Raw genomic sequence first — 43,615 nt, 5'->3', positions numbered from 1 at the left:
CAATTGATAAACGGCCCGCGCCGGACCACTCACACACACGCCCCACCCACCGTCTTTCCCACCCCCAACGGGAGGGGACGGGCCGGAGGGGCAGGGGTGTGCCGGACGTAAAGCGAAGCAGTCCGGCACACCCCTGCCCCGCAGGCCCGGCACCGCGGCCGAACAGCCCCGCGCAGCGGAATGGCGCCGCCAGGCGCAAAAAGGCGAACCCCGCACGGCGGGAAACCCGACAACGTGGGAAGCAAGCCAAGTGCAACGAAAAGCGGGCCGGTCCGTGGGGGGATACGGACCGGCCCGAGGGGGGGCTTCCACCATAACCCCACGGAAGGGGTGCTTTGCGCATCGCGGGGCGGACGGCGTGGCTAGGCGGGTGCGGCGGCGCCCATCAGGAGGGCACAGAAGGCGCCGATGATCATGAACGGGCCCAGGGGCAGGGTCGCCTTGCGGTCGGTGCGGCCGCTGAGCAGGAGGAGTGCCGCGTAGAGGGCGCCGAGCAGCAGGCCGGCCGCGCCTCCGGTGATCAGTGTGGGCCAGCCGTACCACCCAAGGGCGACGCCCAGGCCGAGCGCCAGCTTGACGTCGCCGAGGCCGAGGCCCGCGGGGTTGAGGAGGTGGAGGAGCAGGTAGCCGGCGGCCAGGGCGAGGCCGCCGAGGAGGGCGCGCAGCCAGCTGCCGGGGGCGCCGGTGAGCCAGCCGACGGCGCCGAGCGCGGCGGCCGCGGTCCCGGCCAGGGGCAGGGTCAGGACGTCGGGGAGGCGCTGCACCCGGCGGTCGACGAGCGTCAGGAGGACGGCGAGGGGGGTCATCAGCAGCCAGGCGGCGAGCTCCGGGCGGGGGCCGGCGGTCGTCGCGAGGGCCGCGCAGGCGAGTGCGGTGGCGGCCGCGGTCGGCGGTGCGGCCGGCCCGTAGGGCGCCCGGCAGTCCGGGCAGTGGGCCGGGCCCAGCCAGCCGCGGGCCGCGCCGGTGAGCGGATGACCCTCAGGGCAGTGTGCGCGCCAGTTCTCCTCCGGTTCCACGGAGAGGCGGTGCGCGGGGCGTGGCAGGAGGAGCCCGGTGGCAGCTCCGTAGGCGGCGGCGAGGGCGATCAGGGTGACGGGCACGGGCTCGACCCTAGAGCGCGGCGGTTGATAGAACTTGCGGGCATGGGGAGTTGGGTGGATGGCCGGGGCGTTCTGGAGGTTGCCGGGGCGCGGGTTCCGGTGGAGATCGCGGCGTCGTATCGGGCCCGGACGCGGGGGTTGCTGGGGCGGGACGGGATCGCCGGGGCGCTGTTGCTGACTCCGGCGAGCGGGGTGCACACGTTCCGGATGCGGTTCGCGATCGATGTGGCCTATCTGAACCGGGACTTGGTGGTGGTGGACGTGTGCACCCTGCGGCCGTGGCGGTTGGGGCGGCCGCGGCTGCGGGCCCGGCATGTGCTGGAGGCGGAGGCCGGGACGATGGCCGGGTGGGGGGTGCGCCGCGGGGTGCGGGTGCGGCTGCGGACCGGGAACGAGGGCGGGCGAGTGAGCTGGTGGGGCTGATCGCCGCTGGGGCGTGGGGTGTTGGCGGTCAGGAATCGGTGGTGGCGGCGGTGGTGACGGGGGTGCGGGGTGTGGCGGTGAGCGGCGGCGGCGCGGGGCGGTTGCGGCGTTCGAGGGTGGCGGCCCAGGCCGTGGCGGCGAGGCCGAGGAGGCCGGTGGCGGCGCCGACCCAGGCGACGGAGGGGAGGCCGAGGCCGGCGTCGATGGTCAGGCCGCCGAGCATCGGGGTGAGGGTGATGCCGACGTTGAAGGCCGAGGTGTTCACCGCGGGGACGAGGGTGGGGGCGTCGGGGGCGAGGCGGAAGACCCGGGACTGCACGACGGGGTTGACGAGGTAGGCGGTGAAGCCGAGGACGGGGACCAGGACCAGGGTGACGGGGAGATGGGCGGCGGTGCGGGCCAGGGCGGCGGAGGCCAGGGTGAGCAGAGCGGCGCCGACGATGAGGGTGCGCAGCGGGGCGGAGTCGGCGTAGCGGCCGCCGACGGTGATGCCGATCAGGCCGCCGATGCCGTAGAGGGCGAGGACGGCGGGGACCCAGCCGGCGGGGAGTCCGGTCACCTCGGTCAGGAGCGGGGCGAGATAGCTGAAGGTGACCACGCCGGCGCCGAAGGTCAGGGTGGTGATGAGGTAGGAGAGCCAGAGCCGGGGGCAGGCCAGACCGGTCAACTCACGGCGCAGGTTGGGCAGTTCGGTGCCGCCGGCGACGGCGGGGAGGGCGGCGCGGAGGGAGAGGGCACTGAGGAGGGTGAGGGCGGCGACGGCCCAGAAGGCGGTGCGCCAGCCGGCGTGCTGACTGAGGACCGTTCCGGCGGGGACGCCCACGACGGTGGCGAGGGTGAGCCCCATCGCGACCACGGACATCGCCCGGCCCTTCACTTCCTGCGGCACCAGGGACACCGCGGTCGCGGCGGCCACCGCCCAGAAGCCGGCGTAGGCGACGGCGCTGACGATTCGGGTCGCGAAGAGCACGCCGTAACCGGGGGCCAGTGCGCCGACCACATGGCCCGCGACGAAGACCAGTTGGAAGGCGATGAGCGCGGTGCGGCGCGGGACGCGGAGGGTGGCGACGGCGAGCACGGGGGCGCCGACGACCATGCCGATGGCGAACGCGGAGATCAGCAGGCCGGCGTCGGAGAGGGAGACGCCGAGGTCGGTGGCGATGTTGGGGAGCAGGCCGGAGAGCATGAACTCGGAGGTTCCCTGGGCGAAGATCGCCAGGCCGAGGAGGTGGACGGCAAGGGGCATGGGTGGATTCCTGGGGGAAGTGGGTTGGACGGTGGGGGTGGTCAACGGCCGGTGGTGGGTGGTCGGTTGACCGGTGATGGGTGTCGTCGATTGGTTTTGGATAGGTCGGTTCAAAACTTGGCCATGGTGAGGCAGGGTGGCTCGCGGGAGGGGCGGGACCATCCCGTCACCCCTGGGCGGTTGGCGTCAGAAGGCCGTCAGGGCGGCGTCTGCGACGCTCTCCAGGGCGGTGCGGTCGACGCCGGCGCGGGCCGAGACGCGGAGGCCGGCGATCGAGGCGATGAGGAGGTGGGCGAGGGTGCGGGAGTCCTTGTCGGGGGCGATGTCGCCGTCGCGCCGGCCGGACTCGATCACGGCGCGGATCATCTCCAGGCGCAGGCCGTAGTCCCGTTCCAGGGTGGCGGCCACCGGGGCGTCGTGGGACGAGACCTCGACGGCGGTGTTGACGACGAGGCAGCCGCGGCCGTCGGGGTGGCGGGTGAACTCCTCGTCGATGACGCGCTGGAGGACGGCGCGGAGCTTCTGGCGGGCGGTGAGGGTGTCGCTGTCGAGGAGTTCGGCGAGTTCGCCGTTCTTGCGCTCCATATAGCGGGCCAGGGCGCGCTCGAAGAGGTCGTGCTTGCTCTTGAAGGTGTTGTAGATGCTGCTGCGTCCGAGGCCCGTGGCGTCGCACAGGTCCTGGGTGGACGTCGCTTCATAGCCGGCGGCCCAGAACGCCTCCATCGCGGCGTCGACCGCCCGCCCCTCGTCGAACTTCCTGGGTCGAGCCATGGAAGGACCGTAACACTTATTGGATCGAGTGGTCCAATACTCGATCCCCGGCCGTCGCTGGTGGGCGGTGGCGCGTCAGCCGCCGTTGCGCGGGAAGCTGACCTCCACGCGGCGGTTCTTGCGGCGGCCGGCCTCGGTGCTGTTGTCGGCGACCGGGTACTGCTCGCCGTAGCCGCGGATCTGGAAGGTGGCGGAGGACCCGAGGTCGACGGCGAGTTCGCGCTGGACGGCGTTGGCGCGCTGCTTGGAGAGGACCAGGCCGTGTGCGACGGAGCCGAGGTTGTCGGTGAAGCCGAAGACCCTTAGCCGGGTGGCGTGTTGTTTTCTGACCTCGTCGGCGATGGCGCTGATCCGGGCCAGCGCGTCCGTCGACAGCTCGGCGCTGTCCTTGCTGAAAAGGACCTCGGCCTGGAGCGAGAAGGTGATGTTGTCGTTGGTGTCCTGGCGGCTCTCGGAGCCGTCGTCGGTCTCCACGACGGACTTGATGTTGAGGACCTTGGGCGGGGCGAGGGTGGCGCCCTGGACCATCCGCAGGTGGGGGTTGGTGGGGTCGATGCGGACCGGCGCGGTGGTGTCCTCGGTGACGCCCGGCGGGTCGGCGTGGGCGGCGGGGGCCGTCAGGGCGACGGTCAGCAGGAGCGCGGCGGCGGCCGTGACGGCCGTACGGGAGGCGGTCATCGCGGGCGGCTCAATCGGTGATCTTGATGGTGGCCGGCGGCAGGGTCGGCAGCAGGAAGTCGACCTCGGTCACCTTGGCGGGCGGGGCCGGGAACTGCGCGAAGATCGGGCGGCTCTGGCCCGGGAGCAGTCCGCTCAGGCCCGTCGTGCACAGGCACTCGCCGTGGGTGTCGCGGAGGACGAGGTAGCGCTTCTTGCCCGCCATGTCGACCAGGGTGGCGCCGGAGACGGACGAGCGCGACTTCAGCTCGGTCTCGCTGGAGCGCCAGTCGATGGCGTTGAAGGCGCGGGTGCCGTGGTTGGTGACGGTGCCCTCGACGGTGACGAAGCCGCCGGCGTCGCGGACCGCGGAGTTCAGGGTGACCACGACGCCGTCCGCGCCCTTCATCTCCCCGATGACCTTGTCGGCGTCGGCCGCGGGGGAGCCGTCGCCGCCGCCGGCGGGGGTGGCGCTGTGGGAGGCCGGCTTCCGGTCGGCCGGTTTCTGCGCGGTGCCGCCGTCGCCCCCACCGCAGCCGGCCACGAGGAGGGCCAGGCCGATCGCGCTCGCCGTGGCGACCGCTCCCCTGGCGGCCTTCGTGGTGCGCCGAATGCTCATGGATGCGTTCCTTCGCTGAGTGCGGTCGGGAGGTCGGTGGGGGTCATCGATGGGGTCATGGGGCGGCGGGGCCGGTGGGTGGAGGGCCGGGGCGGGGCGGCGGTCACCGGGCCAGGCGTACGGAGAACAGGTCGGCGGCCGTGGGGAGGTCCTGGGGGCGGTCGGGGTCGAGCGTCCAGCCCTTGCCGGCGCAGACGAGGGTGCGGGGGGCGGGACCGGTGTCCTTGCCGCCGCCCGTCCCGGTGGGAGTCGGGGTGGGGGTGGTCGTGGGGCCGCCGCCGGGCGGGGTGGCGGTGCAGCGGGGGGTGACGATGGCCTTCGCCGCGGCCGAGGCGTGGGTGCCGGCGGTGCCGGGGATCACCGAATCGCCCACCGCGCGACGGGACTTCACGGTGACGGCGAACGACGTCGGCCAGGAGTTGGGGGTGCAGGAGGAGACCGCGGCGTCGTTGCGTCCGGCGTACCAGTCGGCGTTCGCGCAGGCGGGGCCGGAGGGGACGCCGCGGCCGGCGAGGAGGTCCGTCCAGGCCGTCGGGTCGCCGGTGCCGGTGCCGTCGCGGAGTCCGGCGAGGACGCCCTTGCGCAGCTCGTCGCGGTACTTCTGGCCGGCGGCCAGCGCGGCCGCGTCCGCGGCGGTCTGCGCGCCGTTGCGGGTGGCCGCCGCCTGGCCGACGGCGAAGAAGGCGAGCGCGAGGAAGAGCAGGCCCCCGATCGCGACGAGGTAGATCGGCAGGGTCTGTCCGGCGTCGCGGCGGGGGCGGCGCGTGGCTGTGAGGGCCGGCACGGGCGGAGTGGCGGGGATCAGATCCCGACGACGTCGGAGATCTTGTTGGCGATGGCGTTGGCGATCTGGCTGCCGAAGTCCGTGGTCGACAGGACCAGGACGATCGCCACGACCACCGCGATGATGCCGAGGTACTCGATCGAGGTCTGTCCCCGGTCGTCCCTCATGAACCGCTTCGCCATCGTCTTCCCCTCCATGGGCAGCCGTCCCGCTCTGGTTCGGCCGGTGTGTCCCCGTGGTGCGCTCGTCCGCGCTCATGACACGAGAAAAGTACGCCGGAACGGCGTTCCCGGAACAGAGGTTCCGAACCTCCCCCTCGTCCGAAACCACCAACGAGGGAACGGGCGTCACGTTTCGGCCACCGCGCGCCACCTCAGCCACCCCGCCCCCTCCGGCATCCCCCGGCTTGCCGTCTGCGTCCCTGCCCATGCGGTCCGGTCGCCGGCGCAACCGCGGTGCGGTGTGCGGCGGTGCGGTGCGCCGCGGTGCGCCGCGGTGCGCCGCAGTCGACCGGCGTCACCACTGTGGCACAACTCGTTGCTCCTGCGAAGGCGTTGAGGGGAACGGGGGGCGCGGAGCGTGTGCATCCGGCCGGGGTGGTGTGCGTCCGCAAGGGCTTCCCACGTTGTCGGCCGTCCCGCCGTGGGGGTTCGCCTTGCTTGCGCCTGGCGGCGCTTGCCTTTTGCGCCTTCGGCGCGGGTCCGCTGCGCTTGGCTGGCTTCCCACGTTGCCGGGTGCGGCGCCGTGTCGCCTGGCGGCGGGCCGGTCCGCTGCGCGGGGCTGTTGGGTGCGGTGGCGGGCCTCCGGGGCAGGGGTGTACCGGACTGCTTCGCTTTACGTCCGGCACACCCCTGCCCCTCCGACCCGTCCCCTCCCGTGGGTGGGTGGGAAAAACGGCAAGTGGGGGCTGTTGTGGGCGGTGCGGGCCGGGGTCATCTGCCCATCAGGGAGCCGAAGTCGGTGCCGGAGCCGAGGAAGAAGCCGGCGATGAGCAGGATCATTGTGGCCGGGACCATGAACGTGGTGACCACCATGGTGGCCTTGGGGACCGCGCGGGCGGCGCGTCGGCGGGCGTTCTGGGCGTCGGTGCGGCGCATGTCGTCGGCGATCTGGATCAGGGTCTCGACGATCGGCGCGCCCAGTTCCTCGCCCTGCTGGAGGGCGGTGACGAACTGTGCGACCTGCTCGGAGTCGTTGCGTCGCCGCAGCTCCTCGAAGGCGGCGCGGCGGCTGACGCCCATGTCCATCTGGCGGAGGGTAATGCGGAGTTCGTCGGCCCAGGGGCCCTCGTACTTCTCGGCGACCCGGTCCAGCGCCTGGCGGAAGCCGAGACCGGCGCTCACCACGACGGCGAGCACATCGAGAAAGTCCGGAAGCGTGCGCTCGATGGTGTCCTTCCGCTGCCGGATGGCCGCCCAGATGCCCACTTCGGTCCAGAAAAGTCCGAACAGCACCATAAGGACGCCCAGTACGGGCTGGCCCTTGAGGAACATCACCAGCGCGCCGAAGAAGCCCAGGCCGCCGTAGACCGCACGGCGGGCGGCGTAGCGGTCGACGGTGAGGCCGCCGGGGTTGCCCGCCAGGTCGATCCGGCGGCGGACCCGCGCCACCCGCTTGTCGCCCATCAGCCGCAGTACGAGAGGGGCGTAGCGCATGCCGGTGCGGTCCACGGCCGAGCCGACGGCGGTGGCGCGGGTCGCGCCGACCTCCAGGGACAGCGCGAGGTCGGGGGGCAGCCGGGCTTCGCGGCGGTAGAGCGCGATGCCGCAGCAGATGCCGACGACCGACAGGGCGAGGGCGAGGGCCAGCACGATTGCGAGTGCCATCAGTCCTTACTTTCCTTCTTTCGGCGGTCAGCGGTCCGGCCGGCGGGCTCACTCGTCTAGACGTCGATCTTGGAGAGCCGGCGGATGAGGAAGAAGCCGAGCCCGTACAGGACGAAGGCGACCACGACGGCGAGTTGGCCCAGGAAGGACGAGGTCATCCGGTCGATGGCGCCCGGGGCGATGCGGTTCATCAGCAGCAGGGTGCCGATGCCGAGCACGGGGACGACATAGGCGGTGACCACGACCTGGGAGAGCTGGGTGCGGACCTCGCGGCGGGTCTCCTTGCGCTCCTCCAGGGTCTTGGTGAGGTTGCGCAGCGAGCCGACGACGGTGCCGCCGGCGCGGTTGGCGAGGACCAACGTGGTGACCAGGACGACCAGTTCGCGGGAGGGGAGGCGTTCGGCCAGCTCGCCGAGGGCGTCGTCGACGGAGTGGCCGACGGCGAGTTTGCCGGCGACCTTCGCCAGTTCCTCACCGGCCGGGGCCTCCAGCTCTTCGGCGGCCATCGCCAGGGCGGTGCGCAGTGCGAGGCCGGCCTGGGTGGCGTTGGCGAGGATCCGGGAGAGTTCGGGGAGCTGGTTGATGAACTTCTCGATCCGCTTCTGCCGCTGCCAGTTGAGGAAGGCGAACGCCGCCCAGACCGCGATCAGTGCGGCGATCGGCCCGAAGAACGGGGCGAGGACGGCCTGCGCGGCCCCCCACAGCCCGATCACGGTGGCGAGCATGGCGACGAAGAACTCGCCGGGGGTGACGTCCAGTCCGGTGGCGGCCAGGCGGAGTGCCAGGCGGCGGCCGAAGCGGGTGCCGCGCAGGGTGCGGTCGACGGACGGGAAGCGGCGGCGCCGGCCGGCCGCCGGCAGCCCGCGCGCGTCGTCGAGCCGGTCGACGATGGCCTGCCGCTGGGCGCGCCCGGAGGCGTAGAGGCGGACTCCGGCGACGGCGAGGACGCCGCACAGCGCGCTGGCGCCGAGGGCGAGCAGGGCCAGGGGGTTCCCGCCGGTCATCAGGTGGCCTTCCGGGTGGCGAGTTGGTCGTCGGTGGCCGCCACGCCGAAGGCGGGCGGGGCGGACTCGCCGGCCATGAGGAGGCGTTCGGCGACCCGGCGGGGCAGTGGGAAGTAGTGGAAGGCGCCGTGCACCACGCGGTCGGCGCCCATCGGCGCGGCCTCGAAGCGGCAGACCGTCACGATCCGGTAGTCCTCGTGGCCGCGGGAGTCCAGGAGGGCGATCTCGCTGATCCGGCGGGAGCCGTCGGCGTGCCGGGTGAGCTGGACGAGGCAGTCGACGGCGCTGTTGATCTGGTCGCGCAGCGCCTCGAAGGGGATGGCGACGTCCGACATGGAGGCGAGCGTCTGGAGCCGCATCAGGGCGTCCTCGGCGCTGTTGGCGTGGACGGTGGCGAGCGAGCCGTCGTGGCCGGTGGACATCGCCTGCAGCATGTCGAGGGTCTCGCCGCCGCGGACCTCGCCGACGATGATCCGGTCGGGGCGCATCCGCAGCGAGTTGCGGACCAGGTCGCGGATGGTGATCCGGCCCTTGCCCTCGACGTTGGGCGGGCGGGATTCGAGGCGGATGACGTGGCTCTGCTGGAGCTGGAGTTCGGCGGCGTCCTCGACGGTGATGATGCGTTCGCCGTCCGGGATGAGGCCGGAGAGGGCGTTGAGGAGGGTGGTCTTGCCGGCTCCGGTGGCGCCGGAGACCACCACGTTGAACTTGGCGCGCACCAGCCCCGCCAGCAGCATCAGCATCTGCTCGTCGAGCGTGCCGATGCCGATGAGTTCGGCGAGGGTGTAGGCGCGCGGGAAGCGGCGGATGGTGAGGGTGGCGCCGTTGAGGGCCAGCGGCGGGATGATGACGTTGACCCGCTCGCCGGTGGGCAGGCGGGCGTCGACCATCGGATGGGACTCGTCCACCCGGCGGTTGACGGTGGAGACGATCCGCTCGATGGTCTGCATGAGCTGCTCGTGGGAGGCGAAGCGGACGGGTACCGGCTCGACCCGGCCGTGCCGTTCGACGTAGACCTGGTCGGGGCCGTTGACCATGATCTCGGTGACCGAGGCGTCCTCCAGGAGGGGTTCGAGGACGCCGAGGCCGAGTGCCTCGTCGACCACCCGGCGGATCAGCTGGGCGCGTTCGGCGGTGGAGAGGACCGGGCCCTCGCGGCTGATGAGGTGGCCCAGGACGCGTTCCAGCCGGGAGCGGCGCTCGGCGGCGGTCAGCGCGGACATCTCGGCGAGGTCGATCTCCTCCAGCAGCTTGGCGCGGTAGACGGCGACGAGGTGGCCGTCCTGGCGGTCCTCGCCGGCCGCTTCGGGGGCGACGATCCGGGCTTTGAGACTCATCGCGGCGGCGCCTCTCCGTCCGTTCGTGGTGGTTGCGCCGCTCCGGGCGCTCCTCCGACCGTTCGCTGTGGTGACGCCGGCGCTCCAGGGGCTCCTTCGGGGCGGGGCATGGTGGCGCTGCGGCGCGCGGAGCCGAAGTCGGCGCCGGGGAGGATCGAGGGGATCTGGACGGTCGCGGTGGCGCTGACCGCGTTGCCGGAGCCGGCGACGCTGATCGAGGCGCGGTGGGCGACCCAGCCGCTGAGCGCGGCCCGGCCGGCGGTCTGCGGGTCGGTCTCCTGGTCGGTGGGGTCCATCGCGGCGGTGCGGGCGGCGGCGCGGGCGGCGGTGCCGGCCTGTTGGACGGCATAGGCGGCCAGGCCCAGTTGGACGGCGGCGAGGGCGACGAGCAGCAGGACCGGGAGGATGCCGAGGAACTCCAGGGAGGCGGAGCCGCGGTCGCGGGCGCGCCGGCGGGTCCGGGGGCGGGCGGGGGGTCGGCGGATCATCGGGCCGCTGCCTCCTTCGCGGCACCCGCGGTGCCGGTGACCGTCCACGGGAAGGTGCCGGCGCCGGGGAAGAGCACCGGGACCTTGATCCGGACCGTCGCCTTCCACAGGCCCGGGACGGTGCTGCAGGCGGTGCTGGAGCCGCCCTGCCAGGCGTGCGGGAGCTGGTGCGCGGCGGCGGTGCGGCAGGCGCCGGCGCCGCCGCCCTCGGTGGCACTGGCGGCCCGCGCGCCCCGGTCGGCGGCGTGCGCGGCGAGCGCGTAGGTGTAGCCGACCAGCACGAACTGCCAGAGCAGGGCGAGGACTACGAGGATCAGCGGGAGCAGGCCGAGGAACTCCACCGAGACCTGGCCGCGGTCGCGGGGGCGGCCGCCCGGCGCCGGACCGGGCCCTGCGGGACGCCGCATCGCTCAGCCCTCCTCGTAGGGGCCGGTCGGGTCGAACGTGCCGGGGGTGCCGGGGCCGCCGGGTCCCCCCGGGGCGCCGTGCCGGGCGCCGAACGTCCCCGTCCCCGGTGCCGGCCCCTGGCCCGTCCCAGGTGCGGGCGCCGCCCCGGTGGTGAGGGCCTTGCGCTTGCGCCCGGTGAGCATGGGGCGGTTGCGGTGGCCGCCGCGGCCCGTCCCGGCGGCGGCCGACGGGCCGGCCAGGCCCAGTTCGCCGGCCAGCTCCCACAGCGCGGTGCGGACCGTCGAGCGGGCGTCGAGGTCCTGCATCCGGCCCGCGTCGACACAGGGCTGGAGTTCCTTGAAGGCGGCTGGGACCGGGGTACGGGCGACCCGGGTGCCGGTGGCTTTGGCGACCAGCGCCGGCTGGATCTCGGTGTGGCGGGTGAGGCGGTTGACGACGGTGGTGGTGTCCTCGGCCTTGCGGATCCGCAGCCGGTCCCACAGCCGCACCTGGCGTTTGGCGGCGCGGACGCAGACCACGTCCGGGGTGGTCACCAGCAGGGCCACGTCGGCGAGTTCGACGGCGACGGCGTTGGCGGACTGCATCTGGGAGCCGCAGTCGGCGACGACCACGTCGTAACGGGAGCGCAGGGCGCCGACGATCTGGCGGGCCGCCCGGTCGTCGACCTCCTCGCCGCGCTCGCCCTCCTCGGGGGCGAGCAGCAGGCCGAGTCCGGTGTGGTGGGCGTGCACGGCGTCCTGGAGGACCCGGGCGGAGATGTCCTGGATGCCGGCGAGGTCGACGACCGAGCGGCGGAACTGGACGTCCAGATAGGAGCCGATGTCGCCGGACTGGAGGTCGAGGTCGACGAGTGCGACGCGGGCGCCGCCGGCCCGCGCGGCGAGCGCGAGATGGACGGCGGTGACGGTGGTGCCGACGCCGCCCTTGGCGCCGGTGACGGTGACGAGGGTGCCGGTCGGCGCGGGCAGCGCGTCCGGGTTGCCCCCCAGGTGGACGCGCACCCCCGTCGCCCACTGGGCCGCGGCCTGCACCCGGGCGGCCAGTTCGTCGTAGCCCAGGGGCAGTCCGACGATGCCGCGGGCGCCGGCGTCCATCGCGGCGGAGTACAGCGCCGGGCCGGCGTCGGCGGTGATCAGGACGACGCCGACGGCGGGGAAGCGGAGCGCCACCTCGCGGATCAGCTCCAGCGCGGGCAGCGGGCCGATCCGCTCGTGGACGAGGACGACCTCGGGGAGCGCCTGGACGGCGGCGGCCGGTCCGCCGGGCGGGGCCCCGGCGGGGGCCGGCGACGGCTGGGCGGCCGCTCCGGCGGCCCCGGCCAGGGCGTTGAGCAGCGCGGTGCCGTCGGCGACGGCGGGCGCCGGTTCGGCGTCCGGGAGTTGGTCGAGGAGCGCGGCGACGGCCCGGGCGGCGTCCGGGTCGCCGACGGCCGGGAGGATGCGGATGGTCACCTGGGCCTCCGGGTCACTTGTCGCCGTCGAGGGTGTAGGTGCGCTCGCCGGGCGGGACGGTGGCCTGGGTGCCGGGGGCGAGCAGGGCGAGCCGCACATGGGAGGCGAACGACTCGGCGTAGGCGACGCGTTGGGCGTCCTGGGTGTCCAGTGCGAAGGTGATCGGGACGGCCTGGCCGGGCTGGCGGCTGGTGGCGGCGGGGCTGCCGGGGTCCTTGGCCTCCAGCGGGGTCAGCTTGCCGACGTCGATGACCTGGGCGCCGGCGACGATGACCTTGGAGACCGGCTTGTCCTCGGGGCGGCGGCCGTCGAAGGTGGCGAAGATGTTGACCCGGGAACCGGGGTTGATCTTGCCGGCCACGCCGGTGGCGGCGTCGATCATGATGGCGATCTCCTGCTGGCCGGCCTTGAGCGCCGGCCGGTCGACGATCATGTCGTCCTGGAGGAGCGAGCCCTTCTTGAGCGGGGTCACCGCGATCTTGCCGCTGACCTTGTCCAGGTCGGTCACCGCGGTGGGCGGCAGCCACCGCTGCGGAATCCTCACCTCTTCGAACTGCCCCGGATCCAGCGGTTTATAGGCCGCGACGTCCGTCCTGAGCCGGTAGGCGGTCTTCTCCTGCCCGATCTTGGACTCGACGCTCCTGATCACCGACAGCACGCCGACGAAGGCGCCGACCGCACACAGGACGGACAGGAGCAGCAGGATCACTCCGCGGCGCTGGCGTGAGTTCATGGGCGGGGGACCTCGATCGGGACGGGGGCGGGGCGGTCGGGGCGGGTGGCGGCCGGGCGCGGGCGGGACCGGCGGACCGGGCGCGGAGGGGGCGGTGCGGGCTCGGGGTCAGCGCACGGGGGCTACCGTCCGTGCGCCACCGGGGAGGGTGTGCAGGTCGGGGTGGCCCGGTTGGTGCGGGTGGCCGGGCGGACCGGGCGGCGGACCGGCCATGGCGCCCGGTCCACGGACGTCGAGCGGGCCGGGCCCGCCGCGGACACCGGGGGCGCCGCCACGGAGTCCCGTGATGCCCGGGACGCCCGTGGCGCCGGGGACGCCGGTGCCGTACGGGGAGGCCGTATGGCAGGGGGCGCCGGTGCCATAGGGGACGCCCGCGCCGTACGGAGTGCCCGCGGCGGGCGGTGCTCCCGGGATGGCGGGTGCGCCGGTGGCGCAGGGCGGCCCGGCGGCCTGGGGTGGGCCGGCGACCGGCGGTGGCCCCGGTGGGCCCGGCATTCCCGTGATGCCGACGACCCCGGGCACGCCGGAGGGCGCCACGGGTGACAGGCCGCGCTGCCACAGCGGTGAGCCGCCGGACGGGTCGGGGGCGGCGGCGGGCGGTGCGGGGGCCGCGGGCGGGTCGGCGGCGGGGGCGGGCGCCGGCGCCGCGGCCGCGGCCGGCGCCCCGGCTATGGCGGCGGGTGTCCGCCCGCCGGAGCCGCCGCCCGCCCGGTCCCGGGCCAGCGGCGCCGCGCAGAACGCGCAGCGGTCGCCGATGACCTCCTGGCCGCACCAGCCGCACTCCTCCCGCCGGACGGACGCCACCAGGCGGCTGAGCAGCGCCGGATCGGGGATGGCGGCGGCGAACTCGATCAGCTTCTGGGTGCCCCACCAGCGGGCGGACTCGGTGGGCAGCCGCGCCTCGTAGACGCCCTGCACCTGCCAGGCCGGGGCGAGCGCGGAGGTCACCCAGTCTGCGGTCAACTGACCGCGGGCCACGGCGAGTTGGGTGGCGAATCCGGGCGGGCGGAGTCCGGCGCGGGTGCTGTTCCGGTCGAGGTGGAGCAGTTGCGGCTGCGGGGTCGCCAGGACCGCGAAGTGCGCGCCGGGGAGCCAGGACTTCACATGGGAGCGCAGGTCCACCTCGACCCGGTCCAGCCCGCTGACGCTGCCGAGCAGCGCCCCGGCGTGGACGTAGTGCGCCAGCAGCCGGGCCGCGCAGGCCAGCACGCCGGGGCTGAAGCCGCACACCGACAACTGCCGCAGCTGGCAGGCGAGTACGGCGACGCCGAGCGGCGGCAGGGCGCTGGGGAGGATGGCGATCCGGTCGCTCTCCAGGACGGCGCGCAGGGTGTGCAGCCGGCGGACGTGCTCCGGCGGGCAGGCGGCGGAATACAGGACGACGAGATGGCCGTGGTGTTCGAGGACCGCGCTGATCTCCGTCAGCGCGTCGTCCAACGGCTGCTGGTGCGGGGCCCGGAGGACGACCGCGGCGGGCGTCCTCCGGTCGACGGGGGCGGGCAGCGCGAGGTCCGGGCTGGTGACTGCAATCGCGGTCGGCACGTCGCTCCCCCACTCCTTCCGGCCTCCGGGGCACCCGGGACCGCGGATCGGCACAGCTCTGCGCCATCGGCGCCATACGCTCTGCACTTTATCTACAGAGATACGTCCCGGAGAACACGTTCTGGGCTACTCGTCTTGCCCGTCGGTCCACAGGGAAACCCCGCATTCCACACAAGCCGCGACCATCGGAACACCCGCTTCCCGTCGGCCCCTTGACACCGTTTATTGGTCTGGACCACCTTGTACGGCAAGCCCAGGGGCCCCTGAGCGCGCACCCGCACCACTTCCCAACCACCCCCCACACGGAGGCAGTCGTGGTTCGCGCACGCCGAGGAGCAGGGACAACAGGCCCAACGATCGGGACAGCAATGGCTGTTGCGGCAGGGGCGAGACCCGTCCGCGGACGGCTGCTGGCCGGGCTGGCCGCCGCCGCGCTGGCGTCGGGCGGCCTGGTCGCCGCCGGTCCCGCCGGCACCGCCGGGGCCACCGGCCCGACGGCGCACCGCCCCGCCCCCGCGGCCCACGCCGCGGCCGTCCCGAAACACGCCCTGACGGGTTACTGGCAGAACTTCGACAACGGCGCCAAGGTCCAGAAGCTGAAGGACGTCGACGACGCCTACGACATCATCGCGGTGGCCTTCGCCGACACGACCGCAAAGCCCGGCGGCGTCACCTTCACCCTCGACCCGGCCGTCGGCTACGGCTCGGCGGCCGACTTCAAAGCGGACGTCAAGGCCAAGCAGGCGGCCGGGAAGTCGGTGGTGCTCTCGGTCGGCGGCGAGAAGGGCGCGGTCTCGGTCGGCGACGACGCCTCGGCGCAGAACTTCGCCGACTCGATCAACGGCCTGATGGACGAGTACGGCTTCGACGGCGTCGACATCGACCTGGAGAACGGCCTCAACTCCACCTATATGACACAGGCGCTGAAGGCCGTGCACGCCAAGCACCCGGACGTCGTGGTGACCATGGCCCCGCAGACCGTCGACATGCTGTCGCCGCAGAACGAGTACTTCAAGACGGCGCTGGCCATCAAGGACTTCCTGACCGTCGTCAACACCCAGTTCTACAACAGCGGCGCGATGAACGGCTGCGACGGCAAGGTCTACTCCCAGGGCACGGTGGACTTCCTCACCGCGCTCGCCTGCACCCAACTGGAGGGCGGGCTGGCCCCGTCGCAGGTCGGCCTCGGCCTGCCGGCCTCGCCCACCGCGGCGGGCGGCGGCTACGTCTCCCCCGCCGTGGTGAACGCCGCGCTGGACTGCCTGACCGCGGGCCGGAACTGCGGCTCGTTCAAGCCGTCCCGGACGTATCCGGGGCTGCGGGGCGCGATGACCTGGTCGACGAACTGGGACGCCGCGAACGGCAGCGGCTTCGCGAGCCAGGTCGGCGGGCACGTCCACCAACTGCCGTAGCCGGCATCCCCCCAAGACGCCACCCCCCGAAGGCCAGGTCCCGTGCACGCGGTGCACGGGACCTGGTCGCACCCGGCCACGGCGGCGGCCTGCGGTCGGCGGCTTTCGCTCAGCGGCTTGCGGTCAGCCGCTTCCGGTCAGCGGCGGATGCCGGAGGGCTTGGGCAGGGTGCAGCCCGCGGCGTTCAGGTCGAGCTTGTTGCCGGTGCCGAAGCACTTGGGGATGGTGTAGGTCTCCTCGGCGTAGTTGGTGCCCTTGTGGACGGTGACGTTGCCGTTCGCGTCCACCTCGCACGGGTTGTTGACGGTGCAGCGCTCACCGTTCTCGTTGCCCGTGTTGTTGATCGCGGTGACCTTGCCGGTGCTGTTGTCGATCACCGGCGAGCCGGAGGTGCCGCCGATCGTCTTGCACTGGGGGGTGTAGCGGACCGAGTCCTTCCAGGTCCAGTCGCCCTCCTTGAGGGTGGGCACGAACCCGTCGATGTTGCAGGTGTAGGTCTTCTTCCAGTAACCGGAGACGACGGTGATCCCGGCGCCCTTGGTGGGGTGGTCCGTGGACAGCTCCAGCGGCTTGATCCCGTACTTCTGCTGGATCTGGGCGTAGGTGGAGCCGGTCTCGTAGAACGTCACGTCGGTGTCGGTCATCGTCGAGTAGGCGATCTTGGTGGCCTGGAGCGTGCCCAGGTCGCCGGCCGACTTGTCCAGGACGGTGAAGCTGCGGCTGGAGGGCTGGTCGACTATGACCTCGCCCGCGGCGGGCATCCCGCTCTCCAGACAGTGACCGTTGGTCATCACCAGCGCCGGGTCGTCCGGCTGCGAGGTGGGCATCTTGACGATCGAACCGGAGCAGTCATCCAGCGCCACCGTGCCCGCGAAGTCGACGGCCTGCGTCCGCGGGGGCTTCGGCTTGTGGTGCGCGGCGGCACCGGCCGGGGCGGCGCCCGCGGGGGCGGCGGCCGTCACCAGGGCGGCAGCTCCCAGTACGGCGGTGGCCAGGGTGCCGACGAGAGGTCGATACATGTGGGGGATCCTCTCAGCTCTGTGTGCGAAGTGGCGCGGTGTCAGTTCCGCGCCGCTCCGTTTTTGTCACGCGCATTGTTCGCCGGTCCCGGCCCCACGGCAATGAATTTCCGGAAATCGGTGACGAGTTGACACCTTCACCGCTTGACCGGGGGGGGGACGCCCCCGCGTCCTTAGACGACCAGGCTCACCACCGCCGCCACCGCGAAGCCGGCGAGCGAGAGGACCGACTCCAGGACCGTCCAGGTCTTCAGCGTGTCGCGTTCGGAGATCCCGAAGTACTTGCCGACCATCCAGAATCCGCCGTCGTTGACGTGCGAGGCGAAGATCGAGCCGGCCGAGATCGCCATGATGACCAGCGCCAGACGGGCCTGGGAGAGGCCCTGCGCCTCGACCAGCGGGAGCACGATCCCGGCGGTGGTCACGATCGCCACCGTCGGCGAGCCCTGGGCCACCCGCAGCACCAGCGACAACAGATAGGCCAGCACGATCACCGGCAGGCCGACGTGGTGGAAGGTGTCCGACAGCGCGGTGGCCACCCCGCTGCCCTTGAGGACCGCGCCGAAGATCCCGCCCGCGCCGACGACCAGCAGGATGTTGCCGACCGGCTTGAGGGACGCGGTGGAGACCGCCTCCAGGGACCTGCGGGACCAGCCGCGCCGCACGCCCAGCAGGTAGTACGCCAGCAGCAGCGCGAGCGTCAGGGAGACGAAGGGGTGACCGAGGAACTCGACGACCGAGCGGCCGGTGGAAGGGGGCAGGGCTATGGAGGAGAAGGTGGCCAGCAGGATCAGCACCAGCGGGGTGCCGATGATGGCGAGGACGGTGCCCAACGCGACCGGCTTCTCCCGCAGGGCGGCCCCGCCCCCCTCGGCCTGCTCGGCGGCCACCGTGGCCCGGGCCTCCTCGGCGGCCTCGGCCATGTCCTGCGGGACGGGCACGAACAGCCGCCGGCCGATCCAGGCGGCGTACGCCCAGGCCGCCAGCACCGCGGGCACCCCGCACACCACGCCCATGAGGATGATCCAGCCCAGGTCGACCTTGAACAGGCCGGCCGCGGCCACCGGCCCGGGGTGCGGCGGCAGGAAGGCGTGCGTCATGGACAGCCCGGCCAGCAGCGGCATGGCGTAGAGCACGATCGACCTGCCGCTCTTCCGGGCGGCGGCGTAGACCAGCGGCGCCAGCACGAAGATGCCGACGTCGAAGAAGACCGGGATGCCGAAGAGCAGACCGGTCAGGCCCATCGCCAGCGGGGCGCGCCGCTCGCCGAAGAGGGCCAGCAGGCGGGCGCTCAACACCTCGGCGCCGCCGGAGACTTCGAGGATCGCGCCGAGCATGGTGCCCAGGCCGATGATGATCGCGACATGGCCGAGGATCCCGCCCATTCCGGTCTCGATCAGGGAGACCGCGTCGGACCTCTGGACCGTGCCGAAGAGTTCGGTGACGGAGAGGCCGGCGGCCAGGCCGACCGCGAGGGAGACGCCGAGCAGGGCGACGAAGGGCTGCAGCCTGACCTTCATGATCAGGAAGAGCAGCAGGGCGATACCGAGGGCGGCGACGGTCAGCAGGCCGGGCGTGCCCGGTATCAGGGCCGGCAGACCACCGGTGTGCGGTGGTGGCGCGGGCGCGGTCGCGGCGGCGAGGACCATGGGTGACTCCGTTGTCGGGGTGGGTCCGGGCAGGGGGGACCGCGGCACGGCGCCCCGGTCGTACGGGGCGCCGTGCCGTGCGGCGGACGGTGCACGCGGTGGTGCGCCAACAGCGGGCGGTGCAAGGTGGGTTGGTGCCTCAGCTCAGGACGGCGAGCGCGTCGATCTCGATGAGCAGGCCCTTGGGCAGGCCGACGTAGACGGTGGTCCGGGCGGCCGGGGCCTCCTTGAGGCCCTGCTCCTCGAAGTAGGCGTTGTAGATCTCGTTCATCTCGGCGAAGTGGTCCACGTCCGTGAGGTAGACGCGGATCATCATCGCGTCGTCCCAGGTGGCGCCGCCCTCTTCGAGGATCGCCCGGACGTTTTCGAGGGTCCGCAGGGTCTGCTCGCGCAGCGTCGGGCCGGCCGGCGTCGGGGGCCGGCCCTCGACGGCGGGCAGGAAGCCGACCTGGCCGGCGACCTGGAGGATGTTGCCCTTCTTGACGCCGTGCGAGAACTTCGCGGGCGGGGTCGTGTGGGTGGCCGGGGTGAGGGCGGTCTTCTCGCTCATGGGTGTCCTTCGCACGTGCTTCACGGGGCCGGCTCGTGGCCGGGGCTGGTGGTGCCGGAGTACTCCCGGCTGATGGCGTCGGCGGTGCGGCGCAACAGCGGGAGCAGGGTGAGGAGTTCCTCGGCGCTCACCACGACGTTGGGTGCGGAGAGCGACATGGCGGCCGCGACCCGTCCGTCCGCGCCGCGGATGGGGGCGCCGATGCAGTTGATGGACTCCTCGTGGCCACCGAGGTCGGTGGCCCAGCCCTGTTCGCGCACCTTGGCCAGCTCGGCCAGGAAGGCCGCGGCGTCGGGCGTCGAACGGGACGTGTAGCGGGGGTAGTCGAGCCGGGCGGCGAGGGCGCGGCGCTCGGGCTCGGGCAGGTCGGCCAGGAGCAGTTTGGCGACCGCGGCGACGGTGATCGCGACCGGTTTGCCGATCCGGGAGTACATCCGGACGGGATAGCGGCTGTCCACCTTGTCGATGTAGAGGACCTCGTTCTCCTCGTGGACGGCGAGGTGGACGGTGTGGCCGCACTTCTCGTTGAGTTCGACGAGGTGGGGGTGGGCGATCTCGCGGACGTCGAGATGCTCGGCGGCCTCCTGGGCGAGGGCGAAGAGCCGGGCGCCGAGGCGGTAGCGCTGGTCGGGCTGGCGGTGGACGAGGCCGTGTGCGTGCAGGGTGCGCAGCAGGCGCAGCGCGGTGGACTTGTGCACGCCGAGCCGGTCGGCGACCTGTCCGAGGTCGGCGGGGCCCTCGGCGAGCAGCGGCAGGATGCTCAGCGCGCGGTCGACGGTCTGGCTCATGCGCGGGCCTCGCTTCCGCCGCCGGCCGGGGCCTCGTCCGGGGTGCGCTTCCGGGCGGTTCGCTCGCTGTGCTCGCTCACTGTGTGTGCACCTCCTGGTCCGCGGCCTCCATGGCGTCCGTCCAGCCGGGGCCGAGGTGCAGTGTCCCCCAGGCGTCGTCGTCGAGCGCGGCCAGGCGGTCGGCGAGGGGCCGGGCGGGGGGCGGGGCGAGGTCGCCGGGGACGGTGAGGGCGGCGGCGGCCCACAGGTGGCCGTGCCGGACCCGGGTGCGCAGCGGCAGTCCGCGCAGGGTGGCGGAGAGGAAGCCGGCGGCGAAGGCGTCGCCCGCGCCGACCGCGGCGACCACGTCGACGGTGGGGGCGGGGACGAGGGTGCCGGCGGGGGCGTCGTCGTGGCCGGGGGCGCCGGGGGCGTGCCGGAAGACGAGCGCGCCGGCCCGGCCGAGCTTGACGACGAGGGTCTCCGGCTCGGGCAGCGCGGCGCGGACGGCCCGGGGGTCGGGCAGGCCCCAGGCGGCCTGGGCCTCGTCGGCGCCGACGAAGACCACGTCGGCGGCGCGGGCGAGGTCGAGGAGGACTCGCGGCCCCCGGGGGCCGGACCACAGGCGCGGCCGGTAGTTGACGTCGAAGGAGAGCAACGGGCGCCGCGGAGCGTCCAGGACGACGCCGCCGGGTGACGGGTGGGGCCGCGGCGTCCCGGGTGACGGGTGGGGACTGCCGGCGCGCAGCGCCGCCGTTGGGGGGTGGTGGTCGGGTGACGGGTGGGACATCAGGGCGCGCAGCAGGTCGAGGCAGTCGGCGGAGAGCGCGGCGGTGATCCCGGAGAGGTGGAGCACCCGGCCGGAGCGGAGGGCGGCGAGGTCCATGGTGGCCGGGCCCATCGCGGAGGCGGCCGAGCCGGTGCGGTAGTAGACGACTTCGTGGGCGTCGGTGGCGCGGTCGCCCGCGGTGCGGAAGTAGATGCCGGTGGGGCGGGCGGGGTCGCGGCGGACCGCGCGGGTGTCGACGCCGTGGCCGGCGATCTCCCGGACGAGGTGGTCGCCGAAGCCGTCGGCGCCGACCCGGGAGATCCAGCGGGTGGGGTGGCCGGCGCGGGCGAGGGCGCAGGCGACGTTGGACTCGGCGCCGCCGATGGCCCGTTCGAAGGCGGGGACGTCGGAGAGCGGGCCGGGGGCGGTGGGCAGGAAGGTGACCATGGACTCGCCGAGGCAGACGACATCGACGTCCGGGGCGGCGCCGTCCGCCGGGACGGGGGTGTCGCCGGCATTCGAGGACCTGGTCACGATCGGTTGCACTCCTTCGCTGGGTCGCCGCCGGGGCCCCTGCTCGTGGCCCGTCGGGGAGTTCGGGGGAAGTGGCCGTCCCCACTGCATGCACCGGACCGTCCCGCGGCCGGTGCGCCACCGGCTGCTCCGTCCGCCCGCGGTGGCGCGTTTCCATGGCCCGTCCCGGGGTTTTCTGAACCATTGACCGGGCGATGGCCCGGATGTTAGACAGCGGTTAGCGATATGCGCAATGGGCGTTGCACAGACTGCAACACGGGCTTTGAGGAGGCTGCATGGCCGGCGAGCGGCTCGCGCGGGAACTCGGGAACCTCGCGGACGACAAGGTCGATCACCGCTTCAAGGCGCTCCCGCCGGACGCCTCCGGGCGCACCGTCGGAGAGCTGGCCGCCGAGCGCCGCAATCTCTTCACGGACGGCTTCACCACGCCCGTACTCGCCCTCTCCGCCGAGTCGGTCGAGCACAACCTCGCGCTCCTGGAGACCTACACCGCCCGGCACGGCCTGGCCTTCGCCCCGCACGGCAAGACCTGCATGGCCCCGCAGCTCTTCGCCCGCCAACTGGCGCACGGCGCCTGGGGGATCACCGCGGCCGTCCCCCACCAGGCGCGCGTCTACCGCGACTTCGGCATCCAGAAGATCTTCCTGGCCAACGAGGTCGTCGACGCCGCCGCGCTGCGCTGGCTCGCCGGCGAACTCGCCGCCGACCCGGACTTCCGCTTCGTCTGCTACGTCGACTCCCTGCGCGGTATCGCGCTGATGGACGAGGCGCTGCGCGCCGCCGAGGCCGTCCGCCCCGTGGACGTCGTCATCGAACTCGGCGCCGGCGAGGGCGCCCGGACCGGCGCCCGCAGCGAGGCCGAGTGCCGCGAACTCGCCGACGCCATCGCGGGCGTGGACACCCTCCGCCTCGTCGGCGTCGCCGGCTACGAGGGCGAGGTGCCGGACGCCGACCACGGGCGCGTCACCGCCTGGCTGCGCCGGCTGGTCGCGCTCGCCGCCGACCTCGACGCCTCCGGGCGCTTCACCGACCTCGACGAGATCATCGTCAGCGCCGGCGGCAGCGCGTGGTTCGACGCGGTCGCCGAGGTCTTCGCGGAGCTTCCCGAGCTCTCCGCGCCGGTCCTCAAACTGCTGCGCTCGGGCGCCTACGTCTCGCACGACGACGGGCACTACCGTCACCTCACTCCCTTCAACCGCGTCCCCGAAGAGGGGGCGCTGCGGCCTTCCTTCCGGCTCTGGGCGCAGGTCGTCTCCCGGCCCACCCCCGAGCAGGCGTTCCTCAACGCGGGCAAGCGGGACGCGGCGTACGACCTCCATCTGCCGCAGGCGCAGGTCGTGCGCTCCGGCCGGGACGGCACCGAGCGCCCGGCGGCCGGCCTCACCGTCACCGGCCTGTCCGACCAGCACGCCTGGGTCCGCACCGAGCACGCCGGGGACCTGGAGGTCGGCGACTGGGTCGGTCTGGGTCTGTCGCATCCGTGCACCTCCTTCGACAAGTGGCAGCTGATTCCGCTGGTCGAGGAGGACGGGACGGTCGTCGATTTCATCCGCACGTTCTTCTGATACCCGCGGGGGTGCGCCACCCGCCCCGGACCACCCCCGACACCTCCCTGATCGCACCCTGACCCGGACCCCGAGCCCCGACCCCGGCCCGGCCCCGAGAAAGGCGGCCCGCGCATGGACACCGTGCTCCGCGACGTCCACGTCCTCGACGGGTCCGGCGGGGCCGCCTACCGCGCGGACGTCGCGCTGGCCGGCGGCCGGATCGCCACGATCCACCGGGCGGCGGACGGCGGCCCCCGCCCGTCCGCCGCCCGCACCGTGGACGCCGCCGGCCTCGCCCTCGCCCCCGGTTTCATCGACATGCACGCGCACAGCGACCTGGCGCTGCTGCGCGACCCCGAGCACACCGCGAAGGCCGCCCAGGGCGTCACCCTCGAAGTCCTCGGCCAGGACGGCCTGTCCTACGCCCCGGTCGACGACCGCACGCTCGCCCAGGTGTGCCGCACCATCACCGGCTGGAACGGCGACGGCACGGACGTCGACTTCTCCTGGCGCACGGTCGGCGGCTACCTCGACGCTCTCGACGGCGCGCACGGCGGCCGCGGCATCGCCGTCAACGCCGCCTACCTCGTCCCCCAGGGCACGGTGCGCATGTACGCCGTCGGCTGGGACGACCGCGCCCCCTCCCCCGCCGAACTCGGCACGATGAAACGGCTCGTCGCCGAGGGCCTGGCCCAGGGCGCGGTCGGCATGTCCTCCGGCCTGACCTACACCCCCGGCATGTATGCCACGGACGCCGAACTCACCGAACTGTGCCGGGTCGTGGCCGCCTACGACGGCTACTACTGCCCCCACCACCGCAGTTACGGCGCCGGGGCGCTCGCCGCCTACGAGGAGATGATCGCGCTCGCCCGGGACGCGGGCTGCGCCCTGCACCTGGCCCACGCCACGATGAACTTCGGTGTGAACAAGGGGCGGGCCGCCGACCTGCTCGCCCTGTTGGACACCGCCCTCGCCGAGGGCGCCGACATCACCCTCGACACCTATCCGTACACCCCGGGCTCCACGACCCTCGTCGCGATGCTGCCGAGCTGGGCCAACGAGGGCGGCCCGGAGGCGACCCTGGCCCGGCTCCGGGACGAGGAGAGCGCCGAGCGCATCCGCCGCGACGTGGAGGAGACCGGCTCGGACGGCTGCCACGGCGTACCGGTCGACTGGGACACCGTCGAGATCTCCGGGGTGACCGACCCCGGGCTCGCCTCCTGCGTCGGCCGGACCGTCGCCCGGTCCGCCGCCCTGCGCGGCGAGCCCCCCTGGACCACCGCCCGCCGCCTGCTCATCGAGGACCGCCTCGGCTCGACGATCCTCCAGCACGTCGGCCACGAGGAGAACGTCCGGGCCATCATGCGGCACCCCGTACACACCGGCGGCAGCGACGGCATCCTCCAGGGCGCCAAGCCGCACCCGCGCGCCTACGGGACGTTTCCGCACTACCTCGGCCACTACGCCCGCGACCTCGGCGTCCTCTCCCTGGAGGAGACCGTCGCCCACCTCACCTCCCGCCCCGCCGCCCGGCTGCGGCTGCCCGACCGCGGCCTGGTCCGCGAGGGATACCGGGCCGACCTGGTCCTCTTCGACCCGGAGACGGTCGCCGCGGGCGCCACCTTCGACGCCCCGCGCACCCCGCCCGTCGGCATCCCGCACGTCCTGATAGACGGCCGCTTCGTCATCAAGGACGGCCGCCGCACCGACGCCCTGGCGGGCCGCGCCATCCGCCGCACCCCGGGACGGCACCGCTAACACCGCGCCCCTCCTGGGGCCCCACGACGAAATCAACACCCGCCCCACCCGTCACACCCCGTGAGCGATTCCGCACCCCGTGCCGCCCGCGTGGTGAAAACCACCCGGCGGGCTTCCCTACGCCCCCGTAGAGTGGCCGTCATGCAGGTGATCCAGTCAACGAAGCTCGCCAACGTCTGCTACGAAATCCGCGGCCCGGTCCTCGAGGAGGCCATGCGGCTGGAGGCGGCGGGTCACCGCATCCTCAAGCTGAACACCGGCAATCCGGCCGCGTTCGGCTTCGACTGCCCGCCCGAGATCCTGGAGGACATCCTCCGCTCCGTCGGCACCGCGCACGGCTACGGCGACGCCAAGGGCCTGCTCTCGGCCCGCCGCGCGGTGGTGCAGCACTACCAGACCAAGGGCGTCGAGCTCTCCGTCGACGACGTCTATCTGGGCAACGGCGTCTCCGAGCTGATCCAGATGTCCATGCAGGCACTGCTGGACGACGGCGACGAGGTCCTCGTCCCGGCCCCGGACTACCCGCTGTGGACGGCCTCGGTCTCGCTCTCCGGCGGCACCGCCGTGCACTACCGCTGCGACGAGCAGGCCGACTGGATGCCCGACCTCGCCGATATCGAGCGCAAGGTCACCGACCGCACCAAGGCCATCGTCGTCATCAACCCCAACAACCCCACCGGCGCGGTCTACGACGACGAGCTGCTGCGCGGCATCGCCGAGCTGGCCCGCCGGCACAACCTCATCGTCTGCGCCGACGAGATCTACGACAAGATCCTCTACGACGGCGTCACCCACACCCCGTTCGCCTCACTCGCCCCAGACCTGCTGACGCTGACCTTCAACGGCCTGTCCAAGGCGTACCGCGTCGCCGGCTACCGCAGCGGCTGGCTGGCGGTCTGCGGCCCGAAGGCGCACGCCTCCTCGTACATCGAGGGGCTGACGATCCTGGCGAACATGCGGCTGTGCGCCAACATGCCCGTACAGCACGCGGTCGCCACGGCGCTGGGCGGCCGGCAGTCGATCAACGACCTGGTGCTGCCCGGCGGCCGGCTGCTGGAACAGCGCGACGCCGCCTACGAGCTGCTGACCCGGATACCGGGCGTCAGCTGCGTCAAGCCCAAGGGCGCGCTCTACGCCTTCCCCCGGCTGGACCCCAAGGTCTACAAGATCAAGGACGACCGGCAGATGGTGCTGGACCTGCTGCGCGCCGAGAAGATCATGATCGTCCATGGCACCGGCTTCAACTGGCCCGAGCCGGACCACTTCCGCCTCGTCACGCTGCCCAACACGGACGACCTGACCGACGCCGTCACCCGAATCGGCGCCTTCCTCGACGGTTACGGTCAGTACTGAAGCGGAGCGAGTTCTATACGACCCTCAACTTTAGACAGCGTCTAAGCTAGGATGGTCTCCTGGACTTTTTCAGGAGGCCGTCCCATGTACGAACCGATCCGCACCAAGTCGGTCCACACCATGGCCGTCGCCCCGGGGATCCCGCACCGCTCCCGCGACGAGGAGCTGACCATCCGGCTCGCCGGGCAGTTGACCGCCCTGCTCACCGTCACCGATGAGCTGCACGCGCTGACCGAGTGCGCCACCGACCGCGCCGCCCTGGCCTCGGCGGCCGACCGCATCGCCGCCGAGGTCACCCGGCTGAGCGGCCACCACCCACTGCGCGCCGAGCCCTCCGGCACCGACGACCGGACCCGTATCCCGGCCCTCCGCCAACGCGCCCGCACCCTGGCCGGCAACGCCCTGGCCGTCGCCACCTCACGCGACGACGCCGCCGCCCTCACCCTGGCCGAGGAACTACTGGCCATCCACACCCCGACCACCCCGGACCTCGCCACCGCCTGACGGCCCGCCCCAAAAAACACCCACCGCCCCGCACAACACCCCCGGCCCCACCCCCAACTCACCGTCTTTCCCACCCCAACGGGAGGGGACGGGCCGGAGGGGGTGGTGTGCCGGACGTAAAGCGAAGCAGTCCGGCACACCACCCCCGCAGGCCCGTCACCGCACCCAACAGCCCCGCGCAGCGGACAACAGCCAAGCGCCGCCAGGCGCAACAAGGCGAACCCCTACGGCGGGAAAGCCGACAACGTGGGAAGCCAGCCAAGCGCAGCGGACCGGCGGGAAAGCCGACACCGTGGCGCGCGCCGTCAGGCCAGCCTCCTCACAAGCGCCCGGTACTCGTCCCACAGCTCCTTCGGCGCATGCTCACCAAACGTGTTCAGGTGCTCGGGGACCAGTGCCGCCTCCTCCCGCCACACGTCCTTGTCGACGGTGAGCAGGAACTCCAGGTCCGCATCGGAGAGTTCGAGGCCCTTGGTGTCCAGCGCGTCCTTGGTGGGCAGCACGCCGATCGGCGTCTCGACGCCCTCGGCGGTGCCCTCCAGCCGCTCGACGATCCACTTGAGCACCCGGCTGTTCTCGCCGAAGCCCGGCCACACGAAGCGGCCCGTGTCGTCCTTGCGGAACCAGTTGACGTAGTAGATCTTCGGCAGCTTGGCCTGGTCCTTGTCGGCCCCGACCTTGATCCAGTGCGCCATGTAGTCGCCCATGTTGTAACCGCAGAACGGCAGCATGGCGAACGGGTCGCGACGCAGCTCGCCGACCTTGCCCTCGGCCGCGGCGGTCTTCTCGGACGCCACGTTGGCCCCGAGGAAGACCCCGTGCTGCCAGCTCAGCGACTCGGTCACCAGCGGCACCGCGCTGGCCCGGCGGCCGCCGAAGAGGATGGCCGAGATCGGCACGCCCTTGGGGTCCTCCCACTCGGGCGCGATGGTCGGGCACTGGGCGGCGGGCACCGTGAAGCGGGCGTTGGGGTGCGCGGCCGGGGTGCCGGACTCGGGCGTCCAGTCGTTGCCCTTCCAGTCCGTCAGGTGGGCCGGGGTCTCCTCCGTCATGCCCTCCCACCACACGTCGCCGTCGTCGGTGAGGGCGACGTTGGTGAAGACGGCGTTGCCCCAAAGGGTCTTCATGGCATTGGCGTTGGTGTGCTCGCCGGTGCCGGGGGCGACGCCGAAGAAGCCCGCCTCGGGGTTGATCGCGTAGAGCCGGCCGTCCTCGCCGAAGCGCATCCAGGCGATGTCGTCGCCGATGGTCTCGACCGTCCAGCCCGGGATCGTCGGCTCCAGCATGGCGAGGTTGGTCTTCCCGCAGGCGCTCGGGAACGCCGCGGCGACGTACTTGGCCTCGCCCTGCGGCGGGGTCAGCTTGAGGACGAGCATGTGCTCGGCCAGCCAGCCCTCGTCGCGGGCCATGACGGAGGCGATCCGCAGCGCGTAGCACTTCTTGCCGAGCAGGGCGTTGCCGCCGTAGCCGGAACCGTACGACCAGATCTCGCGGGACTCGGGGAAGTGCGAGATGTACTTGGTGGAGTTGCACGGCCACGGGACGTCCTGCTCACCCTCGGCGAGCGGGGCGCCGAGGGTGTGCACGGCCTTGACGAAGAAGCCGTCCTCGCCGAGCTCGTCGAGGACCGGCCGGCCCATCCGCGTCATGGTGCGCATCGACACGGCGACATAGGCGGAGTCGGTGATCTCCACCCCGATCGCGGACAGCGGGGAGCCCAGCGGCCCCATGCAGAACGGGACGACGTACATCGTCCGGCCCTTCATCGCGCCGCGGAAGATCCCCTGCTCGCCCGTGAAGATCTCCCGCATCTCTGCGGGCGCCTTCCAGTGGTTGGTCGGGCCGGCGTCTTCTTCCTTCTCGGAGCAGATGAAGGTGCGGTCCTCCACACGCGCCACGTCCCTCGGGTCGGAGGCCGCGTGGTACGAGTGCGGGCGCTTGATCGGGTCGAGCTTCTTGAAGGTGCCCTTCTCGACGAGCTCTTCGCACAGCCGCTCGTACTCCGCCTCCGAGCCGTCGCACCAGACGACCCGGTCGGGCTGGGTGATCGCCGCTATCTCGTCGACCCAGTCGAGCAGGGCCTGGTGCCGGGTCGGGGTGGGAGCCGCGTTGTCGCGCGCCACGATCGCTCCTATATGAGGGGTTTTTGTCGGCTTCGGGCCTACAAGGCCAGAAAACCGCTTCTTTTGCTTGTCTGCCCCTTGGGGGCTGCGACCCGGATGCTTCGTGACCGCTCATCCGGTGCCGACCGCACTCATTTGATCATCCGATCCCGATTCGGATCTGTCCAGGGGGCGCAGTGGTGACCGTCACCACTTCCGGTCGAATCCGTAACTTACGGTTGCGTAGGTAGCATTGCGCCATGACTTCCGCGCCTGACGCCGCCGAGAGCCGCCCCCCTGCCGCGCCGTCCAGCACCGATTCCGGTTCCGGGTCCCCGGTCGCCGCGATCACCGCCGCGGCCGCGCCGCTCAAGCCGAAGCTGCGCGGCTGGCTGCACGCCGGAATGTTCCCCGCCGTCCTCCTCTCCGGCATCGTGCTGACCGCGCTCGCCGACAGCCCCCGCGGCCGCCTGGCCTGCGCGATCTACACCGTCAGCGCCTGCCTGCTGTTCGGCGTCAGCGCCCTGTACCACCGCGGCAATTGGAGCCCGCGGATCGGCGGAGTCCTGCGCCGGCTCGACCACGCCAACATCTTCCTGATCATCGCCGGTACCTACACCCCGCTGACGCTGCTGCTGGTGCCGGGCACCCATGGGCAGGTGCTGCTCTGGGCCGTCTGGGCGGCCGCGCTGGCGGGCATCGCCTTCCGGGTCTTCTGGGTCGGCGCCCCGCGCTGGCTCTACACCCCCTGCTATATCGCGATGGGCTGGGCCGCCGTCTTCTTCCTGCCCGACTTCCTGCGCACCGGCGGCATCGCCGTGCTCGTCCTCGTGATCGTCGGCGGACTGCTCTACAGCGCGGGCGGCGTGATCTACGGCATCAAGCGCCCCAACCCGTCACCGCGGTGGTTCGGCTTCCATGAGGTCTTCCACTCCTTCACGCTTGCGGCGTTCGTCGTGCATTACGTCGGCATCTCGCTGGTGGCGTATACACATCGCTGAGGCGGGCCGGACCTGCGCGAACGGCACCGCGGGGCGGCGGCTCGGTCTCCCGGCCACCGCCCCGCGCCACCCCGCCCGCGGCAGCGAGGCCGCGGCCACCCGCCACGTCAGGACCGCCAGGCCCGCCACCACCAGGGCCGTCACCAGCATCCCGCCGCCCAGCAGGAAGCCGGCGACGCACAGCGCCGCGGCAAGAGCGGCGTATCCATGCACCACGGATCGCATCACGAACCCCCTTTCGAAGTCACTTACAGTGACCATTCCCGCGCCACAGCGTGACACACCCCACTGACAATCAGAGCTGTGTCAAAGCGCCGCGCGCCCACCGCACGGCGGGTGGGGACAATGAGCCGCATGGCCTCCGCACACCCCACCGCCGCGCCGCCGCCCGGCAACCCGAAGCCCGGACTGCGCGAGCGGAAGAAGCTCCAGACCCGGCAGGCGATCCGCCGGGCCGCCTTCCGGCTCTTCGCCGAGCAGGGCTACGACGCGACCCCCGTGGACCGGATCGCCGCGGCCGCGGAGGTCTCCCCCAGTACGGTCTTCCGGTACTTCCCCGCCAAGGAGGACATCGTCCTCACCGACGACTACGACGCCCTGCTGGAGCGCGGGATCCGCGACCGCCCGGCCGGCGAGCCGATAGCCGAGACGCTGCGGCACGTCACGGTCGGGATCATGCGCGGCATCAGCGCGGCCGACCGCGGCGAACTCGTCCAGCGCATCCGGCTGTTCCGCGACGTGCCGGCGGTCCGCGGCCGCACCGCCGAGATCACCGCCCGGCACATCGACACCGTCAGCGCCGCACTGGCCGAGCGCACCGGCCGCCCGACCGACGACCTGGGGATCCGGGTCGTCAGCGCGGCGGCGCTGGCCGCCCTCCAGGAGGCGCTGCTGCGCTGGGCCGAGGACAGCCGGGCGGCCGACCCCGAGGACCTGATCCACCGCTCGATGGACATCCTGGCCGCCGGCCTCACCCTGTGAGCGAGCGGTCCCCCCGTGCCGGGCCGCCCGGCCGGTCGGCGGGCTCCCCCAGGCGCGCGGCCAGTCCCGCCCGCACCCGGGACAACCGGGCGATACGGCCGTCGAGTTCGGCCGGCCGGCGCCGGGCCACCGCCTCGGCCACCGCACAGCGCTCCGCGCCCGGCTCCTTCCCCCCGATCACCTCCGGCACGCCCCTGTGCCCCCGTTGGCGTGCGCCGCGCTAGATCCCGGCGCGGGAGCCGGTCGTCGCGTCCAGTACGCGTTCGACGCCGGCCGCCCAGGACAGGAGTTCCTCGTCCGCGCCGGAGCGGCCCACCAACTGGAGCCCCAGCGGCAGCCCGTCGGCGGCCCGGCCGGCGGGCAGGCTCAGCGACGGCAGTCCGGCGTTGCTCCACGGCAGGCACATGATCGAGGTGCCCGTGGTGGTGAGGTCGGCGGGCGCGGGCCCGGTGGCCGCCGGGGCGATCCACAGGTCGACGCCGGCGGCCGCCCCGTCCGCCGCGAGCCGCTCGCGGAAGGCGGCGCGGCGCTCCCGGGCGGCCTCATAGGCGGCGTCCCCGATCGCCTGGCCCTCCTTGATGGCCGTTGTGGTCTGCTCCCGGTAGAGGGCTCCGTGGCGGGCGAACCACTGGGCGTGGGCGCGGGCGACCTCGTAGCGGTTCATGGTGAAGAGCTGCTCGACGATCTCCGCGAAATCGGCCATCACGGGCACCTCGCGGACCTCGTAGCCGGCCGCCGCCAGGGCGTCCCGCTGGGCGGCGAAGGCCCGCAGCGCCTCGTCGCCGGCGCGCTCCAGATAGGGGCCGGCCGGCACCCCCAGCACCGGTGTCCGCCCCGTTCCGGCCGCGCCCTCGGGGCCGTCGCCGTCCGCGGTCTGCCACCCGTCGCAGAGCACCGGGGCGGCCAGCGCGATCCCCGCCACCTCCGTCGCATAGCACCCGAGGGTGTCGAAGCTGAGCGCGTTGGGGATCACGCCGTCGAGCGGGATGCGCCCGTAGGTCGGCTTGAAACCGACCACGCCGCAGTAGGCGGCGGGCCGGATCATCGAGCCGACGGTCTGCGTCCCGATGGCCAGCGGGACCACCCCGGCGGCGACCGCGGCCGCCGAGCCGCTGCTCGAACCCCCGGGCGTGTGCGCCGGGTTGTACGGATTGCGGGTCGGCCCGGGCGCGGTCACCGCGAACTCCGCGGTGACGGTCTTGCCCGCGATCAGCGCGCCCGCGGCCCGCAGCCGGTCCACGACGGCGGCCTGCGGACCGGTGAGTTCCCCCGGCGCCAGCGCCGAACCGGCCCGTGTGGGCAGCCCGTCGACGTGCACGATGTCCTTGATGCCGACCGGTATGCCGTAGAGGGCAGGGCGTCCGGCGGGGCCCGGCGGGCCGGCCGCGGCCAGCTCCCGGGCCGCCGCCAACAGCCGTTCGCGGCGCCCCGGTTCGGGCACGAACGCCTCGATGACGGGGTCCACGGCGTCGAGGCGGTCGCAGGTGCGACGCACCGCGTCGAGGGGCTCGTCCGCACCGGACCGCAGCGCCGCGGCCTCCTGGACGAGAGAACGGCTCCCGAGCAACGTGGTCACCCGTGCAGGCTACCTCCGGGACCGGGGCCCGCTGGGGGGAAGGACCTCGTCATGTGCCGCCGGTTCCGCCGCCCCCGCGGGGGCGGCGCTCCCGTATGCCGCGCCCTTGCCGCATCCTTGCCGTGTTCTACAACTCCACGATGACAGAGCCCAGATGGCGTCCCGCGATCAGCTCCTGGAGTGCCCGCGGGGCCTGCTCGATGCCGTGGAGCCGGGCGTGCGGGAAGGTGAGGGTGCCCTCGCGCAGTCCCTGGGCGAACAGCTCGTTCCACTGGGGGACGAGGTCCCGGTGGTCGTAGAGGGAGACGCCGCGCATGGTGATGCCCCGGGAGACCAGCGACAGGGTGTCGATCGGCGTGGTGGTCGCCGGCCCGTCGGAGAGCTGGGTGGCCAGCGCGCCCACCAGGGCGAGCCGGGCGCCGCGCTTGGCGACCGCGAGCGCGGCCTGGAGCTGCTCGCCGCCCACGGTGTCGAAGAGCGCGTCGATGCCCTCGGGGGCGGCCGCGCGCAGCTGCTCCTCGATGGGCCCGGCGCCGCGGACGACCACCGCGTCGTAGCCGAACTCCGTGCGGAGCCGCTCGGCCTTCTCCGGGGAGCCGGTGCTGCCGATGACCCGGGCGGCGCCGCGCAGCTTGGCGAGCTGGCCGGCCATCAGGCCGACGCCGCCCGCCGCGCCGGTGATGAACACCGTGTCGCCGGGCCGCACTTCGGCGCCGCGGTCGATGCCCATCAGGGCGGTGGGGCCCTGCGAGAGGTAGCCGGCCGGGTCGGGCAGCAGCCCGGGGTCGAGGCGCCGGACCGCCGCAGCGTCCACCAGGGCGTACTCGCGCCAGCTGAGGCGGTGCTCCACGAGGTCACCGGCCTTGAGGTCGGTCCCCGGGGCGGCGACCACCTCGCCGATCGCGGAGCCGTTCAGCGGCTCGCCGACCACGAAGGACGGCATGGGGAGGGTGGTGTGCTCGTCCATCAGGGTGCGCATCACGGCGGTGACGGACATCAGGGAGTTGCGTACCAGGACCTGGCCCTCGGCCGGTTCCGGAACGGGGACCTCCACGATCTCGAAGAGGTCGTCGGTGACCGGGCCGGTGGGGCGGGCGGCCAGGCGTACTTCACGGTGCGTGCGATTCGTCATGCCTTGAGGCTAGAACCTGACGCGCACCTCAACTTCAATCCGGTCGCTGGTCCCAGGACTTCGGGCGGGGGCCGGCCCACAGAAGGGCCGGCCCCACCGAAGAGTCGGCCCCACCGAAGAGTCGGGCCCCGCCGGCCGCCCTCAGGAGCGCAGGCGCTCCGCCAGCTCCTCCGGGTCCGTCGTCGGCTGTTCGCAGGCGAAGTGGCGGCACACGTAGGCGGCGGGCCGGCCGTCGACCAGCGGGCGCGCCATGAGCAGCGGCACCTCGGCTGCGCCGTCCTCCCTGGGGGCGCCCAGTGCCACCACCGTCCCGGGGGCGGTGCCCAGCAGCGCGGCGCGGTGCAGCGCGCGGGTGGCCGGGTCGTCCGGCGGGCCGACCACGGCGACCTCGCGCGGCCCGTCCAGCGCGGCCTCGGCGACCGCCAGCCCCCAGCCGATGAAGCGCGGCGCCCGCCCGCCGAGGGCGGTGACGACGCCCAGGGCGCGCTCCGCGGCGTCCCGGTGGAGGGAGCTGCCGGTCAGCGCCGCGTACGAGAGCAGCGCCCCGGCCGCGGCGGTCCACCCGGAGGGCGTGGCGTTGTCGGTCGGGTCCTGAGGGCGGCGGATCAACCGCTCGGCGTCGGCGGCGGTGTCGTAGAGCGTGCCGTCCGGGGCGGTGAACTGCACCAGGACGGTGTCCAGCAGGAAGCCCGCGAACTCCACCCAGACGCCCTCCCCGGTGACCGAGGCCAGCGTCAGCAGGCCCTCGGCGACGTTGGCGTAGTCCTCCAGGACACCGGAGTTGTTGCCGGGCGTGCCGTCCCGGGAGGTGCGGTGCAGCCGGGCCTGCCAGTCCATGTGGACGCGGACGAGCAGGTCGGCGGCGTCGGTGGCGGCCTGGACCAGGTCGGGGCGGTCGAAGTAGGCGCCGGTCTCGGCGAGCGCGGCGACGGCCAGCCCGTTCCAGGAGGCGACGATCTTGTCGTCGCGCCCCGGACGGGGGCGCTCCGCACGCGCCGCGAGCAGCCGCTCCTTGACCGACGCCACCCGCGCGGCATCCGCCAGGCCACCCGTGTCGGGGAGTTGGAGGACGGAGGCGCCCTCCTCGAAGGTGCCCTCCTCGGTGACGCCGAAGTACGTGGCGGCGAACTCCGCGTCCCGCTCCCCCAGGACGGCGCGCAGCTGCTCCGGCGTCCATACGTAGTACGCGCCCTCGGTGTGCCGTCCCGTCCCGTCGTCGCTGTCGGCGTCCAGCGCGGAGGCGAAGCCGCCCTGGGCGGTGCGGAGTTCGCGGACCATGAAGTCGGCGGTCTCCAGGGCGATCCGGCGGGCCAGGTCGGAGCCGGTGGCGCGCCACAGGTGGGCGTGGACGCGGCACAGCAGGGCGTTGTCGTAGAGCATCTTCTCGAAGTGCGGAACGGCCCATTCCCGATCGACGGAGTAACGGGCGAAACCGCCGCCGAGCTGGTCGTACATCCCGCCACGGGCCATGGCCGCGCAGGTCGCCTCGACCATTTCCAGGGCGCCGGCGGACCCCGTCCGGGCGTGGTGGCGCAGCAGGAACTCCAGCACCATGGCCGGCGGGAACTTCGGGGCGTCGCCGAACCCGCCGTGCACCGCGTCGAAGGCCCGGGTCAGCCCCATCAGGGCACCGGCCAGCTCCTCGGGGCGCGGCGGCCGCTGGTCGCCCTTGGCCAGCGACTCGGCCAGCGAGCGGCCCGCGAGGTCGGCGACGATCCGGCCGGCGACCTCGCCGACCTCGTCGCGCCGGTCGGCCCAGGCGCTGCGGACCCCTTCGAGGACCTGCCCGAAGGACGGCATGCCGTGGCGCGGCGCGGGCGGGAAGTACGTGCCGAAGTAGAAGGGCTCGGCGTCGGGCGTGAGGAAGACGGTCATCGGCCAGCCGCCCTGCCCGGTGGCGGCCTGCACCGCCTCCATGTAGACGGCGTCCACGTCGGGCCGCTCCTCGCGGTCGACCTTGACGGCCACGAAGTGCTCGTTGAGCAACGCCGCGAGCTGCGGATCCTCGAAGCTCTCGTGCGCCATCACATGGCACCAGTGGCACGAGCTGTAGCCGACGCTGAGCAGCACCGGCACGCCGCGCCGCCGAGCCTCCTCGAACGCCTCGGCGGACCACGGCCACCAGTCGACGGGGTTGTCGGCGTGCTGGAGCAGATACGGGGAAGTCTCATGAGCCAGGCGGTTCGGCATGAGGCCATCCTCTCCCAACGGGGCCGCGGGTGCCGGGAGAGGCGGCGGTTGTCCACAGCCCTGCCGGAATCGGCCCGGGCGCGGAAGACTGTCCGCACGGCGGTGATCACACCGCGGCGGCACGGCCGGCGCGGGCGGGTTCCGGTGAGCCGCCGGCGACTGCTGGACCGCCAGGATGCTGGCGACTGCTGGAGGGGGAAGGGCATGCCGGGCGAAGGGGCGGGGCTGCGCGACGGCCACCGCAAGGACGCGGATGCGCTGCTGGCGCGGACGGTCGAGGAGGAGGTGCGCCGCTCGGGCGGCCGGCTCGACGGGCCGGCGCTGCTGGGCCGGGCCCGGGCGGGCCTGGACGAGCTGGCCGCCGCCGCGGCGGAGGAGTACGGGGCGTATGTGCGCGCGCTGGACGAGGCAGCGGCCGGCCGGCGGCCGCTGGCGCAGCGGCTGTCGCGCAAGGAGCTGGCCACCCCGGTGGTGGCCTCCGCGGTGGCCGCGGCGGCGGCCCTGGGGGTGGATCTGGCGTACGGCACGGGCGGCGGGCCGGCGCTCGGTGCGGGCCTCGCGGCCCTGGTGGCGGGCGCGGCGGCCGCGGTCGTGAAGCTGACCGCCGGCCACCTCCCGGCGGCGCACCGCCAGGCCGGGATGCGGGGCCAGCCCGGCGGCCCGGAGCAGCTGCGGCTGCAGTGGCTGACGGCGCTGGAGGTGCGCGGCGTCCGGCCGTTCCTGGACCAGCAGCGGATGCTGACCGCGGCGGCCCGGGGCGGTGGCCCGTCCACGGCCCAGCCGGCGGGGAAGGGCTCCCGGGGGCCGCAGCTGCGCGGCGCGGACCGCAGCGCGGCGGCCCGCCGGCGGTCGGTCCTGGAGCGGTCGTTCGCCCAACTCCCGCAGGCGGAGGGCCCGTTCGCCGGCCGCCGGGCGGAGCTGGCGCGGATCGCCCAGTGGGTGCAGGCCGGCCGGGCGAGCACGGAGACCCGGCCGACGGTGGTGGTGCTGCACGGCGAGCCGGGCTCGGGGCGGACGGCGCTGGCGGTGCGGGCGGCACACCAGCTGCGCGATCAGTTCCGCGGCGCGTGCCTGGTGGATCTGCGTGGCGACACCCCCGGCGAGGTGCCGCTGCCGACCCGGGACGCGCTGCTGCACCTGCTCAACCGCCTGGGCGCGCCGCGCGAGCAGCTGCTCTTCCGCGAGCGCCCCTCCCAGGAGCAGCACGTCCGCCGGCTCACCGAGATCTACCACCAGCATCTGACCGGGCTCCCGGTGGCGGTGCTGCTGGACGACGCCTCGGACGCCGAGCAGGTACGGGCCCTGGTGCCGGAGCGCTCCGACAGCCTGGTCCTGGTCACCTCCCGTACGCCGTTGGAGCTCCCCGCGGACCTGGCGGCGCGGGTGCACCACCTCCCGGTGGCCGCGCTGGACGCGGCGGGCGTCGAGGAGCTGCTGCGGTCGGCGGCCCCCTCCGGGCCGGAGGCGGCGGACGGCACGGGTCCGTACGACGCCCAGGCGCTCGACCGGATCTCCGAGCTGTGCGCCGGCCTGCCGCTGGCACTGCGCGCGGCCGGCTCCTCACTGGGCACCCGCTCCCCCGCCGCGCTGGCCCGCGAGCTGGCGGCGACCGACGCCGCGGGGCCCGTGGAGCGGGTGCTGGCGCTGCGCTACGCCGACCAGCCGCCGCAGGCCCGGCAGTTGCTGCGCCGGCTGGCCCTGGTGGGGCGGGCGAGCCTGGGCGTGGCCGCCGCGGCCGCGCTGCTGGGCGTCCCCGACGCGGAGGCGAAGCGCCGGCTGACGGAGCTGGCCGGGGCCGGTCTGCTGGAGCACGTCCGCGGCGCCCGCTACCGCCTGCACCCCCTGGTGCACCGCTTCGCGCACACCCGGCTGACGGACGAGGAGGAGCCGGCCGAGCGCGCCGCGGCCCAGGAGCGGCTGATCCGCGGCTACGCGGAGCTGGCCGACGCGGTGATCCGGCTGGTCGACGGCAACACCTCCACCCGCGCCGACCGCTTCGGCCCGCACGGCTTCCCGTCCCTGGACGCGGCCCTGCAGTGGCTGGACGACGAGACCAGCTTCATCACCGCCGCCCTGCGCCACGCCGACCAGGAGGTGGACCAGGACGCCGTCTCGCATCTGCTGGGCGCACTGTGCGACTACTGCCTGCTGCGCGGCGACCTCTACCGCCTGGGCGAGCTCAGCGAGTTGACCCAGGCGGCGGGCCGGGGGCTGCTGGTGCGCTCGGTGCAGTGGCGGACCGGCGTCGCGGCCCGCCAGCTCGGCGAGCTGGACCGCGCCCGGACGACGCTGTCATCGGTGGTCGACCTCTATTTCGAGGCACAGCACCCGGTGGGCGCGGCCCGCGCGCTGCGCGATCTGGGCATCACCCTCCAGCAGCAGGGCAGCCTCACCGAGGCCGCGGCGAAGCTGCGGGAGGCGCTGGATCTCCAGGCCGGCCCGGAGATGCGCGGCGACCGTGCCTGGACGCTGCACGCGCTGGCCGCGGTGGAGCGCGACCGGGGCCGGCTCCCCGAGGCCCTGGAGATGCTGCGGGAGTCGCTGGCGCTCCATGAGGAGAGCGAGAGCCTGCACGGCCAGGCGTGGGCGCACTTCCAGCTCGGCCAGGTCCGTCTGCGGCAGGGCGACGTCCCGCGCGCCGAGGAGGCGCTGACGTCCGCACTGGAGCTGTACGGCCGTACGCACGACGACCGCGGCACGGCCTGGGCGATGACCCAGCTGGCGCGGGCCCGCCTGGCGGCCGGCGATCCGGGCGCGGCCGCCGACCAGCTGCACCGGGCGCTGCCGCTGCACCGCCAGCACGAGGACGCCCGCGGCGAGGCGTGGACGATGTTCCACCTGGGCCAGGCGCTGGAGGAGCGCGGTGAGCGCGATGCGGCGCTGCGCCAGCTGGAGCGTGCGCGCAACATGTTCAGCCGCATGCAGGACGCCTACGGCCTGGCCTGCGCCCGGCACCACGCGGGCCGGGTGACCCGGGACCTGCGGGCCGAGCAGACGGGTTCGCTGCGCAACAGCGGCTTCGCCCGGCAGCTGCTCCAGGACGCCCGGAAGGACTTCCAGCGGATCGGGGTGGCGCACGGCGAGGCGTGGTCCGTGCTGGAGCTGGTGGTCGTCGACGCCGGGAACGGCCGGGCCGCCCAGGCGCTGGCGCTGGCCGACGAGGCCGCGGAGCTCTTCGCCGGGTACGGCGACCGGCGCGGGGAGGACTGGGCGCGGTTCCTGCGGTGCACGCTGCTGCCGTTCGCCTCGCCGGGCGGTTCGGTGATCGGCACGGCGGTGGCCCAGGAGGAGCTGGCGCAGCTGGTGCGGGAGCGGCACGACGGCCGGGACGCCAAGCTGGCGGAGTCCGCGCAGACCTTCGCGCTGCTGCTGGAGCGCGGGATCGAGCCGGAGACGGGGTGGCAGGGCTGGCGGCTCGGCATGGTGCCGGACCGTCAGGCCAGGGAGATCATGGCGATAGCCGCGGCGCCCGCGGCCGCGGAGTGACACCGGCGGCCCGGTGACGGCGGCCGCGGACTGACGGCGGCGCGCGTGCCGCCCGTCGGCATGCCGAATCCCCGGCGTGCAGGGCCCCCGGCATGCGGAGTCCCCGGCCCGCGGTACGGCTCGCCGACCGCTCGGATCGGCGAGCCGCCGGGCCGGTCCGCCGGCCGCTGCCGAACGGCCGGCTCGGTGACCGCCACCCGGTCCGCACGCCCGCGCCCCGGGCCCGCCGGCCCGGCGCCGGGCCGTCAGCCGGTCTTCGGCTTGGGGGCCGCGGCGGCCGGGGCGGCGGTGTCCGCCTGGCCGTCCTCCGGGGCCTCCTCGAAGTCCACCTTGCGCATCTGCTTGTTCATGGACTTCATCAGCAGCCACACGGCACCGCCGATGACCGCGAAGACGATGAAGCCGAGGACGCCGGGGGTCACCTTGTCCTTGTCGAAGCTGTCGGCAAGGGTGACGAAGTGCGTCAGGGCGAGGGTGCTGGTCGCGCTCATCATGGGCTCAATTGTTGCGGATGCCCGCGAAGAGGTCGTCCTCGGGGAGCGAAGTGTCCACGCGCGACTTCGCGAGCTCGTATTCCTCCGTCGGCCAGACCTCGCGCTGGATGTCCATCGGCACCCGGAACCACCCGCCGTCGGGGTCGATCTGGGTGGCGTGGGCGATCAGCGCCTTGTCGCGGATCTCGAAGAAGTCGGCGCAGGGGATGTAGGTGGTCAGCGTGCGCTCACGGCGCTCGAACTGCTTCCAGCGCTCCAGCCACTCGCCGTAGGGCGACTCCATGCCGCGCTCCAGCAGCGCCTCGTGCAGCGCGATGGTGCGCGGCTTGTTGAAGCCCTGGTTGTAGTAGAGCTTCTGCGGCTGCCAGGGCTCGCCGGCCTCCGGGTACTTCTCCGGGTCGCCGGCCGCCTCGAAGGCCACCATCGAGATCTTGTGGGTCATGATGTGGTCCGGGTGCGGATAGCCGCCGTTCTCGTCGTAGGTCGTGATGACCTGCGGCTTGAACTCACGGATCAGCTTCACCAGGCGCTCGGCCGCGGCCTCGACGTCCTGGAGGGCGAAGCAGCCCTCGGGCAGCGGCGGCAGCGGGTCGCCCTCGGGCAGCCCGGAGTCGACGAAGCCCAGCCACTCCTGCTTGACGCCCAGGATCTCCCGGGCCTCGTCCATTTCCTTCCTGCGCACCTCGTGGATGTGCTCCTCGATGTACGGGTCCCCCTGGAGCTTGGGGTTGAGGATGGAGCCCCGCTCGCCCCCGGTGCAGGTGACGACCAGCACGTCCACCCCCTCGGACACGTACTTGGCCATGGTGGCCGCACCCTTGCTCGACTCGTCGTCGGGGTGGGCGTGGACCGCCATCAATCGCAGCTGCTCAGTCAAGACTCGATCCTCAGTGAAAGGCCGGAGAAGATGCCTCCTATAGTGACCGAAGCGAGGGGGCGCTGTATTCCCTGGGGCGGGGACCCCCCGGGGGTCCGACGACTCCCGGTCCCGAGCAGGAGGATGGATCATGGCCGCGGTGCGCGAAGGGCTCCCCGAGGGACGCTACGGCCGCTCCGCGGACCAGCGCGCGGACCGCAAGCTCAAGATCGTCGGCTCGGTGCTCGGCGTGGTGCTGCTCGGCGTGGTCGGCTGGCTGGGCGTCTCGTACATCACCGGGCAGGACCTCAGCGGCCGGATCATCACCTGGGACGCGGTCTCCGACCACGAGGTGAAGATCCATCTCGAAGTGGTCAAGGACAAGGACGACACCGGCGTGTGCACGCTCCGTTCGCAGGCCACCGACGGCTCCGAGGTCGGCCGCAAGGACGTGACCGTCGACCAGCGCTCCGGACAGGTCGACACCGAGGTCACGCTGCGCACGACGAAGCGGGCGACCAACGCCGTGCTGGTCGGCTGCACCGGCTCCGCGGCCGGCAAGAGCTGACCCCCGCGGGACACCCGGGGCGGCCCGGCGTACCGTCGCCCCGCACCGCGCCGAAGCCCCCGGTGACTCGAACGGCCGATCCCCGCACCCGGCCGGATCGCCCCTGATCAGCGACGATGCGATCTCCCGCGAACACTGTGAAATTCCTCTTCCCCCTTTTGTGCCGGAATTGTTAGGCTCGTGGTTTCGCCCACCTGTGAAGGCGCAAACCTTCCTGGTAGGGCGTTTGATTTATCCCCAGTACCGACGAGGAGCACCTGTGACCCAGACCAGCGAGAACGTCACCTGGCTGACCCAGGAGGCGTATGACCAGCTCAAGGCCGAGCTGGAGTACCTGTCTGGTCCCGCACGCGCCGAGATCACCGAGAAGATCCAGGCGGCCCGCGAGGAAGGTGACCTGAAGGAGAACGCCGGGTACCACGCGGCCAAGGAGGAGCAGGGCAAGCAGGAGCTGCGCGTCCGCCAGCTCAAGCAGCTGCTGGAGTCCGCGAAGGTCGGCGAAGCCCCCAAGGCCGACGGCACGGTCGCCCCCGGCATGGTCGTCACCATCGCGTTCGACGGAGACCCGGACGACACTCTGCGGTTCCTGCTGGCCTCGCGCGAGTACGCGAGTGCGGACATCGAGACGTACTCCCCGCAGTCGCCGCTGGGGAACGGCGTGAACGGCAAGAAGATCGGCGCCGACGCCGAGTACGAGCTTCCCAACGGCAAGAAGGCGACCGTGAAGATCCTCGACGCCAAGCCCTACACCGGCTGAGCCGGCGCGACACGCGGATCCCACAAGCACAGCGGAAGCGGCCCGGAGCACTCGCCTCCGGGCCGCTTCCGCGTGTGCGGACGGGGCGCCGAGCGGTGGCGGCCTTGGTGTCCCAGGGCCCGGCCAAGGTCCGCCAGCGCCTGGACCAGGTCGACGACGACCCAGACCGGCGCCGGCTGGACGACGGCGGGTTCCTCCAGGAGTCGGAGGACACGGTGGACACGGCCGGCCGGGCCTCCGCCGGAGCGGCCGACCGCGAGGCCCTGCGGGCCGGGCGGGACCTGATCGACCAGGCGTCGAAGCAGGACCGGCGGGTGCTCGGCTGGGCCCGGGTGACCGACGGCAATCCATGTGCCTTCTGCGCCATGCTCTTCATGACGCCTCAGGCTCCCGACTACGACCGCCAATGGCAGGCGGTCACCCGCGGCATGACCGGCGCGGAGGCCCGGCGGGCATGGCGTCGCCGCACCGCGGCGTCCAGTGGGCACTGGCCAGGCACATGAGCCGGCCGTTCACCCCTCATCCGGCTCAGTCTTCATCACCCTGGCTCGTCTCGTCGTCATCGTCGTCGTCATCCGCGGAGGCGATGACCTGCTTGGAATGGGTCGAGGGAGTCTTGTGCGGAAGGGCGGCGGCCGCGCCTGCGCCATGGAGTACGGCTGTCGTGACCAGGACTGCGGCAGCAACTGCAGTACGAATGCGCATGGAAATCTCCAAGGGTCGAAGCGGAACTACGTGCTGGGAACGTCCCCTGGTGGCTGCCCTTCGATCCGTTCACGTACGGCAGCTAACCCAATCAGGCCCTGTTGCTTCACCTAACTGTCCGGTCTGAGCACCTGGGGCCGGGCTGCACATCGAATCCTGACGACACCGAGGAGAGGTTCCTGCATGGAGACCGCCTTCACCGCCTCCGGGGCCGGCCGAGGTTCCCGCCGACAGCGCATCGAGCCCGGCCGACGCGACGAACGGCCCGGACGAGCCGGCGCAGCCGGAGGAGCAGGGCGACGGCCAGGAGCTGGACGCCGACGCTCTCCGCGGCCCCGGAGGAGTTCCAGGCCGTGGCCGACCGGGCCGCGGAGCTGGAGACGGAGCTGCACCGGGAGCGCCTGTCCCCAGCGATCCGGGAGAGCTGGCCGCGAGCATTCCGCGCGCCCGCCGGTGGACGGCTTATGGGGCCCTCGTCGTCACCTGCTGGCTTCGAGGGCCGCGTCCGCCGCGCTGTGCGTGAGGCTTGACGGAGCGACGACGCCCCACACATGGCCGACGAGGGCGAAAGCGTGATCGGCGAGGGGGCCGGTCGATGCTTGGGCCGGGGTGACGAGGACCCCGAAGAGTGCCACGGTCCCGACGATGACAGAGGCGATGCGGCGCATTAACTGCTCCTCGCTGTACGGCGGTTGGCTGATCTGGCGACAACTTTCCCCGGCTATGTGCCGATAGGCCCAAGGTCCTCTCTGTGGGTGGCGCTGAAACGATCTATCGCCTTCTTGATCGATGCTTGCGGCTCCGACGCTGGTACCACCCGCCCCAAACTCCCCCGGGACACCACCTCATGTTCTTGGGGCCTTCAAGCAACACCAGAACCAAGGGTTCACGTCCAAGGCCCTTGGACGGATGGGTCGCAGCTGGGACGAGGACCGCTGTCCGGTCGGACAGCGGTCCTCGTCGTCATCAGGCGGTGGCCGACCGGTACTTGCGCACCGCGAGGGTGCGGAAGCCCGCAATGATCAGGACGGACCAGATCACCGAGGCCAGCACGGGATGCTGCATTGGCCAGGCGTCCGGCACCGGATAGTGCGGTGGCAGGTTCCCGAACAGGTCGCGGCAGGCCATGACCGTGGCACTGAACGGGTTCCAATCCGCGATGGCCCGAAGAATCGGGGGCATGTTCCCCGACGGGACGAAGGCGTTGGAGATGAACGTCAGCGGGAAGAGCCAGACCAGCCCGCCGGAGGTGGCGGCCTCGGGCGTACGGACCGACAGGCCGATCAGCGCGCCGATCCAGGAGAAGGCGTAGCCGAGCAGGAGCAGCAGCCCGAAGCCGCCCAGCACCCCGGCGATGTTCGCGTGGGTGCGCCATCCGACCAAGAGGGCGACCACCGCCAGCACCACCAGCGTCAGCGCGGTCTGCACCAGGTCGGCGAGGGTCCGCCCGGTGAGCACCGCACCACGGGACATCGGCAGCGACCGGAACCGGTCGACCAGACCCTTGTGCATATCG

42 protein-coding genes (1 of these 42 cut by a window edge) are annotated in these 43,615 nt (G+C 73.1%); 12 read left to right on the top strand and 30 right to left on the bottom strand.

Annotation, left to right across the window (positions count from 1 at the left end; all coding sequences use genetic code 11):
* Nucleotides 1-362: 362 nt before the first annotated feature.
* Nucleotides 363-1,100: a prepilin peptidase gene (locus B073_RS0130285; protein WP_018541837.1), complete on the bottom strand. Its 738-nt coding sequence runs from the start codon at nucleotides 1,098-1,100 to the stop codon at nucleotides 363-365.
* 42 nt (nucleotides 1,101-1,142) lie between these two features.
* Here B073_RS0130285 and B073_RS0130280 point away from each other — a divergent pair, with 42 nt between their 5' ends.
* Nucleotides 1,143-1,523: a DUF192 domain-containing protein gene (locus B073_RS0130280; RefSeq protein WP_018541836.1), complete on the top strand. Its 381-nt coding sequence runs from the start codon at nucleotides 1,143-1,145 to the stop codon at nucleotides 1,521-1,523.
* A gap of 28 nt (nucleotides 1,524-1,551) precedes the next feature.
* Here B073_RS0130280 and B073_RS0130275 read toward each other — a convergent pair whose 3' ends face one another.
* From B073_RS0130275 to B073_RS47315, 14 genes are all read right to left on the bottom strand, one after another.
* A complete protein-coding gene (locus B073_RS0130275; RefSeq protein ID WP_018541835.1) occupies nucleotides 1,552-2,769 on the bottom strand; it encodes a Cmx/CmrA family chloramphenicol efflux MFS transporter in 1,218 nt (405 codons plus the stop codon).
* Between the two features lie 186 nt (nucleotides 2,770-2,955).
* Nucleotides 2,956-3,540: a TetR/AcrR family transcriptional regulator gene (locus B073_RS0130270; protein ID WP_026247869.1), complete on the bottom strand. Its 585-nt coding sequence runs from the start codon at nucleotides 3,538-3,540 to the stop codon at nucleotides 2,956-2,958.
* A 75-nt stretch (nucleotides 3,541-3,615) separates the two neighbouring features.
* Nucleotides 3,616-4,218, bottom strand: coding sequence for an OmpA family protein (locus tag B073_RS0130265; RefSeq protein WP_018541833.1), 603 nt, complete (start codon nucleotides 4,216-4,218; stop codon nucleotides 3,616-3,618).
* A gap of 10 nt (nucleotides 4,219-4,228) precedes the next feature.
* Nucleotides 4,229-4,816, bottom strand: a complete 588-nt coding sequence (locus B073_RS0130260) for a hypothetical protein (RefSeq protein WP_018541832.1) — start codon at nucleotides 4,814-4,816, stop codon at nucleotides 4,229-4,231.
* A 103-nt stretch (nucleotides 4,817-4,919) separates the two neighbouring features.
* Entirely contained in the window at nucleotides 4,920-5,600 is a 681-nt protein-coding gene (locus B073_RS0130255) for a pilus assembly protein TadG-related protein (RefSeq protein ID WP_018541831.1), read from the bottom strand.
* Nucleotides 5,601-5,617: 17 nt separating this feature from the next.
* A complete protein-coding gene (locus B073_RS45980; protein ID WP_018541830.1) occupies nucleotides 5,618-5,782 on the bottom strand; it encodes a Flp family type IVb pilin in 165 nt (54 codons plus the stop codon).
* 750 nt (nucleotides 5,783-6,532) lie between these two features.
* Complete coding sequence (locus B073_RS0130245; protein WP_018541829.1) at nucleotides 6,533-7,426, bottom strand: DUF5936 domain-containing protein; 894 nt, start codon at nucleotides 7,424-7,426, stop codon at nucleotides 6,533-6,535.
* Between the two features lie 56 nt (nucleotides 7,427-7,482).
* Complete coding sequence (locus B073_RS0130240; protein ID WP_018541828.1) at nucleotides 7,483-8,430, bottom strand: type II secretion system F family protein; 948 nt, start codon at nucleotides 8,428-8,430, stop codon at nucleotides 7,483-7,485.
* A complete protein-coding gene (locus B073_RS0130235; RefSeq protein ID WP_018541827.1) occupies nucleotides 8,430-9,767 on the bottom strand; it encodes a CpaF family protein in 1,338 nt (445 codons plus the stop codon). The genes B073_RS0130240 and B073_RS0130235 overlap by 1 nt, the downstream gene beginning before the upstream one ends.
* Nucleotides 9,764-10,255 carry a TadE/TadG family type IV pilus assembly protein gene (locus tag B073_RS0130230; RefSeq protein WP_018541826.1) on the bottom strand — a complete coding sequence of 164 codons (492 nt, stop codon included), beginning with the start codon at nucleotides 10,253-10,255 and terminating at the stop codon, nucleotides 9,764-9,766. The genes B073_RS0130235 and B073_RS0130230 overlap by 4 nt, the downstream gene beginning before the upstream one ends.
* Nucleotides 10,252-10,662 carry a TadE family protein gene (locus tag B073_RS0130225; RefSeq protein WP_018541825.1) on the bottom strand — a complete coding sequence of 137 codons (411 nt, stop codon included), beginning with the start codon at nucleotides 10,660-10,662 and terminating at the stop codon, nucleotides 10,252-10,254. Before B073_RS0130225 ends, B073_RS0130230 begins: the two co-directional genes overlap by 4 nt.
* Nucleotides 10,663-10,665: 3 nt before the next feature.
* Nucleotides 10,666-12,114: an AAA family ATPase gene (locus B073_RS49115; protein WP_018541824.1), complete on the bottom strand. Its 1,449-nt coding sequence runs from the start codon at nucleotides 12,112-12,114 to the stop codon at nucleotides 10,666-10,668.
* A 13-nt stretch (nucleotides 12,115-12,127) separates the two neighbouring features.
* Nucleotides 12,128-12,847 (bottom strand): Flp pilus assembly protein CpaB, encoded by a 720-nt coding sequence (gene cpaB, locus B073_RS0130215; RefSeq protein ID WP_026247868.1) that lies wholly within the window; start codon nucleotides 12,845-12,847, stop codon nucleotides 12,128-12,130.
* A 108-nt stretch (nucleotides 12,848-12,955) separates the two neighbouring features.
* Entirely contained in the window at nucleotides 12,956-14,389 is a 1,434-nt protein-coding gene (locus tag B073_RS47315) for a hypothetical protein (RefSeq protein ID WP_018541822.1), read from the bottom strand.
* Between the two features lie 368 nt (nucleotides 14,390-14,757).
* Between B073_RS47315 and B073_RS0130205 the strand changes: the two genes are divergently transcribed.
* Entirely contained in the window at nucleotides 14,758-15,801 is a 1,044-nt protein-coding gene (locus tag B073_RS0130205; protein WP_018541821.1) for a chitinase, read from the top strand.
* 137 nt (nucleotides 15,802-15,938) lie between these two features.
* Here the strand turns inward: B073_RS0130205 and B073_RS0130200 are convergent, their stop codons facing one another.
* From B073_RS0130200 to B073_RS0130175, 5 genes are all read right to left on the bottom strand, one after another.
* Entirely contained in the window at nucleotides 15,939-16,820 is an 882-nt protein-coding gene (locus B073_RS0130200; RefSeq protein WP_018541820.1) for a S1 family peptidase, read from the bottom strand.
* Nucleotides 16,821-16,993: 173 nt separating this feature from the next.
* On the bottom strand, nucleotides 16,994-18,469 hold the full coding sequence (locus B073_RS0130195; protein WP_018541819.1) for a GntP family permease: 1,476 nt from the start codon (nucleotides 18,467-18,469) through the stop codon (nucleotides 16,994-16,996).
* Nucleotides 18,470-18,608: 139 nt separating this feature from the next.
* Nucleotides 18,609-19,019 (bottom strand): RidA family protein, encoded by a 411-nt coding sequence (locus B073_RS0130190; RefSeq protein WP_018541818.1) that lies wholly within the window; start codon nucleotides 19,017-19,019, stop codon nucleotides 18,609-18,611.
* A 20-nt stretch (nucleotides 19,020-19,039) separates the two neighbouring features.
* Entirely contained in the window at nucleotides 19,040-19,807 is a 768-nt protein-coding gene (locus B073_RS0130185; protein WP_018541817.1) for an IclR family transcriptional regulator, read from the bottom strand.
* A gap of 76 nt (nucleotides 19,808-19,883) precedes the next feature.
* On the bottom strand, nucleotides 19,884-21,089 hold the full coding sequence (locus tag B073_RS0130175) for a sugar kinase (RefSeq protein WP_018541816.1): 1,206 nt from the start codon (nucleotides 21,087-21,089) through the stop codon (nucleotides 19,884-19,886).
* A 275-nt stretch (nucleotides 21,090-21,364) separates the two neighbouring features.
* Between B073_RS0130175 and B073_RS0130170 the strand changes: the two genes are divergently transcribed.
* The 4 genes from B073_RS0130170 to B073_RS0130155 all read left to right on the top strand — a co-directional run bounded on the left by B073_RS0130170 (nucleotide 21,365) and on the right by B073_RS0130155 (nucleotide 26,251).
* Entirely contained in the window at nucleotides 21,365-22,654 is a 1,290-nt protein-coding gene (locus B073_RS0130170) for an amino acid deaminase (RefSeq protein ID WP_018541815.1), read from the top strand.
* A gap of 114 nt (nucleotides 22,655-22,768) precedes the next feature.
* Nucleotides 22,769-24,394: an N-acyl-D-amino-acid deacylase family protein gene (locus B073_RS0130165; RefSeq protein WP_018541814.1), complete on the top strand. Its 1,626-nt coding sequence runs from the start codon at nucleotides 22,769-22,771 to the stop codon at nucleotides 24,392-24,394.
* Between the two features lie 141 nt (nucleotides 24,395-24,535).
* On the top strand, nucleotides 24,536-25,747 hold the full coding sequence (locus B073_RS0130160; RefSeq protein WP_026247867.1) for a pyridoxal phosphate-dependent aminotransferase: 1,212 nt from the start codon (nucleotides 24,536-24,538) through the stop codon (nucleotides 25,745-25,747).
* 84 nt (nucleotides 25,748-25,831) lie between these two features.
* Entirely contained in the window at nucleotides 25,832-26,251 is a 420-nt protein-coding gene (locus B073_RS0130155) for a hypothetical protein (RefSeq protein ID WP_018541812.1), read from the top strand.
* A gap of 305 nt (nucleotides 26,252-26,556) precedes the next feature.
* Here B073_RS0130155 and B073_RS0130150 read toward each other — a convergent pair whose 3' ends face one another.
* On the bottom strand, nucleotides 26,557-28,374 hold the full coding sequence (locus tag B073_RS0130150) for a phosphoenolpyruvate carboxykinase (GTP) (protein ID WP_018541811.1): 1,818 nt from the start codon (nucleotides 28,372-28,374) through the stop codon (nucleotides 26,557-26,559).
* 239 nt (nucleotides 28,375-28,613) lie between these two features.
* Between B073_RS0130150 and trhA the strand changes: the two genes are divergently transcribed.
* A complete protein-coding gene (gene trhA, locus B073_RS0130145) occupies nucleotides 28,614-29,354 on the top strand; it encodes a PAQR family membrane homeostasis protein TrhA (protein WP_018541810.1) in 741 nt (246 codons plus the stop codon).
* A gap of 354 nt (nucleotides 29,355-29,708) precedes the next feature.
* Nucleotides 29,709-30,335, top strand: a complete 627-nt coding sequence (locus B073_RS0130140) for a TetR/AcrR family transcriptional regulator (protein ID WP_018541809.1) — start codon at nucleotides 29,709-29,711, stop codon at nucleotides 30,333-30,335.
* Here B073_RS0130140 and B073_RS41515 read toward each other — a convergent pair.
* The 4 genes from B073_RS41515 to B073_RS0130120 form a co-directional block, all read right to left on the bottom strand.
* Nucleotides 30,325-30,516, bottom strand: a complete 192-nt coding sequence (locus tag B073_RS41515) for a hypothetical protein (RefSeq protein WP_158690251.1) — start codon at nucleotides 30,514-30,516, stop codon at nucleotides 30,325-30,327. The two genes, B073_RS0130140 and B073_RS41515, sit on opposite strands and share 11 nt — an antisense overlap.
* 39 nt (nucleotides 30,517-30,555) lie before the next feature.
* A complete protein-coding gene (locus B073_RS0130130) occupies nucleotides 30,556-31,911 on the bottom strand; it encodes an amidase family protein (RefSeq protein ID WP_018541807.1) in 1,356 nt (451 codons plus the stop codon).
* 127 nt (nucleotides 31,912-32,038) lie between these two features.
* Entirely contained in the window at nucleotides 32,039-33,043 is a 1,005-nt protein-coding gene (locus tag B073_RS0130125; RefSeq protein ID WP_018541806.1) for an MDR family NADP-dependent oxidoreductase, read from the bottom strand.
* Between the two features lie 141 nt (nucleotides 33,044-33,184).
* Nucleotides 33,185-35,233 carry a thioredoxin domain-containing protein gene (locus tag B073_RS0130120; RefSeq protein WP_018541805.1) on the bottom strand — a complete coding sequence of 683 codons (2,049 nt, stop codon included), beginning with the start codon at nucleotides 35,231-35,233 and terminating at the stop codon, nucleotides 33,185-33,187.
* Between the two features lie 204 nt (nucleotides 35,234-35,437).
* On the opposite strand from B073_RS0130120, the gene B073_RS0130115 reads away from it, so the two are divergent.
* Complete coding sequence (locus B073_RS0130115) at nucleotides 35,438-38,719, top strand: tetratricopeptide repeat protein (RefSeq protein WP_018541804.1); 3,282 nt, start codon at nucleotides 35,438-35,440, stop codon at nucleotides 38,717-38,719.
* Between the two features lie 245 nt (nucleotides 38,720-38,964).
* Here the strand turns inward: B073_RS0130115 and B073_RS0130110 are convergent, their stop codons facing one another.
* Together B073_RS0130110 and mca are read right to left on the bottom strand one after the other, a co-directional pair.
* Nucleotides 38,965-39,213 carry a hypothetical protein gene (locus B073_RS0130110; protein WP_018541803.1) on the bottom strand — a complete coding sequence of 83 codons (249 nt, stop codon included), beginning with the start codon at nucleotides 39,211-39,213 and terminating at the stop codon, nucleotides 38,965-38,967.
* A 4-nt stretch (nucleotides 39,214-39,217) separates the two neighbouring features.
* Nucleotides 39,218-40,090 (bottom strand): mycothiol conjugate amidase Mca, encoded by an 873-nt coding sequence (gene mca, locus B073_RS0130105; protein ID WP_026247866.1) that lies wholly within the window; start codon nucleotides 40,088-40,090, stop codon nucleotides 39,218-39,220.
* Between the two features lie 130 nt (nucleotides 40,091-40,220).
* Between mca and B073_RS0130100 the strand changes: the two genes are divergently transcribed.
* The 3 genes from B073_RS0130100 (at nucleotide 40,221) to B073_RS0130090 (ending at nucleotide 41,897) form a co-directional block, all read left to right on the top strand.
* Nucleotides 40,221-40,637, top strand: a complete 417-nt coding sequence (locus B073_RS0130100) for a DUF4307 domain-containing protein (protein WP_018541801.1) — start codon at nucleotides 40,221-40,223, stop codon at nucleotides 40,635-40,637.
* Between the two features lie 259 nt (nucleotides 40,638-40,896).
* Complete coding sequence (gene greA, locus B073_RS0130095; protein WP_018541800.1) at nucleotides 40,897-41,394, top strand: transcription elongation factor GreA; 498 nt, start codon at nucleotides 40,897-40,899, stop codon at nucleotides 41,392-41,394.
* Between the two features lie 95 nt (nucleotides 41,395-41,489).
* Entirely contained in the window at nucleotides 41,490-41,897 is a 408-nt protein-coding gene (locus B073_RS0130090) for a hypothetical protein (protein WP_018541799.1), read from the top strand.
* Nucleotides 41,898-41,922: 25 nt separating this feature from the next.
* Here B073_RS0130090 and B073_RS46760 read toward each other — a convergent pair whose 3' ends face one another.
* From B073_RS46760 to B073_RS0130080, 3 genes are all read right to left on the bottom strand, one after another.
* Nucleotides 41,923-42,111, bottom strand: coding sequence for a hypothetical protein (locus tag B073_RS46760; protein ID WP_158690249.1), 189 nt, complete (start codon nucleotides 42,109-42,111; stop codon nucleotides 41,923-41,925).
* 467 nt (nucleotides 42,112-42,578) lie between these two features.
* Complete coding sequence (locus B073_RS0130085) at nucleotides 42,579-42,734, bottom strand: hypothetical protein (protein WP_158690248.1); 156 nt, start codon at nucleotides 42,732-42,734, stop codon at nucleotides 42,579-42,581.
* Between the two features lie 331 nt (nucleotides 42,735-43,065).
* Nucleotides 43,066-43,615, bottom strand: the 3' portion of a protein-coding gene (locus B073_RS0130080) for an ABC transporter permease (RefSeq protein ID WP_018541797.1). 254 nt of this gene lie beyond the right edge of the window; the window shows 550 of its 804 coding nt (coding positions 255-804); its start codon lies beyond the right edge, outside the window — the gene reads right to left on this strand; the stop codon is at nucleotides 43,066-43,068.

It is taken from the genome of Streptomyces sp. MspMP-M5 (genome assembly GCF_000373585.1).
Classification (GTDB): Bacteria; Actinomycetota; Actinomycetes; order Streptomycetales; family Streptomycetaceae; genus Streptomyces.
Note: the sequence above shows the minus strand (reverse complement) of the source record. Positions and strands in the feature narration are given on the sequence as shown.

What these genes read in the sequence shown, in the direction of transcription:
- B073_RS0130225 (WP_018541825.1), bottom strand. Translation starts at nt 10,662, where the DNA reads ATGCGGCGTCCCGCAGGGCCCGGTCCGGCGCCGGGCGGCCGCCCCCGC.
- B073_RS0130125 (WP_018541806.1), bottom strand. Translation starts at nt 33,043, where the DNA reads ATGACGAATCGCACGCACCGTGAAGTACGCCTGGCCGCCCGCCCCACC.
- B073_RS45980 (WP_018541830.1), bottom strand. Translation starts at nt 5,782, where the DNA reads ATGGCGAAGCGGTTCATGAGGGACGACCGGGGACAGACCTCGATCGAG.
- B073_RS0130265 (WP_018541833.1), bottom strand. Translation starts at nt 4,218, where the DNA reads ATGACCGCCTCCCGTACGGCCGTCACGGCCGCCGCCGCGCTCCTGCTG.
- B073_RS0130190 (WP_018541818.1), bottom strand. Translation starts at nt 19,019, where the DNA reads ATGAGCGAGAAGACCGCCCTCACCCCGGCCACCCACACGACCCCGCCC.
- B073_RS0130195 (WP_018541819.1), bottom strand. Translation starts at nt 18,469, where the DNA reads ATGGTCCTCGCCGCCGCGACCGCGCCCGCGCCACCACCGCACACCGGT.
- B073_RS0130185 (WP_018541817.1), bottom strand. Translation starts at nt 19,807, where the DNA reads ATGAGCCAGACCGTCGACCGCGCGCTGAGCATCCTGCCGCTGCTCGCC.
- B073_RS0130280 (WP_018541836.1), top strand. Translation starts at nt 1,143, where the DNA reads ATGGGGAGTTGGGTGGATGGCCGGGGCGTTCTGGAGGTTGCCGGGGCG.
- B073_RS0130155 (WP_018541812.1), top strand. Translation starts at nt 25,832, where the DNA reads ATGTACGAACCGATCCGCACCAAGTCGGTCCACACCATGGCCGTCGCC.
- B073_RS0130120 (WP_018541805.1), bottom strand. Translation starts at nt 35,233, where the DNA reads ATGCCGAACCGCCTGGCTCATGAGACTTCCCCGTATCTGCTCCAGCAC.
- B073_RS0130205 (WP_018541821.1), top strand. Translation starts at nt 14,758, where the DNA reads ATGGCTGTTGCGGCAGGGGCGAGACCCGTCCGCGGACGGCTGCTGGCC.
- B073_RS0130230 (WP_018541826.1), bottom strand. Translation starts at nt 10,255, where the DNA reads ATGATCCGCCGACCCCCCGCCCGCCCCCGGACCCGCCGGCGCGCCCGC.
- trhA (WP_018541810.1), top strand. Translation starts at nt 28,614, where the DNA reads ATGACTTCCGCGCCTGACGCCGCCGAGAGCCGCCCCCCTGCCGCGCCG.
- B073_RS0130260 (WP_018541832.1), bottom strand. Translation starts at nt 4,816, where the DNA reads ATGAGCATTCGGCGCACCACGAAGGCCGCCAGGGGAGCGGTCGCCACG.
- B073_RS0130240 (WP_018541828.1), bottom strand. Translation starts at nt 8,430, where the DNA reads ATGACCGGCGGGAACCCCCTGGCCCTGCTCGCCCTCGGCGCCAGCGCG.
- B073_RS0130110 (WP_018541803.1), bottom strand. Translation starts at nt 39,213, where the DNA reads ATGATGAGCGCGACCAGCACCCTCGCCCTGACGCACTTCGTCACCCTT.
- cpaB (WP_026247868.1), bottom strand. Translation starts at nt 12,847, where the DNA reads ATGAACTCACGCCAGCGCCGCGGAGTGATCCTGCTGCTCCTGTCCGTC.
- B073_RS0130275 (WP_018541835.1), bottom strand. Translation starts at nt 2,769, where the DNA reads ATGCCCCTTGCCGTCCACCTCCTCGGCCTGGCGATCTTCGCCCAGGGA.
- B073_RS0130165 (WP_018541814.1), top strand. Translation starts at nt 22,769, where the DNA reads ATGGACACCGTGCTCCGCGACGTCCACGTCCTCGACGGGTCCGGCGGG.
- B073_RS0130100 (WP_018541801.1), top strand. Translation starts at nt 40,221, where the DNA reads ATGGCCGCGGTGCGCGAAGGGCTCCCCGAGGGACGCTACGGCCGCTCC.
- B073_RS0130140 (WP_018541809.1), top strand. Translation starts at nt 29,709, where the DNA reads ATGGCCTCCGCACACCCCACCGCCGCGCCGCCGCCCGGCAACCCGAAG.
- B073_RS0130115 (WP_018541804.1), top strand. Translation starts at nt 35,438, where the DNA reads ATGCCGGGCGAAGGGGCGGGGCTGCGCGACGGCCACCGCAAGGACGCG.
- B073_RS0130170 (WP_018541815.1), top strand. Translation starts at nt 21,365, where the DNA reads ATGGCCGGCGAGCGGCTCGCGCGGGAACTCGGGAACCTCGCGGACGAC.
- B073_RS0130235 (WP_018541827.1), bottom strand. Translation starts at nt 9,767, where the DNA reads ATGAGTCTCAAAGCCCGGATCGTCGCCCCCGAAGCGGCCGGCGAGGAC.
- B073_RS0130270 (WP_026247869.1), bottom strand. Translation starts at nt 3,540, where the DNA reads ATGGCTCGACCCAGGAAGTTCGACGAGGGGCGGGCGGTCGACGCCGCG.
- B073_RS0130200 (WP_018541820.1), bottom strand. Translation starts at nt 16,820, where the DNA reads ATGTATCGACCTCTCGTCGGCACCCTGGCCACCGCCGTACTGGGAGCT.
- B073_RS0130160 (WP_026247867.1), top strand. Translation starts at nt 24,536, where the DNA reads ATGCAGGTGATCCAGTCAACGAAGCTCGCCAACGTCTGCTACGAAATC.
- B073_RS0130245 (WP_018541829.1), bottom strand. Translation starts at nt 7,426, where the DNA reads ATGGCACTCGCAATCGTGCTGGCCCTCGCCCTCGCCCTGTCGGTCGTC.